At 69.9% G+C, this 55896-nt stretch carries 57 protein-coding genes and 1 tRNA gene (2 of these 58 cut by a window edge); 30 read left to right on the forward strand and 28 right to left on the reverse strand.

All coding sequences use genetic code 11. The features are described from left to right. The 6 genes from glcE to C516_RS18440 form a co-directional block, all read left to right on the forward strand. A protein-coding gene (gene glcE / locus C516_RS0103570) for a glycolate oxidase subunit GlcE (protein WP_018716995.1) crosses the window boundary here: on the forward strand, positions 1-64 show its 3' end. 1004 nt of this gene lie to the left of the window's left edge; the window shows 64 of its 1068 coding nt (coding positions 1005-1068); the start codon falls outside the window, past its left edge; its stop codon occupies positions 62-64. 6 nt (positions 65-70) lie between these two features. After that, on the forward strand, positions 71-1303 hold the full coding sequence (gene glcF / locus C516_RS0103575; RefSeq protein ID WP_018716996.1) for a glycolate oxidase subunit GlcF: 1233 nt from the start codon (positions 71-73) through the stop codon (positions 1301-1303). Positions 1304-1311: 8 nt separating this feature from the next. Continuing rightward, the gene (locus C516_RS0103580) at positions 1312-2148 is read left to right on the forward strand and encodes a sulfurtransferase (protein WP_018716997.1); all 837 of its coding nucleotides are present in this window, start codon (positions 1312-1314) and stop codon (positions 2146-2148) included. Positions 2149-2193: 45 nt separating this feature from the next. Then, positions 2194-2619: a PACE efflux transporter gene (locus tag C516_RS0103585; protein ID WP_018716998.1), complete on the forward strand. Its 426-nt coding sequence runs from the start codon at positions 2194-2196 to the stop codon at positions 2617-2619. Between the two features lie 79 nt (positions 2620-2698). Further along, on the forward strand, positions 2699-3637 hold the full coding sequence (locus C516_RS0103590) for a D-2-hydroxyacid dehydrogenase (RefSeq protein WP_018716999.1): 939 nt from the start codon (positions 2699-2701) through the stop codon (positions 3635-3637). Next, positions 3609-4190, forward strand: coding sequence for a class I SAM-dependent methyltransferase (locus C516_RS18440; protein ID WP_084594063.1), 582 nt, complete (start codon positions 3609-3611; stop codon positions 4188-4190). Before C516_RS0103590 ends, C516_RS18440 begins: the two co-directional genes overlap by 29 nt. Positions 4191-4202: 12 nt before the next feature. Here the strand turns inward: C516_RS18440 and pgi are convergent, their stop codons facing one another. After that, the gene (pgi, locus tag C516_RS18445; RefSeq protein ID WP_018717001.1) at positions 4203-5834 is read right to left on the reverse strand and encodes a glucose-6-phosphate isomerase; all 1632 of its coding nucleotides are present in this window, start codon (positions 5832-5834) and stop codon (positions 4203-4205) included. 183 nt (positions 5835-6017) lie between these two features. Beyond that, on the reverse strand, positions 6018-7541 hold the full coding sequence (locus C516_RS0103605; RefSeq protein ID WP_018717002.1) for a GGDEF domain-containing protein: 1524 nt from the start codon (positions 7539-7541) through the stop codon (positions 6018-6020). 196 nt (positions 7542-7737) lie between these two features. On the opposite strand from C516_RS0103605, the gene C516_RS20745 reads away from it, so the two are divergent. Beyond that, positions 7738-8094 (forward strand): DUF427 domain-containing protein, encoded by a 357-nt coding sequence (locus tag C516_RS20745; RefSeq protein WP_018717003.1) that lies wholly within the window; start codon positions 7738-7740, stop codon positions 8092-8094. 12 nt (positions 8095-8106) lie between these two features. On the opposite strand, the gene C516_RS0103615 is transcribed toward C516_RS20745, so the two are convergent. The 10 genes from C516_RS0103615 to C516_RS0103660 all read right to left on the reverse strand — a co-directional run bounded on the left by C516_RS0103615 (position 8107) and on the right by C516_RS0103660 (position 17417). Beyond that, positions 8107-10263, reverse strand: coding sequence for an AAA family ATPase (locus tag C516_RS0103615; RefSeq protein ID WP_018717004.1), 2157 nt, complete (start codon positions 10261-10263; stop codon positions 8107-8109). A 176-nt stretch (positions 10264-10439) separates the two neighbouring features. Beyond that, a complete protein-coding gene (locus C516_RS0103620; protein WP_018717005.1) occupies positions 10440-10964 on the reverse strand; it encodes a YgjV family protein in 525 nt (174 codons plus the stop codon). 383 nt (positions 10965-11347) lie between these two features. Continuing rightward, positions 11348-12433 carry an NAD(P)H-dependent flavin oxidoreductase gene (locus tag C516_RS0103625; RefSeq protein WP_018717006.1) on the reverse strand — a complete coding sequence of 362 codons (1086 nt, stop codon included), beginning with the start codon at positions 12431-12433 and terminating at the stop codon, positions 11348-11350. 219 nt (positions 12434-12652) lie between these two features. Then, positions 12653-13114, reverse strand: a complete 462-nt coding sequence (locus C516_RS0103630; RefSeq protein ID WP_018717007.1) for an RT0821/Lpp0805 family surface protein — start codon at positions 13112-13114, stop codon at positions 12653-12655. A 218-nt stretch (positions 13115-13332) separates the two neighbouring features. Beyond that, positions 13333-14115: an SDR family NAD(P)-dependent oxidoreductase gene (locus C516_RS0103635; RefSeq protein ID WP_211210567.1), complete on the reverse strand. Its 783-nt coding sequence runs from the start codon at positions 14113-14115 to the stop codon at positions 13333-13335. 111 nt (positions 14116-14226) lie between these two features. After that, positions 14227-14315, reverse strand: a tRNA-Ser gene (locus C516_RS0103640). Positions 14316-14380: 65 nt separating this feature from the next. Further along, the gene (locus C516_RS0103645; protein WP_018717009.1) at positions 14381-14731 is read right to left on the reverse strand and encodes a DUF1820 family protein; all 351 of its coding nucleotides are present in this window, start codon (positions 14729-14731) and stop codon (positions 14381-14383) included. Between the two features lie 189 nt (positions 14732-14920). Continuing rightward, a complete protein-coding gene (locus C516_RS0103650; protein WP_211210568.1) occupies positions 14921-16282 on the reverse strand; it encodes a TrkH family potassium uptake protein in 1362 nt (453 codons plus the stop codon). Continuing rightward, complete coding sequence (locus C516_RS0103655; protein WP_018717011.1) at positions 16279-16992, reverse strand: potassium channel family protein; 714 nt, start codon at positions 16990-16992, stop codon at positions 16279-16281. Before C516_RS0103655 ends, C516_RS0103650 begins: the two co-directional genes overlap by 4 nt. A 14-nt stretch (positions 16993-17006) precedes the next feature. Next, positions 17007-17417, reverse strand: coding sequence for a secondary thiamine-phosphate synthase enzyme YjbQ (locus tag C516_RS0103660; protein WP_018717012.1), 411 nt, complete (start codon positions 17415-17417; stop codon positions 17007-17009). Positions 17418-17617: 200 nt separating this feature from the next. Here C516_RS0103660 and C516_RS0103665 point away from each other — a divergent pair, with 200 nt between their 5' ends. The 5 genes from C516_RS0103665 (at position 17618) to C516_RS0103685 (ending at position 20663) form a co-directional block, all read left to right on the forward strand. Beyond that, the gene (locus tag C516_RS0103665) at positions 17618-17929 is read left to right on the forward strand and encodes a BufA1 family periplasmic bufferin-type metallophore (RefSeq protein WP_018717013.1); all 312 of its coding nucleotides are present in this window, start codon (positions 17618-17620) and stop codon (positions 17927-17929) included. Between the two features lie 37 nt (positions 17930-17966). Beyond that, entirely contained in the window at positions 17967-18854 is an 888-nt protein-coding gene (gene bufB / locus C516_RS0103670; RefSeq protein WP_051088191.1) for an MNIO family bufferin maturase, read from the forward strand. After that, positions 18851-19606, forward strand: a complete 756-nt coding sequence (locus C516_RS0103675; protein ID WP_018717015.1) for an HvfC/BufC N-terminal domain-containing protein — start codon at positions 18851-18853, stop codon at positions 19604-19606. The genes bufB and C516_RS0103675 overlap by 4 nt, the downstream gene beginning before the upstream one ends. A 22-nt stretch (positions 19607-19628) precedes the next feature. Continuing rightward, positions 19629-20135 (forward strand): DoxX family protein, encoded by a 507-nt coding sequence (locus C516_RS0103680; RefSeq protein WP_018717016.1) that lies wholly within the window; start codon positions 19629-19631, stop codon positions 20133-20135. A gap of 69 nt (positions 20136-20204) precedes the next feature. Beyond that, positions 20205-20663 (forward strand): hypothetical protein, encoded by a 459-nt coding sequence (locus C516_RS0103685; protein ID WP_018717017.1) that lies wholly within the window; start codon positions 20205-20207, stop codon positions 20661-20663. 792 nt (positions 20664-21455) lie between these two features. Here the strand turns inward: C516_RS0103685 and C516_RS0103690 are convergent. Continuing rightward, positions 21456-21701 (reverse strand): DUF1244 domain-containing protein, encoded by a 246-nt coding sequence (locus C516_RS0103690; protein WP_018717018.1) that lies wholly within the window; start codon positions 21699-21701, stop codon positions 21456-21458. Between the two features lie 10 nt (positions 21702-21711). After that, entirely contained in the window at positions 21712-24177 is a 2466-nt protein-coding gene (locus C516_RS18455) for a sensor domain-containing protein (RefSeq protein ID WP_018717019.1), read from the reverse strand. Between the two features lie 532 nt (positions 24178-24709). Between C516_RS18455 and C516_RS0103700 the strand changes: the two genes are divergently transcribed. From C516_RS0103700 to C516_RS0103735, 8 genes are all read left to right on the forward strand, one after another. Further along, positions 24710-25792: a PilT/PilU family type 4a pilus ATPase gene (locus tag C516_RS0103700; protein ID WP_018717020.1), complete on the forward strand. Its 1083-nt coding sequence runs from the start codon at positions 24710-24712 to the stop codon at positions 25790-25792. Positions 25793-25865: 73 nt separating this feature from the next. Next, positions 25866-27434: a glutamate--cysteine ligase gene (gshA, locus tag C516_RS0103705; RefSeq protein WP_018717021.1), complete on the forward strand. Its 1569-nt coding sequence runs from the start codon at positions 25866-25868 to the stop codon at positions 27432-27434. Between the two features lie 268 nt (positions 27435-27702). Then, positions 27703-28362, forward strand: coding sequence for an ABC transporter permease (locus tag C516_RS0103710; RefSeq protein WP_018717022.1), 660 nt, complete (start codon positions 27703-27705; stop codon positions 28360-28362). Between the two features lie 20 nt (positions 28363-28382). After that, a complete protein-coding gene (locus tag C516_RS0103715; RefSeq protein WP_018717023.1) occupies positions 28383-29507 on the forward strand; it encodes an ABC transporter ATP-binding protein in 1125 nt (374 codons plus the stop codon). Between the two features lie 3 nt (positions 29508-29510). Continuing rightward, positions 29511-30248: an ABC transporter permease gene (locus tag C516_RS0103720; RefSeq protein ID WP_018717024.1), complete on the forward strand. Its 738-nt coding sequence runs from the start codon at positions 29511-29513 to the stop codon at positions 30246-30248. A gap of 29 nt (positions 30249-30277) precedes the next feature. Continuing rightward, positions 30278-31159, forward strand: coding sequence for a glycine betaine ABC transporter substrate-binding protein (locus C516_RS0103725; protein ID WP_018717025.1), 882 nt, complete (start codon positions 30278-30280; stop codon positions 31157-31159). A gap of 90 nt (positions 31160-31249) precedes the next feature. Further along, the gene (locus C516_RS0103730; protein WP_018717026.1) at positions 31250-32095 is read left to right on the forward strand and encodes a nitrilase-related carbon-nitrogen hydrolase; all 846 of its coding nucleotides are present in this window, start codon (positions 31250-31252) and stop codon (positions 32093-32095) included. After that, on the forward strand, positions 32092-33411 hold the full coding sequence (locus C516_RS0103735) for an MmgE/PrpD family protein (RefSeq protein WP_018717027.1): 1320 nt from the start codon (positions 32092-32094) through the stop codon (positions 33409-33411). The genes C516_RS0103730 and C516_RS0103735 overlap by 4 nt, the downstream gene beginning before the upstream one ends. 23 nt (positions 33412-33434) lie before the next feature. Here C516_RS0103735 and C516_RS0103740 read toward each other — a convergent pair whose 3' ends face one another. Continuing rightward, entirely contained in the window at positions 33435-34322 is an 888-nt protein-coding gene (locus tag C516_RS0103740) for a LysR substrate-binding domain-containing protein (protein WP_018717028.1), read from the reverse strand. A gap of 121 nt (positions 34323-34443) precedes the next feature. Here C516_RS0103740 and C516_RS0103745 point away from each other — a divergent pair, with 121 nt between their 5' ends. The 3 genes from C516_RS0103745 (at position 34444) to C516_RS0103755 (ending at position 37737) form a co-directional block, all read left to right on the forward strand. Continuing rightward, entirely contained in the window at positions 34444-35328 is an 885-nt protein-coding gene (locus C516_RS0103745; RefSeq protein ID WP_018717029.1) for a HalD/BesD family halogenase, read from the forward strand. Between the two features lie 22 nt (positions 35329-35350). Further along, positions 35351-36622, forward strand: coding sequence for a M24 family metallopeptidase (locus C516_RS0103750; protein WP_040409210.1), 1272 nt, complete (start codon positions 35351-35353; stop codon positions 36620-36622). A gap of 101 nt (positions 36623-36723) precedes the next feature. Beyond that, positions 36724-37737: a GlxA family transcriptional regulator gene (locus tag C516_RS0103755; RefSeq protein ID WP_018717031.1), complete on the forward strand. Its 1014-nt coding sequence runs from the start codon at positions 36724-36726 to the stop codon at positions 37735-37737. A gap of 5 nt (positions 37738-37742) precedes the next feature. On the opposite strand, the gene C516_RS0103760 is transcribed toward C516_RS0103755, so the two are convergent. The 8 genes from C516_RS0103760 to C516_RS0103795 all read right to left on the reverse strand — a co-directional run bounded on the left by C516_RS0103760 (position 37743) and on the right by C516_RS0103795 (position 43973). Next, positions 37743-38693, reverse strand: a complete 951-nt coding sequence (locus C516_RS0103760; RefSeq protein WP_018717032.1) for a calcium/sodium antiporter — start codon at positions 38691-38693, stop codon at positions 37743-37745. A 72-nt stretch (positions 38694-38765) separates the two neighbouring features. Next, positions 38766-39215, reverse strand: a complete 450-nt coding sequence (locus tag C516_RS0103765; RefSeq protein WP_018717033.1) for a DUF488 domain-containing protein — start codon at positions 39213-39215, stop codon at positions 38766-38768. Next, on the reverse strand, positions 39212-39526 hold the full coding sequence (locus C516_RS0103770) for a hypothetical protein (RefSeq protein ID WP_018717034.1): 315 nt from the start codon (positions 39524-39526) through the stop codon (positions 39212-39214). Before C516_RS0103770 ends, C516_RS0103765 begins: the two co-directional genes overlap by 4 nt. Positions 39527-39607: 81 nt before the next feature. Then, positions 39608-40867 carry a TRAP transporter large permease gene (locus tag C516_RS0103775; protein WP_018717035.1) on the reverse strand — a complete coding sequence of 420 codons (1260 nt, stop codon included), beginning with the start codon at positions 40865-40867 and terminating at the stop codon, positions 39608-39610. Then, positions 40867-41373: a TRAP transporter small permease gene (locus C516_RS0103780; protein WP_018717036.1), complete on the reverse strand. Its 507-nt coding sequence runs from the start codon at positions 41371-41373 to the stop codon at positions 40867-40869. The genes C516_RS0103775 and C516_RS0103780 overlap by 1 nt, the downstream gene beginning before the upstream one ends. Positions 41374-41430: 57 nt before the next feature. Beyond that, the gene (locus tag C516_RS0103785; protein WP_018717037.1) at positions 41431-42435 is read right to left on the reverse strand and encodes a TRAP transporter substrate-binding protein; all 1005 of its coding nucleotides are present in this window, start codon (positions 42433-42435) and stop codon (positions 41431-41433) included. Between the two features lie 146 nt (positions 42436-42581). Beyond that, the gene (locus C516_RS0103790) at positions 42582-43250 is read right to left on the reverse strand and encodes a peroxiredoxin (RefSeq protein WP_018717038.1); all 669 of its coding nucleotides are present in this window, start codon (positions 43248-43250) and stop codon (positions 42582-42584) included. A 186-nt stretch (positions 43251-43436) separates the two neighbouring features. Next, positions 43437-43973 carry a PadR family transcriptional regulator gene (locus tag C516_RS0103795; RefSeq protein WP_018717039.1) on the reverse strand — a complete coding sequence of 179 codons (537 nt, stop codon included), beginning with the start codon at positions 43971-43973 and terminating at the stop codon, positions 43437-43439. A gap of 83 nt (positions 43974-44056) precedes the next feature. On the opposite strand from C516_RS0103795, the gene C516_RS0103800 reads away from it, so the two are divergent. Then, on the forward strand, positions 44057-44455 hold the full coding sequence (locus tag C516_RS0103800; RefSeq protein ID WP_018717040.1) for a DUF2306 domain-containing protein: 399 nt from the start codon (positions 44057-44059) through the stop codon (positions 44453-44455). A 4-nt stretch (positions 44456-44459) separates the two neighbouring features. On the opposite strand, the gene C516_RS0103805 is transcribed toward C516_RS0103800, so the two are convergent. Beyond that, positions 44460-45875: an MBL fold metallo-hydrolase RNA specificity domain-containing protein gene (locus C516_RS0103805; RefSeq protein ID WP_018717041.1), complete on the reverse strand. Its 1416-nt coding sequence runs from the start codon at positions 45873-45875 to the stop codon at positions 44460-44462. 24 nt (positions 45876-45899) lie between these two features. Further along, positions 45900-46697 carry a thiol:disulfide interchange protein DsbG gene (gene dsbG / locus C516_RS0103810; RefSeq protein ID WP_018717042.1) on the reverse strand — a complete coding sequence of 266 codons (798 nt, stop codon included), beginning with the start codon at positions 46695-46697 and terminating at the stop codon, positions 45900-45902. A gap of 223 nt (positions 46698-46920) precedes the next feature. Here dsbG and C516_RS0103815 point away from each other — a divergent pair, with 223 nt between their 5' ends. After that, positions 46921-47937, forward strand: coding sequence for a hypothetical protein (locus tag C516_RS0103815; protein WP_018717043.1), 1017 nt, complete (start codon positions 46921-46923; stop codon positions 47935-47937). Between the two features lie 30 nt (positions 47938-47967). Here C516_RS0103815 and C516_RS0103820 read toward each other — a convergent pair whose 3' ends face one another. Together C516_RS0103820 and C516_RS20330 are read right to left on the reverse strand one after the other, a co-directional pair. Continuing rightward, positions 47968-48954 (reverse strand): ribose-phosphate diphosphokinase, encoded by a 987-nt coding sequence (locus C516_RS0103820; protein ID WP_018717044.1) that lies wholly within the window; start codon positions 48952-48954, stop codon positions 47968-47970. A gap of 67 nt (positions 48955-49021) precedes the next feature. Continuing rightward, positions 49022-49411, reverse strand: a complete 390-nt coding sequence (locus tag C516_RS20330) for a DUF6763 family protein (RefSeq protein ID WP_018717045.1) — start codon at positions 49409-49411, stop codon at positions 49022-49024. A 274-nt stretch (positions 49412-49685) separates the two neighbouring features. On the opposite strand from C516_RS20330, the gene C516_RS0103830 reads away from it, so the two are divergent. From C516_RS0103830 to C516_RS0103850, 5 genes are read left to right on the forward strand one after another with little or no spacing between them, the layout of a single operon-like run. Beyond that, on the forward strand, positions 49686-50159 hold the full coding sequence (locus C516_RS0103830) for an NAD(P)H-dependent oxidoreductase subunit E (RefSeq protein WP_018717046.1): 474 nt from the start codon (positions 49686-49688) through the stop codon (positions 50157-50159). Continuing rightward, the gene (locus C516_RS0103835; RefSeq protein WP_018717047.1) at positions 50156-51685 is read left to right on the forward strand and encodes an NADH-ubiquinone oxidoreductase-F iron-sulfur binding region domain-containing protein; all 1530 of its coding nucleotides are present in this window, start codon (positions 50156-50158) and stop codon (positions 51683-51685) included. The genes C516_RS0103830 and C516_RS0103835 overlap by 4 nt, the downstream gene beginning before the upstream one ends. Before the next feature lie 18 nt (positions 51686-51703). Then, entirely contained in the window at positions 51704-54574 is a 2871-nt protein-coding gene (gene fdhF / locus C516_RS0103840; RefSeq protein WP_018717048.1) for a formate dehydrogenase subunit alpha, read from the forward strand. After that, entirely contained in the window at positions 54561-55436 is an 876-nt protein-coding gene (fdhD, locus tag C516_RS18465; RefSeq protein ID WP_018717049.1) for a formate dehydrogenase accessory sulfurtransferase FdhD, read from the forward strand. The genes fdhF and fdhD overlap by 14 nt, the downstream gene beginning before the upstream one ends. Beyond that, positions 55429-55653, forward strand: a complete 225-nt coding sequence (locus C516_RS0103850) for a formate dehydrogenase subunit delta (RefSeq protein WP_018717050.1) — start codon at positions 55429-55431, stop codon at positions 55651-55653. Before fdhD ends, C516_RS0103850 begins: the two co-directional genes overlap by 8 nt. 67 nt (positions 55654-55720) lie before the next feature. On the opposite strand, the gene C516_RS0103855 is transcribed toward C516_RS0103850, so the two are convergent. Further along, on the reverse strand, positions 55721-55896 hold the end of the coding sequence (locus C516_RS0103855) for a TRAP transporter permease (RefSeq protein WP_018717051.1). The gene runs 2014 nt beyond the window's last position; the window shows 176 of its 2190 coding nt (coding positions 2015-2190); the start codon falls outside the window, past its right edge; the stop codon is at positions 55721-55723.

The following is a 55896-nucleotide window of genomic DNA, read 5'->3' on the forward strand; positions in this document are numbered from 1 at the left end:
GCGCGTGAAGCAGGCATTCGACCCCGGGGCGATCCTCAACCCCGGTCGGCTGTATCCGGAGTAAGCGACCATGCAGACCCAACTCGCCGACTTCATCCGCGACACCGAGGCCGGCCAGGAGGCGGACGCCATCCTGCGCAAGTGCACGCACTGCGGTTTCTGCCTGGCCAACTGCCCCACCTACCGGCTATGGGGCGACGAGCTCGACAGCCCCCGCGGGCGCATCTACCAGGTGAAGCAGGTACTGGAGGGCGCAGAGCCCACCGAAAGCCTTCAGACCCACCTGGACCGCTGCCTCACCTGCCGGGCCTGCGAGACCACCTGCCCGTCCGGCGTCGAGTACGGACGTCTCGCCGACCTGGGTCGCGAGATCGTCGAGCGCGAGGTGCCGCGCCCGGTGTCCACACGCGCGCTGCGCTGGGCGCTGCGCGTCGTGCTGCCGCGACGGCAGCTGTTCTCCGCGCTCCTCGGCATCGGCCGTACGGTACGGCCGCTGGTGCCGCAGCCCCTGCGCTCGAAGATCCGCCCGCGCCGCACCGCCCCGGCCTGGCCGCAGGCGACCCGCGAGCGCACGGTGCTGATGCTGGAGGGCTGCGTCCAGCCGGCCCTCGATCCCGTGATCAACCCGCAGACCGCGCGGGTCGCCGACGGTCTCGGCTTCCAGGTGATCCGTACGCCGGAGGCCGGCTGCTGCGGCGCCGTCAACCAGCATCTCGGCGACGTGGACACGGCGAAAGACCAGGCGCGGCGGAACATCGACGCCTGGTGGCCCCACGTCGAGGCCGGCGCCGGGGCGATCATCGTCAACGCCAGCGGCTGCGGTGCGCAGGTCAAAGACTACGGCCACCTCCTCGCCGGCGACCCGGACTATGCCGAGCGTGCCGAACGCGTCAGCACCCTGGCCGTGGATCCGGTGGAATTCCTGGAACACTGGCAGGCGGAGCTGCGCCCTGCCGCAGACGCACCGCGGCGCATCGCCTTCCAGAGCCCCTGCACCCTGCAGCACGCCCAGGGCCTCGGCGGCCGGGTCGAGGCCCTGCTGGGGGCGGTGGGCTTCGAGCTGACCCCGGTGGCGGACCCGCACATCTGCTGCGGCTCCGCCGGCACCTACTCGGTGCTGCAGCCAGAGACCGCCAAGACCCTGCGCCAGCAGAAGCTCGATAACCTCAACGCGGGGGCACCGGAGCTCATCGCAACGGCCAACATCGGCTGCCTCACGCACCTGGACGAGGCCAGCGATATCCCCGTGCGCCACTGGCTGGAGCTTGTTACAGTCGAGGGCCAACCCGCCACGGAGGCCTGAACCCAGTCATGGCGAACAAGCGTCTGCCCCTGCTCGTCGAGCCCGAGACACTGGCCGAATCCCTGGACACGCCGGGCCTGCTGATCGTGGACCTCTCGGACGCGGACGCCTACGAGCGCGCCCACATCCCGGGCGCGGTGCACCTGCGCTACAGCGACATCCTGCGCCAGGAAGGCAACGCCAAGGGGCTGATGGCGGACGTGGACACGCTGTCACGGGTCCTCTCCGGGCTCGGCATGCGCTCGGACTGCCACGTGCTCGCCTGCGACAACGAGGGCAACGGGCGGGCTTCCCGGTTCCTGTGGACGCTGGACGCCCTGGGCCACCATGACTACTCCCTGCTCGACGGCGGCATGCGTGCCTGGGTTGCCGACGGGTATGCCACCGAGAGCGGTCCCTCGCCGTCTGTGCCCCCGAGCGAGTATCACGCGGCGCTCGCCAACCCCGATGTAGTCGCGGACAAGGCGTTCATGCTCGAGCATGTGAACGACGACAACACCGTGATCCTCGATGCGCGGTCGCCCGCCGAGTACGCGGGCGAGGACGTGCGCGCGGCCCGCGGTGGGCATATCCCCGGCGCCGTGAACCTGGAGTGGACCGAGGTCATGGATCCCCAGCACGACTCCCGGCTGCTGCCGCCGGAGGCCCTCCGCGAGATGCTCAAGGACCGCGGTGTGACGCCGGACCGGGAGGTGATCACCCACTGCCAGACCCATCACCGCTCGGGGCTGACGTTCTTCGTGATGCGCTATCTCGGTTACCCCCGGGTCCGCGGCTACGCCGGTTCCTGGTCCGAGTGGGGCAACGACCCGGACGTGCCGATCACCGCCGGCGATCGCCCCTGATCCCCCGCCGCCCCGGGCGGCCCGTCATCGTCGCGGAGATCGACCATGCGTTCCGTCGCGGACCGTATCCGTCATGCCGTACTCTTCGAGCTTATCGGGGTGCTTATCGTAAGCCCTCTCGCCGGCTGGCTGTTCGAGGCCCCCGTTCACCGCGTGGGCGCGCTCGCCGTGGGCATATCCCTTTTCGCCACGGTGTGGAATTACGTCTACAACCTCGCCTTCGACCATGCCCTGCGCCGGTTCACGGGCCGTGTCTACAAGACCCCGGGCGAGCGCATCTGGCACGCCCTTGCCTTCGAGCTGGGCATGCTCGTGATCACCCTCGTGCCGGTAATGTGGTGGATGGACTACACGCTGTCGGCGGCGCTGACCATGAACGTCGCGCTGATGCTCTTCTATCTGGTGTACACGTACCTCTACAACCTGGCCTACGATCTGATCTTCCCGATCCCGGCACACCCGCAGGCGTGACCACTACATCCGGCATGGACACGCCAGGCGTCTGCGCTATGCTGGGCGTCGTTCCATTCACCCGAGCGGGAGGCCACCGATGAACCGCGCGCTGATCCTCTCCGAGGATGCCGACGTCTATAACGATCTGCTCCAGGGTACCGAGCTGCCCGGGCTGACGCTCCACGTCGCGACCGACGCCGACCAGGGCCGTGCGCTCGCGCCGGAGTGCGACATCATCCTCGGCAAACCCGCGCTGGTGGCGCAGGTCCTGGACGCGGCCGACCGCCTGAGCTGGGTGCAGTCCACCTTCGCCGGCGTCGACGCCCTGCTCGAGGACGGGCTGCCCCGTGGCTACACCCTCACCGGCGTGAAGGACGTGTTCGGCCCGCTGATGAGCGAATACGTGCTCGGCTGGCTCATTGCCCTGGAACGCCAGTTCTTCGCCCTGCGCGAGCAGCAGCGCGGGCACGTGTGGGCCGAGCGTCAGTACCGCGGCCTCGGCGGGCGGACCATGGGCATCGCGGGCCTCGGCTCCATCGGCCAGCACATCGCCGGCACCGCGAACCACTTCGGCCTCGATGTGATCGGCTACAAGCGCCGCGCGAGCGATGTCCCCGGCGTGCGCCGCGTCTACGCCGGCGACGAGTGGGGTGAGTTCCTTGAAGGGCTCGACTACCTCGTGCTGACACTGCCGGACACACCGGAGACTCACCACCTCGTCGACGCCGAGGCATTGAAGCGCCTGCCAGCGCGCGCCTGGGTGGTCAACGTGGGCCGCGGACCGCTGATCGACAGCGAAGCCCTCGCCGAGGCCCTGCGCGACGGGCACATCGCCGGGGCCGTGCTCGACGTCTTCGAGACCGAGCCGCTACCGGCGGACAGCCCGCTTTGGGACCTGGAGAACTGCTACGTGACCCCCCACGTGGCTGCCGAGAGCTTCCCGGAGGACATCGTGGAGATCTTCCGCCGCAACTACGCCAGATACCGGGACGGCGAGGCGCTCGACTATGTCATCGACTTCGCACGCGGGTACTGACCCCGTCCGGACCTTCGCCCGCCAGGCCCAGCGGACACTGCTGGTGGGCGAATGGTTCGACGCCCTGCGCCTGGGCCACGGTTCGACGGTGGCCGACCTCGGCTGCGGCGGCGGCTACGTTGCGCTGCGCGCCGCCGAGCGCGTCGGCGCCACCGGCACGGTATACGCCTTCGACCGCGATCCGGAGGCCATCGAGCTGCTGCGGCGCACCGCCGCACTGCACCAGCTCCACCACCTCCATGCCGCGGTGGCGGATGTCGCCGCCCTCACCGCTCTGCCGGCGCCGGTGGAGGCGGCACTGCTGACCATGGTCCTTCACCACGCCGACGACCCCGGCGCCTTTCTCGCCCACCTCCGCGGATTGCTGGCCGACGACGCCCGTCTACTGGTGGCCGAGTTCGCACCGGACGGCCCCGGGCTCGTCGGCCCCGGGCTCGCCTCGCGTATGGGCCCGGCGCACCTGAACGAGCTAGCCACTACCGCCGGCTTCGATATGGACTGGGTGGAACGTCAAACCGCCGAACACTGGTTCGGCGTGCTCACGCCGCGCTGACCGCAGCGTATCCTACCCGTCCCCGCCGCGCAGCCACGCCACCAGCCCGGCGGTGGAACCGTCCAGATCCTGCCGAACCGTGTCGCTGCCAAGGCATGCCCGAAGGTCACCCGCCAGGCGCTTGCCCAGCTCCACGCCCCACTGGTCGAAGGGGTTGATCCCCCAGATCGTCGCCTCGACGAAGATACGGTGCTCGTAGAGCGCAACCAGCCGGCCGAGGTGTCCGGCGTCGGCGCGACGCATCAGAAGCGTGTTGGACGGCCTGTCCCCGACATGGGTCCTATGCGCCAGCAGGAGCCGCCGTCGTTCCGGCTCCAGCTCCGCCATGCCCTCCTCTGCCACCAGGCTCTCCGGGGCGACACCGCACATCAGCGCCCGGGACTGAGCGAGACAGTTGGCGAGGAGCTCGCGCCGGTGCGCCGGGGCGTCACGCCCGTCCTCCATGGCGCAGATGAACTCCGCCGGCACTACCTGGGTACCCTGGTGCAGGAACTGGTAGAAGGCATGCTGACCGTCGATGGCGGACCGCCCCCAGAGCACCGCCGCGGTGCCGGTCCCCGCCGGGGTGCCGTCGACGGTCACGGACTTGCCGTTACTCTCCATCACCGCCTGCTGAAGGTACGCGGGAAGCCGGCGCAGGCGCCAGTCGTAGGGCAGCACGACCTGGCTGGCCGCACCGAGGACCGTCGTGTTCCAGACGTTCACCAGTGCTAGCAGCACCGGCAGGTTACCGGCAAGGGGCATATCGCGGAAATGCCGGTCCATCGCCGCACCGCCGGCAAGGAACTCACGGAAGACCGCCGTACCGGCGGCAATCATCACCGAGACGCTGACCGCGGACCACACCGAATAGCGGCCGCCGACCCAGTCCCACAGGGGGAAGGTCCGGCCAACCTCGAGGCCGGCGTCGGCGAGGCGCTCCGGCTTCCCGGTCACGCCGACGAAATGGTGCGTCAGGGCCGGATCGCGCCCCAGTCGTGCGGCGAACCAGGACAGGGCGGTACCGGCGTTGAGGAGCGTCTCCCGCGTGCCGCCGCTCTTGGTCGCAACCACCACCAGCGTGGTCGCAGGATCGAGGCCGGCGAGGACCGTACGCAGGGCCTGGGCGTCGGCACTGGAGACGAAATGCAGCCGCGGACCGTCGTTCTCCGGTGACAGTACGACATCCGCCAGCAGCCGCGGCCCCAGGTCGGAGCCGCCGATACCGATGTGGATCACATCGGTGAAGGCACGGCCATCCGCCCCGGTGACCGTGCCGTCCCGCACGCCGGCGGCGAAGGCCTCCATCTGTCCGAGACAGTCCGAGACCGGCCGCGAGACCCCAGCGTGATCCGCGATCTCCGGCGTACGCAGCGCCGCGTGCAGCGCGGCGCGCTCCTCCGTCGGATTGACGACGTCGCCGGCGAACATGGCGTCCCGGCGCGCCGGCACGTCCCGCGCCCGCGCCAGCGCCAGTAACGCCTCCAGGGCGGCCACGTCCAGCCGGTTCTTGGAGAAATCCACCAGCAGCCCGTTTTCACGCCGGCTGAAGCGCTCGAAGCGTTCGGGATCCGCCTCGAACAGCGCGTCGATACGGCACTCGGCGAGCCGCCGGTGATGGGACGCCAGCTGCTGCCATGCCGGGTCCTGTTCCAGTGGGCGCATCGATCCCCTCCTGCTCCACGTGCCCGGGCGGCGCTCACCGCGTGCGGCCCGGGAGGTGACACTACGTATGATCAGGGCAGTATACCGGCGCTCCGCAACAGCGTCCGGGGAGCGCCGGACATGCCGGCGCCGTGACCGCGGCGACGTCGGGCGACGACACCCGGCGCCCGGGCGCAACGGTCTTCAGGGACGGTTCGTCGTGGGCGTATCCGGTGACTGCTGGACGCGATCGCGGCCGTGCGCCTTCGCGAGGTTCAGCGCCTGGTCGGCGGCGCCGATGAACACGTCCACACTGGGGTAACACCGCCCGGCATCCATGTGTGCGGCCACGCCGATGGACGTGGTGATATGGAAGGGGCGCCCCTCGCCATCCCGGTGAGCGACCGCGGCGACCGCGCTGCGCAGACGCTCGCAGACCGCCATTGCGTCGCTCAGCGTCGTACCGGGCAGCAGGACGAGGAACTCCTCGCCGCCGTAGCGAACGACGAGGTCGCGCTGGCGCAGCCGCGCCGCCATCATCCCGGCAACGCCCACCAGCACCTGATCGCCCACCTGGTGGCCGTGACGGTCATTGACCGCCTTGAACTGGTCGAGATCCACGAAACCGATACTCAGGGGCCAGCCGCTCTCGGTGGCGAGCGCGAACTCGTGCGCCATGCGCTCGTCGAAATAGCGCCGGTTGTACACCCCGGTCAGCGGGTCGTGGTTCGCCACCTCCTCCCAGTGCTTCGCCGTGCGCTCGAGCTCGTGGAAACGCAGGCGCTGCTCGCTGGTCTCCTGCAGGAGCTGGAGATTGCGCATCATCAGCATCTCGCGCGCCTCCTCGATCACCCCTGCCGCCACCCGAGCCGACGGCAGCGGGGTATCGAACAGCCGCGCCGCCTCCGGCAGCCCCTCCCCGACGCGGTCGATCACCGCGGCGACGGCGTCCCCGCCGAGCCCGAGCCACGCCGATGCGGCATCCGCAAGCCGCGCCGAGGATTCCGCACGGTCGCTGTCATGGAGGAACAGGTCGGCGATACGGCCGGACAGCGCCACACAGCGCGCCAGCTCCCGGTCCTCGTCCGGAATCGCGTCGGTTTCCGGGTCATGGCTGCCGAGCACGGTGTTCACGAGATAGCGGGGCAGCCCCCAGCGCTCCATCAGCCAGGCGCCGACCGCGCAGTGACCGGATTGCAGATGGACGGACTCCAGTGCGACCAGGGCATCGTGGGTATCGGCCTCCGTCACCAGGGGCTCATAGAGCTCGGGGACCGCGACCTCCAGCGCCAGGATGCCGATATCCTGGAGCAGGCCCGCGAGGAAGAACTCCTCCTTGCCCGGGTGGCCGATCTCCTCGCCGAGGATGCGGCAGGCGGTGGCGGCGATCAGTGCGCGGCGCCAGACCAGCCGAATCGCGCGCCCGTCGCCGCGCCCGCGCAGGGCATCCGCCAGCGAGAAGCTCAGCGCCAGCGTCATGGTCGTGTTCAGTCCCAGCACCATAACGGCCTGGCGGATGTTGTCGCTGCGCCGGCGCTGACCGTATAGCGGGGAATTGCTCACCCGCAGGATGCGGCTCGCCAGCGCCGGGTCCTTGACCAGCAGCGCGGCGAGGTCGGCGATATCCACCTCCGGATCGCGTCCCATCTCGAGAATACGGGTCGCGATGCCGGGCATGGTCGGCAGGTGTGGGCAGTGCTCCAGCGCGGCCTCGGTATCGGGGGTCATCGGCCCTCCCGGCGCCACGACCGGCATGGACGCAGTCGCATCGGCGGGGACTTGCGGTCCACGGTGACGTCGCTGCTCACAGGGTTTCCTCGGGTCGGTTCAGGATCGATGTTGTTATTATTCTCCCTACGCGGCGGGATACGAACTTCCGCGACCCGCCCTTGGTGCTTCAACAATACCACCGGGAACGGCGAAAATGGCAGCGTCGCATGCAGCGGATCGTATCCGCCTGAGACATGGTTCCGGCCGTCTCCGGGTCCTTCTGGACGGACACTGCCTGGCAGACAGCACGGACGTAATCGAACTCCACGAGACCGGTTACCCGGTGCGCTACTATTTCCCCCGGGCCGGGGTCGAGATGGGGCTTCTGACACCCACGGCAACGCGGACGCACTGTCCGCTCAAGGGTGAGGCCGAGTACTTCGGCGCCCGCACGGGTCCCGCCGTCTTGGCCGACGTCGCCTGGAGCTATCCCGCACCGCTGCCGGCGATGGCGCCCATCGCCGGCCACCTGGCCTTCGACGGGGAGCGGGTGCAGATCGTCACCGCCTGAACCGGCGGCGCCTCACAGCCTGGCGGTGAAGCCGACCGGGCGCGTAGTGCCGCCCTTCTCCGAAACCTCGTCGACGAGCTCCCGATAGAGACGGTCGCCGTCCACCGGCTCGCCGAGCAGGTGCAGGCGCTGGGCGACCGCCTCGAAATCCCCCGGCGTGAGCGCATCGAGCTGGCGCAGGGCGTCAGCGAAGCGTGCCGCCTTGCCCTCGCCGCCCAGCGCCACCAGGGTGGCGTCGAACAGCCGCTCGCGCTGCCCCGGTGCGAGGGGATCGAAGCGCAGCTTGAGCGCAAAACGCCGCATGCTCGCCGGGTCCAGGTTCGACTTGAGGTTGGTGGTGGCGATAAAGACGCCCTCGAAGGCCTCCATCTGCGTGAGCAGTTCGTTGACCTGGGTGACCTCCCACTGCTGGTGGGCGCCACGCCGGTCGCCCAGGAAGCTGTCCGCCTCGTCGAGCACCAGCACCGCGTCCATCTCCGCCGCCTCCATGAACATGGCGGCAATGCTGCGTTCGGTCTCACCCACGTAGGAGCCGAGGATGCTGGAGGCGCGCCGCACCATAACCTCGCGGCCCATACTCTCCGCCAGATGGCGTGCGAACGCGGTCTTGCCGGTGCCTGGCGGACCGTAGAAGCACAGGCTCGCGCTCGGCCGCGCGATCAGACCGTCACGCAGCGCCACCAGGTCGCGGTTGGCGTTGAGCAGGCTCAGATCGAAGGGCACGATGCCGTTGCGCCGCCCGCCGGCCGGCTGACCGCCGAGCAGCAGCGAGGTCTGGCGGAGCACATTCTCCACGGCCACCGCCTTGGCATCCGTCCGCCCGGCCACCCGCGCTGCCTTCGCGATCGCCGCCGGGGTGTTGTGCTCGTTGGCCACCACCCGTTCGAACACCGCGTGGGGCAGGTCCAGTCCGCCCATGTGCGCCTCGGCGATGCGCCGGCGCACCACCGGCGGCACGGAGCGGAAGAACAGCGGATAGTCGAAGCGGCGCAGGTGCGCACTGTCCACCCAGCCGAGGTCGTTCGCCACCCACACGCAGGGGACGGTGTTCGACTCGAGCAGCTCATTGATCCACGCCTTGCTGCCGGCGCTGCCTGTGCCGTCGTCGTCGCCGCCTTCCACCGCGATCATCGGCGTGGCCGCGAGCGCGTCATCGCAGTCGTCGAAGAGCACGGCCACGGACTCGCGCCCGGCAAGCAGGCGCTGGCAGGCCTTGAACGCCCGCAGCCGCATGCTCGCCTTCAGTGGCACACCGGCGCGCGTGGTGGTCGGCACCTCGTAGAGCGTCAGCCCCGCGGCCTGGGCCACGGCTCGCGCGAACTCGGTCTTCCCGAGGCCGGGCTCGCCGTGGAGCAGCACATTGCAGCCCGGGGTGTTCTGAGCCGCCGAGGCGACGAGGTAGTCCGTGATGATGGCCGCATCCCGCCGCAGGTGCGGGAAATCGCCCACCCCGAGCTTCGGCGCGGGGCTGACCCGGCCGAAACGCTGGACAATATCGTCGATGCTGCTGTTGTCCTCGAACAGGCTGTCCGCCAGCCCCTCGACCAGGGAGATCTTGGCCTCCAGCGGGCAGCGCATGCCCTGTACGCGCACGACACCGGAGGCGACCAGCGCCGTCTCGCCCTCAACGCTCGCCAGCGCGTCACGCTGGGCAACGCCGGAGAGCTCGCGGAGCAGGCCCGCGAGCTGGCGGTTGTTCACGTCCGTCGCCACCATGCCGAAGGTATCCTCGAAGGCCGGCTCGCACTCGATCAGCGCGGCCAGTACCAGCAGGACCTTGTCGGCGTCGGAGAGCTCCAGGCGCTCGTCCAGGAGCTCGATGTTACGGAAGAGCGGACTGTCCGGATCGAGCCGCCCGTCCGGCCCCTCATGGCTGGCGAGCTGCCGGCGCAGACTCGCTTCGGCGCGCTCCGCGCGGACCTCACCGGGGTCATCCTTGTCGCCGGCCCAGGTGTCCGGCAGACCGAGATAGCCCTGGAAGGCGTCCGCATCCGCGATGTGCAGCGCGCTCGTGTGCCGCAGCGACTGCGGCCAGCCAAAGAACAGCGCCATGCGGATCAGCCAGCTCGCCCCGAGGCTGTGATATTCGTCGCGATCGTAGCCCTGGTAGTCATTCAGGTCGCCGACCGTGTCGTCGGCCCGGGTGCTGAGAAACGGCAAGTCGATCATCGATCCCCTCAATGCGCATCGGCGGACCCGACGCGTCAGCGGCAGGTCCTTCACCCGCCATGATGCCACACTCCGTCCAGTGCGGGCTGTGACCTGTACCCCCACGGATTTTGGGTCGTGACGCGCGGAATCAACCGCCTGCAGCCGTCCGGAACGGCAATGCGTCGTCGCCCGGGCTACACGCTTCGACGCCGGTCCCGCCAGAGGCGATAAACGGTGAAGAGATTGGTGACGAGGATCAGCGACTCCGCGGTCACACCACCGATGGAGCCCGCAAGGGCATTGCTGAGTATCCAGCAGGAAGCGGCGAGCGCCAGCCACAGACGCATCGCGATGCCCCGCAGCATGAACATCCCGTAGGTCCCGGCCAGTCCCGCGGCCAGCGCGGGCGCATCCTGCCAGCCCTGCCAGGTGGGCCAGGCAACCACGGCGGTCGCGGCGAGAATCGCGAGCATCACCAGACGGTGCCGGTAGTATCGCCGGACCAGCACCACGCGCAGCACAACCAACAGGGTCACGGCCGCCGCGACCCAGCTGCGGAACAGCGCGAACTGCAACGCGAAGGCGACATTCGCGGCGATCAGCAACACGAACAGCCGGTCGTCCCGACGGCTGGCGAAACCGGCAACGCACAACCCGAGCGCGACGAGGCTGACGAGCTGCCCGGCAATCCAGCGCACCCCCGGATCCGCCGTCAACATGCGGCATCCCGGGCGGCCGGGAACGTTTCAATAGGTAAGGCCAACGGCGGGGTCCCTGCTTGCGGACCGTGCAGGGTAAACGCCGCGCACGCCCCGTTGCCAGCCGTGACGCCGGCGGGGCCGCCCCTGCCACTCTCCCCCGCGTATAATCCGGCGGGCCGTCGCCTTCGGAGCCTCTGCGCGAGTAAACCGCTATCCGCACCGCAGGCGATGCGGCTCAGGGGTTCCGTGGCGACGAATGAGCGGTTCAGGAACGGACGGGGCCGTGTCCACCGGACAGTTCCTTTGCCGCTTGGCATGGCCGGTAGCCTGCCACCCGAGGGGTCCGGCGTTGCTACCGTGACACGCTCGGTGGCGGTACCGGCCCGCAGCCTTCCGTTCCGCTATGCACCGGGACCACCGGGGGCCGTTAACAGCTCCTGTACAAGCCGGGCAACCAGTACCCCCGCCGGCATCTCCCGGCACAGCGGCGCGCCCTGTCCCGCCCAGTTGGGGGAATAGGCTGTGCTCCCCGCCGCCCTCGCGGCCGCATGGAGCTGTTTGGCCGCATCGTAGGCCAGCGGGTAATCGGGGACGCTGTCGTCGTCGCAACGCCCGATCTCATCCTGGAAAACACCGGCAACCCCCCGTGCCGGACGCCCGGATATCGCCCGGGTAACGGCCGTGCGCGCCGCGGAATCACTCCGCAGCGCCGTTCGGTGGGCCGCCGTCGCCGCGGATTCGGGACACGGGATGAAGGCGGTGCCGAGCTGGGCCCCTACGGCACCTAGCGCGAGCACGGCGCGTATACCCGGACCGTCCATAATCCCGCCCGAGGCGATCACCGGCACGGACAGCCGCGCGACAAGCCGTCTCACCAGAGGCATGAGCCCCAGGGCCTCGTCCTCTCCGGCGTCGAAATTGCCCCGGTGCCCGCCCGCCTCGATACCCTGTGCGACCACCGCGTCCGCGCCAGCCGCCTCCGCCGCCTGCCCCTCCGCGGGGGTGGTCACCGAGATCAGCACTCGTCCGCCGTAACCGTGGATGCTTCGGACGATATCCACACCAGGCACGCCGAAATGGAAGCTGACCACCGGAGGCTGTTCCTCACACAGCATGGCCACCATCGCCGGATTGGCGTCGATCGGCACATAGATCTCGTCCAGGGACTCCGGCACCTCCGCGTGCTGCGCCTCGAAGTGCGGGCGCAGACGCTCGAGCCAGGCGCGGGTCACGGCGGGTCGGTTCCGGGGCCGGGTATGGCAGAAGAAATTCACGTTGAACGGCTGCGCGGTCAGGGCACGCAGCTCCCGGATCTGCCCGCGGGCCTGTTCGACACCGCTGCCGCCGAGCCCCAGCGAACCGAGACCGCCGGCCTCGGCCACCGCTGCCGCCAGCGCCGGCGTGGACACGCCGGCCATCGGTGCCTGGACAACGGGGTACGGGACCCCGAAGAGGGCGCGGAACGCCGCCGATTCCATACTGTTCATGCCGTCCTCCGGTGCATCGGCCCCACGTCGCACCGAACGCTATCCGGGTGAGCAGTCCACGGCAAATGAAAGGTAACGATGGCCGCAATCACGGTCCGTGATCCCGCAGGACCGCACCCTGACGGCGGCGCCTGCGCCGCCGGGTCGGCCACGACACTCGGGCATTACCGGCACCGGGTCACCGGTACCACCCACGGAACGGTACGGGGGGTCGCCCGCCTAGCCCTGGACCTGCCAGCTGCCGTCCGACTGACGGCAGGCGGTGCCGTACACCGTCTCCGGACGGCCGCCGATGGACGCCTCCATGGTGTACTCCCGACACGGACCGCCACTGGTCTCGTAGGTGCGTGTGGGGGTGACGACGTACTCGTTGCCGGTATCCGGATTGCGCCAGGACGATGGCACCCCCGTGCGCACGTTCTCCAGCGCCGCCGCCGTACGGAGCCGGTCGGTCTCGTCCATGGAGCGTCCGATGGAGCCGCCGATCGCCGCCCCCGCCAGGGTGCCCACGATGATCGCGGCCGTGCTCGCGTGCCCGTGCCGCTCCACCTGGCTGCCGAGCAGCCCACCCAGCACCCCGCCGATCACCATCCCGGACTGCTCCTGGGTGCCCTGGTAGTTCGCGCAGCCGGACACCCCGAGGGCCCCGGCCAGGATTACACCGATAACCCGCTGTCTCACCGCTACCTCCCGCCGGCCCACGCCGGGTGCTGCCGCCACAACGCTTCCCAGCCGATGCTAGGCCGGTGATGGGCAGAGGGGTTTGACGGCGGTCATGAACACGGAAAGAAACGTTGTCCCGGCACGAGGCAGGTGCGCGCGGCGCCACCAGGGTCCGCAATGTGCCATACCCTGGCGCGTAACGGATCACTGAAGCCGTGCAGAACGGTCACATCGTCTTACGGCAGGCTCAGTCTCGCCGTTCGCCCGCCATCCACCGTGTACACCTGTCCCGTGATGAAGCCAGCCTCCTCGGCCGCGAGGAAGGCGACGAGGGCGGCAACCTCCTCGGGGATACCGGTTCGGGCCAGGGGGTGGATCCGGCCAATATCCCGGCGGAACGCGTCCGGGTCTGGCGTGTTCTCGATGAAATCGACGTTCAGCTCGGTATCGATCCAGCCGGGAGCAACCGCGTTACAGCGAATGCCCTCCCCACCGTGATCCACGGCGACGGCCCGGGTCAGCCCGTGCAGCCCGGCCTTGGAGGCGGAATAGGCCGCGTGCCCCGGGTTGGAGCCCAGGCCCTCTAGTGAACCCGTGTTCACGATGCTGCCACGGGCCTCACGCAGGTGCGGCAATGCGGCGCGGATCGTCAGGAAGGGTGCGGTCAGGTTCACGGCAAGCGTGCGATGCCAGTCCATCACGCTCATCGCCTCGATCCCCGCCTCCTGCATAATGCCGACGTTGTTCACCAGGACGTCGAGTCGCCCGGCACGCCGAATCACCTCGTCGACGACCCGGCCGGGCCCCTCCGGGTCCGTGAAATCGGCCGTTATTCCCTCGAATTCCGCGTCCTGCCCGCGCTGTGCCGTGAACACCGTTGCCCCTTCCGTGCTCAGGCGCCGCGCTATCGCGCGCCCGATGCCGGAGCGGCCTCCGGTAACGAGCGCGACCTTGTCCTCGAATCTCCGCATAAGCGCACACTCCCCTGAACAACCGCGAACAGATGGCATACCGTCCATACACCCGCCGCTCAAACGGCGGCCCTGTCCCGCATCAAGCAAGGATGCCGGAACGCTCCGTCTCAATGGGGGTGCGGGAAAGTCTCTGGAAACGGGGGTAAGACGGGATAGTGGCGGAGAGGGAGGGATTCGAACCCTCGGTACCCAGTAGGTACACACGCTTTCCAGGCGTGCTCCTTCGACCGCTCGGACACCTCTCCGTATTCTCGCCCCGCCGGGCTGCTGCCGACGAGGCGCTAAAGGGTAAACGACTCGGCAGGCGAGATCAATTACCCTGCCCGGGATCGTTTCCGCCGCGACCCGGGCCGTACATCGACACCGGAAAGGGCGTGACGTTACCCCCCTCGGCGTCGGAGATCTTGGCGTGGCCCTCCTTCTCCACCTCGTCGACGCGGATGATGGAGTGCATGGGGATGAAGCTGCGCTTCACGCCGGCAAACTCACTCTTGAGCTTTTCCTCGGAGGGGTCAACGACGACCTGGGTGTGCTCGCCGAAGATGAGCTCCTCGATCTGCACAAAGCCCATGATGCCGCCGTCGCCCACGCTGTGTGCGTAGAGTTCGTAGACCTTGCCCTTGTTGTGGAAGATCACGCGATAGATGGTCTTGCTCGCCATGGCATTCCTGCTCTCGATGAGTCCGCGCAATGGTCGCGGACGATACCACATGCGCGCCCGGCAGGCGCCCCGTCTGCGTTCGCCGCACCTCCTGCCGCCACTCTGCGCCAATACACCGGGGGAGGGAACCGCCCTCGCCGTCCCGGCGTTAGCCTGGAACAGCGACGGCGTTTTCCGGCACCCGCCGGCTCAGCCGAGGTAGACACTCGCCCTCGGATAACGAAGTAGCCGGGTCGCCGGCGTGGCGAGCACGAAGCCCACCGACAGCGGCCCCACGCGCCCGAGGAACATCAGCGCCATGATCACCCACTCGCCGAAGGTGTTGAGCTCCGGGGTTACCCCGCGGGACAGCCCGACCGTGCCGAAGGCGGACGCCGCCTCGAAGGCGATGTCCAGGAACGGCAGATTGTGCGTGGCCACCAGCAGGAACGCACCGATCATCACCGCGAGCAGCCCGATGAAGGTCAGCGCGAGGACCTTGAGCACGTCCTCCGCGCCGATGGTGCGGCCGAAGGCCACGGGCTCGTGGCGCCGGCGCAGAAACGCGCCGGTCGCGAAGATCAGCACCATGAAGGTGGTGACCTTGATACCGCCGGCCGTCGAGGTACTGCCACCACCGATGAACATCAGCGAGATCATCATCAGCGCGCTGGCATCCGTGATGCCGCCCATGTCCACGGTATTGAACCCGGCGGTACGTGGTGTCGTGCCCTGGAACCAGGCCGCCCACAGGCGGTCGCCGGTATGCGCGAGCCCGCCCAGGGTCTCCGGATTGTGCCACTCCAGTCCGGCGAAGGCGGCAACCGCCCAGACGTTGAGCGCGATCGTGCCGATCAGCATCAGCTTGGTATGCAGCGACAGCCGGCGGATGCTGCGTCTCGCGAGCAGCTCGTTGACCACGGCGAAGCCGAGCCCGCCCGCTATGTAGAGCGCCGGGATGGTGAGGTTCACCACCGGGTCCCCCGCCCACTGCGCGAGGCTGCCGTGGAACAGCGAGAAGCCCGCGTTGTTGAACGCGGAGATCGCATGGAAGGCGGCGTTGAACAGCCCATCCCCCCAGCCCTGAACGGGCACCCAGCGTGCCGCGAGCAGCAGCGTGCCCACCAGCTCGAAGAGGATCACCTGCAGGAAGATCACCCGCACGAGGCCGACCACGTCCCCGATGGAGGTCCGGTTGAGGTCCTCGCGCAGGAGCATCTGGTGGCTCAGGCCGATGCGGTGCCCGAGGGCGGAGAGCGCGAGTACCGCAAAGGCCATCACACCGAGGCCGCCGAGCTGGATGAGCACGGCAATGACCAGCTCGCCGAAACGCGTGAAGGTCGCCGCCGTGTCCACCACCACCAGGCCGGTGACGGTCACCGCCGAGGTCGCCGTGAAGGCGGCCTGCTGCAGGCTGATCGGCCGTATGGTCGCCCAGGGCAGGCTCAGCAGTACCGTGCCGATCACGATCAGGGCGAGAAAGGTGACCGCGAGGGTGAGCGGCGGCGGCAGCCGCACGATGCGCCGCCGGCGGCGCGAGGGCGGCCGCTGGAAACGCATCCAGTGCCTCATAGGATGTCCGCGAGAGCGCGGAGGTGCACCTGCTTGCCAACCACGACCAGCCGGTCGCCCTCCCGCAGGGCGGTGACGGTCTTCTCGTCGCGGATCAGCTCATCGCCGCGCTTGAGTGCGAGCAGCTCGATACCGAAGCGCTCTTCCAGCTCGAGATCACCCACCGTGGAGTCGGTGACGGTCTCGCTCAGCGCCAGCTCGACCACGAAGTAGTCGCTGCCGAGGCTGATGTAGTCCAGCACGAACGGGTAGTTGAGCGAGTAGGCCACGCGCACGCCGATCTCGAACTCCGGGTGGACGATGCGGTCCGCCCCGAGCTTGCTGAGGATGCGGTGGTGTGCCGGGCTCTTGGCCTTGACCCACACCCGCGGCACGCCGAGGTGCTTGAGCCCCAGCGTGCACAGGATGTTCGACTCCAGGTTCTCGCCGATCGCCACCACGGCGGCGTCGAAGTCCCCGAGGCCCAGCTCCTCCAGGGCGCGCTCGTCGCGCACATCCGCGGAGACGATGTGGGTGAATTCCTCGGCCAGGGTGTTCACCCGCTCCTCGTCCTCGTCGACCGCCAGCACCTCGTTACCGAGCTCCTCGAGCTGCTGCGCCACCGTGGTCCCGAAGTTGCCCAGTCCCAGCACGGCGAACTTGCCGTGTCCTGGCTTGACGTCCGGCCGTCCGGACTCGCGGCCGTTGCCGCCGGTCTTTTCCTTCGCCATGCCGCCCCCGTGTCTCAGTGCCAGACGCTGACCACCACCGAACGACGATGGCCGTGCCGGCGGTGCTCCCACAGATAGATGCCCTGCCAGGTGCCCAGCGCCAGCCGACCGGTACTCACGGGCACAGTGAGCCCTGAATTCGTGAACACGCTGCGCAGGTGGGCGGGCATGTCGTCCGGGCCTTCCGCGTCGTGCACGTAGGCCGGATCGCCGTCGGGGAAGAGCCGCGCCGCGACCGTCTCGAGGTCCCGGCGCACGGAGGGATCGGCGTTCTCGCAGATGATGAGCGAGGCGCTGGTGTGGCGCACGAACACGTGGCAGAGCCCGTCCCCCGCGCCGGCCTCCGAGACCACGTCCGCGACGCGGCGGGTGATCTCCACCGTGCCACGCCCGCCGGTATCGAGCGCGAATTCCTGCTGATGCATCGACCCTCCCGGTCGTCCACCGCACCTGCGGCGCTGAATGACTGACCCGCTAGGCGCCGCGCACGCGGCTGCTACGCGGAATCCCTTACGTAATGAACCGAATGGGCGCGGCCCGCCGTGCCCACCATGATTACTCCCGAGCGTCGCGACGGCAACGCCGCGGTGCGAAACACCCGACAACGCGCAAGAGGAGACACGTTATGTCCACCACCAACCGCTACACCGCCCTCGGCCTCGCCGGCGCTTTCGCCCTAGCGTTGAGCGGTGCCGCGCTCACGGGCACGGCCGTCGCCGCCGAAAAGGACATGGTCAAGTGCTACGGCGTCGCCAAGGCCGGCCAGAACGACTGCAAGGCCGGCCCCGGGACCACCTGCGCCGGGACCTCCTCGGTGGACTACCAGGGCAACGTCTGGAAGCTCGTGCCCGCCGGCACCTGCGAGTCCATGGCGCTGCCCGGCGGTCGCACCGGCAGCCTCGAGCCGCTGGACCGGGACGTGCCCGCCAAGGGCTAACGCCGGCCGGTCAGGGACGCCGCTCATGGAGGCAATCATGTCCGAAACAGCCACGCGGACGTCCATGATGCCGCCTGCGGACCCGATGCCGGCGCGAGCCGGCGTCGGGCTCAAGGCCCGGCATTACGCGAGCGTCGTCGGCGAGCGCCCGGACGTGGGCTTCTTCGAGGTCCACGCAGAGAACTACATGGGCGCCGGCGGCCCACCCCACGCCTGGCTTGCCGCCGTGCGCGAGCGCTACCCGCTGTCCGTGCACGGGGTGGGGATGAACATCGGCGGCGAGGGCGCCCTGGACACCGCCCACCTCGCCCGCCTCCGCGGCGTGGTGGACCGCTACGAGCCCGCGCTCGTCTCCGAGCACCTGGCGTGGTCCGGTCACGGCGGCGCCTATTTCAATGACCTCCTGCCCCTGCCCTACACGCGGGAGACACTGGTCCGCGTGATCGACCGTGTCGACCGGGTGCAGTGCACGCTGGGCCGGCGCATCCTCATCGAAAACCCGTCCACCTACGTGTGCTTCGGCGGCGATGAAATGGACGAGGTGACCTTCCTCAGCGAACTCGCGCGGCACAGTGGCTGCGGCCTGCTGCTCGACGTGAACAACGTCGCCGTGTCGGCGACAAACCACGACCACGACCCGGCCGCCTACATCGACGCATTTCCCACCGGTCCCGTTGACGAGATCCATCTCGCCGGCCATGCCCTGGGCCACGACGACACCGGCGCCCCGTTCGCCATCGACAGCCATGACCGACGGGTCGCTGACACGGTCTGGGCGCTCTACGAGCGCACCCTCCTCCGCAGCGGTCCAGTGCCGACACTGATCGAGTGGGACGGCGACGTCCCCGAGTTGCCGGTCCTCCTCGACGAGGCGCGGCGGGCCGACACCCGGCTCACCGACGCCCCCCGGGAGGCCACCTCATGAGCGCCTCTGCAACCCTCGAGACAGCGCTGGCCAGCGCGCTGCGCCGTCCGGGCGCACCCGCCCCCGCCGGCGTGACGCCGCCGGGACGGCTCGACATCCACCGCAACAACATCCACGTCAGCCTCGTGGAGGCATTGCGCGAGGCCTATCCGGTCACCGAACGACTGGTGGGCGAGGCGTTCTTCCACGCCATGGCGCGGACGTACGTGGCCGACGAACTGCCGGACTCACCGGTACTGCTGGCCTACGGCGCCGGCTTTCCCGCGTTCATCGAGACCTTCCGCGCCGCCGCCGGACTGCCGTACCTCCCGGACGTCGCCCGGCTCGAACGCGCCAGACTGGAGGCCTATCACGCCGCCGACGCCGACGCCCTTGCCCCGGAGGCACTCTCCAATGTGCACGCGGACGCCCTGACCGGCCTGCGGCTCACGCTGCACCCGGCCACACGGATCGTGGCCAGCCCCTGGCCGGTAACGTCGATCTGGGAGACGAACACCCACGACGAGTCCGTCCGCCCCGTGGATCTCGGCAGCGGCGGCGGCACCGCACTGGTCACCCGGCCCGTCCTCCAGGTGTACACACAGTGCCTGCCCGGCCGGGCGGACGTGTTCATCCGCGCACTCGATACGGGCCAGAGCCTGCCGGAGGCCGCGGGAACCGTGGCCGAGGCGGACGCGTCCTTCGACCTGGCCACCGTGCTTCAGGCGCTCCTGACGACCGGCGCACTCGCCGGCTACCGCCTCGACCCGTAAGCCTGCAAGGGAGGGAGACCCCATGCGCGTCGCGACTGCACCGATCGTCACCGGGCTGAACCGGGCCTCGCGGATACCCGGGGTGATAAGCACCTGGCTCGGCCGGCTGCCGGCGAGCGTGCCCCAGCTCGTGCTGCGCCTCACCATGGCAATCCCGTTCTGGCACTCGGGGTTGACTAAATTCGACGGGTTTCTCCAGCCCTCGCCCGGCGCGGTGTGGCTGTTCACCAACGACTTCCGCCTGCACATTCTCGGCGGGACGTACGCCTACCCTTTCCCGGCGCTGATGGCGACCCTCTCCGGCATCGGTGAGCTGGTGTTCCCCGTCATGCTGGTCCTGGGCCTGGGGACCCGCCTCGCCGCCGCCGGGATGCTTGCGATGACCGCGATCATCCAGCTCACGATCCCGGACGCGTGGCAGGCCTACCACCTGCCCTGGGCGGCGATGCTGCTGGCGATCATCGCCCACGGACCGGGGCGGATCTCTCTGGACGCCGTCGTGGCGAGCCGCCTGATGCGGTCCGCCTGACCGGCCGCCGGTATGCCCGCCCCCCCGCTCGGTAGTAGGGTAACGGGTTTAGGGGCAGTCACGACGGGCATGATGTACGGCTGGGAAGGCAAACCCTTTGCGCAGATAGAGCGGCTCACGCGTCGGCGCGATCCGCAACGCTATCCGGTAGCCGCGGTAACCAGCGATGGCGAGAGCGAGGTCATCGAGTGGTTCCGCAACGTCGCAGAGCTGCAGCAGTACCTGGTGCGCATGGAGCCCCAGCGCTGGGGCGTCGAGGGCGGCACGCTCATCGAGCTCAAGACGGAGCTGGAACGCGCGCTCACGCCGCTGTCCGTCGCCGGCCTGGCCCCGGCGCTGCGCGAGGCCTACAACAACGCGCTCGACGGACGTTTCCGCATCATCTGGTGGGGCACGCTCGAAGAACTGGTGGAAGGCGGCACCGGCTGGCCGGCCTCGGTCCTGCGGGCCGCCGGTGCCGAAGGGCTGAACGACGACGACCGCCGGGTCCGCGTGCTGGAGTGGCTGGCCTCGCACCGGCCGGAGTAACGCTCCCCGACCCATCGTCAGGTCCGGGCACGCGGATCCGGGGCTGGACACCGGAGACGGGCGATACCCGGCCGCGCCTACGGGACCCTGCACACGAGCGCCGCCCCGGCATGCGCAGCGACACCACCTCTGGATCAGCCACCGGTGGCGTACGGCATCCCGCTGTGCCGACAGGCGCTTGGTCCACCTCTCCGTCCAGCAAACCGGACGACGCCACCGCAGCCGTAGCCGTCGTTTGCGAGGGGCAACCGAGTTACCGCTCCCGGCTTGCTCCGTCTGCGTTGGTGCTGGCAGAACGTACGCACATCGGGGTTATGTCGCGGTTGTAAGGTCGGCCGCTCAAGGCAGTCGACGTTACCAGCGCCGCAGGGCGGGATGTTGGCTGCCAGGAGCAGCCAACCTACAACACTATGGGGCTCGGGTAGGTCGGTCGCTCCTGGCAACCGACGGCCGATCGCCGGGCAGAACCTGGCGGTTGCGGGGAACCGGCCAGCCGCGTAGGCATGGACACGGCGCGTGGCCGTAGCCGACCTACGGGCAAGGAGCCCTGGGAGGACATCGCGCGACACCCCGGCTCTACCCGATCACCGTCGGCCGACAGGACCATAACACCGAGCCGCATCGATATCGTGACACCCGCCCACGACGGTCACACCACGTAGGTCGGGCGCCGTAGGCGTGCGACATCCCGATCCCGGCCGCGGTGCCCGTCGCACACCGTCCGTGGCCGCGCCCGATCCACGGCTCCCGCCCTTCCCCCGGGCCACCGCCACGCGGACGGCGTCACGGCGGTCAGGTCTGGTAGCGGGCCTTCCACTCCTCGTAGGGCATGCCGTAGATGTCCTCCCGCGCCTGCTCGTAGTCCATGCCGACGCCGCGTTCCTCCGCGGCGGCGAGATACCACTTGGACAGGCAGTTGCGGCAGAAACCGGCAAGATTCATCAGGTCGATGTTCTGGACCTCGGTGTGCTCGCGCAGGTGTGCCACCAGCCGGCGGAACGCCGCCGCCTCCAGCTCGGTACGGGTCTGTTCGTCCACGCTCGCCTCCTCACGCGCCGTGCTGTTCGTCCCATTCGTCCCTGCCGGCCGCCGCCAGCCGTTGCGCGAACACGTCCGCGGGCGCCGGTCTCGCAAGCAGGAACCCCTGGAGGTAATCGCAGCCCAGGCGGCGCAGGTGCTCCGCCTGACCGGGCGTCTCCACGCCCTCGGCGATTACCTCCAGACCGAGATTATGGGCCATGGCCGCGATCGTCGAAACGATCTGCGCATCGTCGTCATCGCGCTCCAGATCCTGAACGAAGGCGCGGTCGACCTTGAGCGTATCCACGGCGAAGCGCTTGAGATAGGCGAGCGACGAGTAGCCGGTACCGAAGTCGTCCAGTGAGAGGTGAACGCCCAGGCGCTTGAGCCGCTGGAGCGTGGCGCTCACCGCATCCCCCGACCCCATCAGTACCGTCTCGGTGATCTCCAGGTGCAGCCGGTCCGGCGGCAGCCCCGATGCGGCGAGCGCGGCGCCCACCCGACGTTCGATACCGCTGGCGTGAACCTGATGGGCGGAAAGGTTCACCGACACCCACAACGGCGCCGGGCCCTCGCTGTTCCAGCGCGCAGCCTGGCCGCAGGCGTGGTCGAGTACCCAGTCGCCCAGCGACTCGATCAGTCCCGCCTCCTCCGCGAGCGGTATGAACTGCTCCGGCCCGAGCAGGCCCTCGTTGGGATGATGCCATCGCACCAGCGCCTCCGCGCCCACCACCCGACCGTCCCGCGCCCGGGCGATGGGCTGGTAGTGGAGAACGAGCTCGTGCTCGTCGATGGCCCGGCGCAGCTCGCTGCGCAGGCCGAGCCGGCGCTGGGCGCTCCGGGTCAGGTGTGCCGCGTAGAAGCGGTAGGTCTGACGCCCCTCGTTCTTGGCCTGGTGCAGGGCCGCATCGGCGTTGCTGATGAGCGTACCGGCGTCGTCCACCCGGTCGTCCGGGAAGATGCTGATGCCCACGCTCACCCCGAGGAGCACCTGCTCACCGCTGGACAGCCGGATCGGCTCGTCGAAGCACTGGATGATGCTCTGGGCGATGACCGCGACGCCGTCGGTACCGGGCGCCGTCTCGAGCATCACCGCGAACTGGTCGCCGCCGAGCCGGGCCAGCGTGTCCTCGTTACCCAGCCGCGAGCGCACGCGTTCGGCAAGCGCGCACAGTGCCTCATCGCCAGCCGCGTAACCGAAGCTGTCGTTCACCACGCCGAAGCCGTCCGGGTCGATATAGAGCAGCGCCACCCGGTGGCCATGGCGGCGGGCCCGGCTCAGGGCGTGCTCGAGTCGCAGGTTCAGGAGCTGGCGATTGGGCAGCTCGGTGAGCGGATCGTAGTGGGCGAGCTGTTCCAGCTCCGCCTCGGAGTGCTTGATGCGACTGATATCGGAGAACACGCCGACGTAGTTGATCAGCGCGCCGCCGCCGTCGCGCACCGCGGTGATCGTCAGCCACTGCGGATAGATGTCACCGGACTTGCGCCGGTTCCAGATCTCGCCCTGCCACTGGTCATGATCGACGAGCTCCTGCCACATACGGTCGTAGAACTCGCGGTCGTGGTGGCCGGAGGAGAGAATCGCGGGCGTCGCCCCGCGCACCTCCGCCTCCGAATAACCGGTGATCTCGGTAAACGCGCGGTTGACGCTCTGGATCCGGGTCTCCGGATCGGTGATGGTCACGCCCTCACGGGTCGAGGCCAGCACCCGCGCGGCCTGACGCAGCCGCACGTCGGTACGCCGGCGCTCGGTTACGTCCCTCGCCACCACCGCCACCGCCGCAGTCCCGTCCAGGTCCACCGCGCTGAGGCTGACATCCAGCCAGCAGACCGAGCCGGAACGCCGCTGCGCGGGCCACTCGAAGCGCTGGGGAGCGCCTTCGGCCGCCGCCGAGAGCCGCCTGCCGAAGGTCGCCGGGCCACCGCAGCAGCCCTCCGCGCCGAGCCCGGCGAAATCGAGGCCCTGCGCCTCCGCCGCGGTATAACCGATGAGCTCACCGGCCGCGGGATTGAGCTCCAGGACCTCGCCCTCCCCGGCGGAGAGCAGGAACACCGCATCCTGAACCGCCTCGAAAACCGCCGGCCAGCGCCGGTCATGCCCTCGCTCACCGTCGGTGGCCCGCACCGGCCGCAGGATGACGAAGTAATAGTGCCGGCCATCCGCCTCCTCGTGGAAACCCGACACCGTGACCCGCACCGGGCGCTCACTCCCGTCGCGGCAGCGCGCACCGAGCAGCCAGCCCGACCCACCCCCGCCGGCGGTGACATCGCCGGGCGCCAGGGCAGTGAGGTCGGTCACCGCGGCCCCGGTGTCGCTCGTACCCAGATGCGCGCGGATATCGGCACCCCGTAACGCCCCGGGGCGCTCCCAGAACAGCGCGGCCGCGGCCGTATTGAGACCACGTACCCGGTGCCCGCCGTCGATGAGCACCGCCGCCTCCGGCAGTGCCCGCATCATCGCCTCGACGCGCGTAAGCCACTCGCTACGCGCCATGCCGTCGCGGCTCCCTGTACAAGGTGTTGTATCTCCTGCACGCACCGGCGTGCCGAGTGCCATTACTGCCCCCGGCGGGAGACGTACGCGACGCCCCGCCGATAGATCCCCCATCCGGTCCGCAACGCGGGCCGCAACTTGGAAGAATACTAACCTGATCGTCCGTATTACACCTCCGGACGACCTTGGTTGATCCTCGTCAGTCGTGTCGCCGCATACACAGGGGGACCGGGGGTGGCCTCACCACGACATTGCTCGCGTTTTGCGTCATCGGGCCGCGCCGGTGTGAACGCGCATTGCCGCCCGCCGAACCGCTAACGCACGCCAATACCCCCGGGACGCCCGACGCGAGGGACCGCGGCGGGACCGGCGGCACACAGGCAGGGACCGCGCCCCGGCGACCGCTTGGCACCGCAGGTGCCGCAGTGCTGTGACCCGCGTCACGTGAGGCGCTATCATGTCGCGGCAATCCAGGCTTGCCGCCGATGCCGGGGCGCACGGAGTCCGCCGGACCGCGGCGAAGGAAACGAGGATGGAGCTGGACCGATACCTGCAGCTGATGCCGAAGCACAACGCCTCGGACCTGTTCTTCAGTGCCGGGGCGCCGGTAGGGATCCGCATCGACGGGCGCATCCGGGCAATCGAACCGGACCGCAAGCTGGCCGCCGACGAGATCGAGCGGCTCGCGCACTGGGTGATGACCGAGCCGCAGCGCGAGGAGTTCGAGCGGGAATACGAGATCAACCTGGCCTACTCGCCCCGGGGGCTCGGGCGCTTCCGCGTGAACATCTACCGCCAGCGCGGCTCCGTGTCGATGGTGATCCGCTTCATCACCCACGAGATCCCGGACCTGGAGGCGCTGAACCTGCCCACGCGGCTGCGCGAGCTGGTGCTCGAACCCCGCGGGCTGGTACTGGTGGTCGGCGCGACGGGCTCCGGCAAGTCCACCACCCTCGCCTCGCTGATCGACTACCGCAACACCCAGCACTCCGGCCACATCCTTACGGTAGAGAACCCCATCGAGTATCTCTACCAGCACAAGCGCTGCATCATCGACCAGCGCGAGATCGGGCTGGACACTCACTCCTACGAACGCGCGCTGGCCAACGCGATGCGCGGCTCGCCGGACGTCATCCTCATCGGCGAGATCCGCGAGCGCGAGACCATGGCGCACGCCCTCGCGTATGCCGAGACCGGCCACCTGTGCCTGTCCACGCTGCACGCGAACAACGCCAATCAGACCCTGGACCGCATCCTCAACTTCTTCCCGGAGACGGCGCACCACCAGCTGCGCAACGACCTCTCGCAGCACCTCTGCGCCATAGTCAGCCAGCGTCTCATCCCGGCCCGCGAGGGCGGGCGTGTGCCGGCCGTTGAGATCCTGCTCAACACCCCATATGTCTCAGACCTCCTGGAGCGCGGTGAAATCGACGAGCTCAAGGAGGCGATGAAGCAGGGCCTCGAAGACGGCATGCAGACCTTCGACGAATCCCTCTATCGCCTCTACGAGGCAGGCCAGATCACCCGCGAGTCGGCGCTGGAGCACGCCGACTCGCGCAACGACCTCGGCCTGCGCATCCGCCTCGGAGACGGCGGCGGCGACCTCGGCGAATGACCCGTAGCCGGCGGCGTCCATGACACCGCCGCGCCACCCGCACCGAACACGGCCGCGAGGATACCGATCACTCATGAACGCCAGCTCTAACGACCGCGCCCGCCGACTCCTCGACGGTGACGCCCCCCTGATGCTTCGCGACAGCCACAAGGGGCTGGAGAAGGAAAGCCTGAGGGTCACCCGCGACGGCACCATCTCGCAGACCTCCCATCCGGCCTCCCTGGGCTCGGCGCTGTGTCATCCGTGGATTACCACGGACTACTCGGAGGCGCTGCTGGAGTTCATTACCCCGCCGTATCCCACGACCCGGGAGACTGTTTCCTTTCTCACCGACGTCCACTGTTTCACCTACCACAACATCGGTGACGAGCTGCTGTGGGCGACGAGCATGCCGTGCATCGTCGGCGGCGAGGCGAGCATCCCCATCGCCGAGTACGGCCGCTCCAACGTCGGGCGCATGAAGCACGTCTACCGCCACGGCCTCGACTGGCGCTATGGCCGCGCCATGCAGGCCATTGCCGGCATCCACTTCAACTACTCGTTCAGCGACGGCTTCCTGGCCGCCGTGCAGGCCGCGGACGGTGACACCCGGCCGGCAAAGGAATACCGCTCCGGCGCCTACTTCGCACTGATCCGCAACTTCCAGCGCTACGGCTGGCTGGTGCCCTACCTGTTCGGCGCCTCGCCGGCGATCTGCCGCTCGTTCACCCACGGGGAGAACCTGCACTTCGAGACCATGGGCAAGGGCACGTTCTACGAGCCCTGGGGCACATCGCTGCGCATGAGCGACATCGGCTACAAGAACAAGGCACAGGCCGGGCTGTCGGTCTCCTACAACGACCTCGACAGCTACGTGCGCGACCTCACCGCCGCCATCTCCACGGAGGATCCGGAGTACGCGCGCATCGGCACCCATGTCGACGGCGAATGGCGCCAGCTCAACACCAACATCCTCCAGATCGAGAACGAGTACTACAGCTTCGTTCGCCCGAAGGCGGTGGCGAACTCCGGCGAGCGCCCCACCACGGCACTGCGCCGCGCCGGCGTGGAGTACGTCGAGATCCGGGCACTGGACCTCAACCCGTTCGAGCCCGTGGGTGTGGACGTGCCCCAGCTGCTGTTCATGGAGACGCTGCTGCTGTTCTGCCTGCTCCAGGACAGCCCCCCCATCGACGCCCACGAGCAGGGACGGATCAACCACAACCAGGGACTGGTGGCGCGCAAGGGCCGCGAGCCGGGGCTGGTGCTCTACCGCGGCGACGGCAGCGAGGTAACCCTCACGGACTGGGCCCGCGAGCTCTTCGACGCCCTGGCGGCGCCTGCACGCATGCTCGACGCCCACACCGCCGACGCCCCTTACACCGCCGCCCTCGCGGAATACCGGCGGCGCGTCGAAGACCCGGCGCTGACCCCCTCCGCGCGGGTGCTCGCGGAAATGCGCGAGCACGACGAGGACTTCATCGAGTTCGCCATGCGGGTATCCCGCGCCCACGAGCACACCTTCAAGAGCACCCCGCTCGACCCCGGGCTGGCCGAACGTTTCGAGGCGGCATCGCGGGAATCCCTCGCCGAGCAGGCGGCAATCGAAGCGGACGACACCGTCTCCTTCGAGGACTACGTGGCCCACTACTTCGGCCACTGAACGGCCCCAACCCGGACCCATTTCATCCGGGTTCGGGTTGATTCAAATCATGGATATTTCCGTCCGTCCATGAGTCAAGTGCCATATATGTCGGCTGCATATCCTTATGTGGCGCATATGTCGCATTATCCCCAGCCCCTCCCCGCTAACCTGAGTTCACGCTGAAGACGCGCCGGCACAAGCGCGCCCCGCGGCGGCCCCCGTGCAACCGCCCGCGGAAGAATACGCCCACCCCGTGGACAACCCGCGTGAACGGAGGGGTCGATACTTGGACATCATCACCTTCATCGCCGACAACGTCGACGTGCTGGTCAACCGCACGATCGAGCACATCGCCCTCGTGGCGGTCGCCGTCGGCCTGGCCGTCGCCACCGGTGTGCCGATCGGCATCGCCATTACCCAGAGTCAGCGCGTCGCCAACATCGTGCTCTACATCGCCTCCATGGTAATCACCGTCCCGTCCATCGCGCTGTTCGGCGTGATGATCCCGATCCTCTCGACCATCGGCCAGGGTATCGGCTACGTGCCGGCGGTGATCGCCGTACTGCTCTACTCGCAGCTGCCGATCATCCGTAACACCTATACCGCCATCAACGACGTCGACCCGGCCCTGCGCGAGGCGGCCCGGGGCGTGGGCATGAGTCCGATGCAGCGGCTGCGCATGGTCGAAATCCCGCTGGCGGTTCCGGTGATCATGGCCGGCGTGCGCACCGCCGTGGTCATGAACATCGGCGTGATGGCCATCGCCACCTACATCGGGGCCGGGGGCCTGGGGACCTTCATCAGCCGGGGCATCAGCCAGACCGATCCGCGCCAGCTCATCGTCGGCGCCGTCGCCGTGAGCCTGCTCGCGATCGCCGCCGACTTCGGCCTGCTCGGCCTGCAGCGGCGGCTCACGCCGCGCGGGCTGCAGCGCGCCGGGGGCTGAACAACGACAAGGGGAGCCGAATGATCCGCATCGAGAATCTGACCAAGGTCTTCGAGACGCCGGAGGGACCGGTAACCGCCGCCGACCACATCACCATGGACGTGCCGGACGGTGAGATCTGCATCCTCCTCGGCCCCTCCGGCTGCGGCAAGACCACCACGCTCAAGATGATCAACCGCATCATCGAGCCCACCTCCGGCCGGGTGTCCATCAACGACGAGGACACCACCGGCATGAACACCACGGACCTGCGCCGCAGCATCGGCTATGTAATCCAGCAGATCGGGCTATTCCCGAACATGACCATCGAGGAGAACATATCGGTGGTGCCGCGACTGCTCGGCTGGGACCGCAAGCGCACCCGCGAGCGGGCGCGGGAGCTGCTGGACATGGTCGCCCTCGACCCGTCCGCGTTCATGGGCCGCTACCCCGGCGAGCTCTCCGGCGGCCAGCAGCAGCGCGTGGGCGTGATCCGCGCGCTCGCCGCAGACCCGCCGGTGCTGCTGATGGACGAGCCCTTCGGCGCCATCGACCCGATCAACCGCGCGGTGATCCAGGACGAGTTCCTGCGCATGCAATCGGAGCTGAACAAGACCATCCTCTTCGTCAGCCACGACATCGACGAGGCGATCAAGATGGGCGATCGCATCGCCATCTTCCGCGCCGGCCGGCTGGTACAGTACGACCGCCCCGACGACCTCCTCGCCCATCCGAAGAACGACTTCGTGGAGAGCTTTTTCGGCGAGGACCGCGCCCTCAAGCGCATGCAGCTGGCCCGGGTGCGCGACGTCATGGAGGACGACGTACCGGTGGTCCGCCACGACGATGACCTCCGCCGGGCCCTCGAGCTCATGGACGAGCGCGGCTACCACTACGCCATCACCCTGGTGAACGAGCACCACCAGCCGGTGGGGATGGTCATGCGCTCCACCGCCGAGACGCGCCGCGGCAAATGCGGCGAGCACTATTACGGCGTGGATGCCCTCGCCCACCTGGACGACGACCTGCGCAAGGTCGCCTCGCTGATGTTCTCCCACGACACGACCTGGCTGGCCTGCGTCGACGAAGACGGGCGCCTGGCGGGCACCCTCACCCAGCGCGGGATCACCCGCTACCTGGGCGCGACCTACCGGCCGCAGGAGTAAGCCATGCTGTTGCAGTCACCGCAGAGACTCTTCTACGGGACCGCGCTGGTGGTGATGTTCCTGCTCGGGGTGTGGACCGAGGGCAGCGGGTTCATCGACGAGTTCCTCTACTACCGCGGCGATATCACCTACCTGCTCGGCCAGCACATCGAGCTGATGCTGATCTCAGGGGGACTGGCGATCACCTTCGCCGTGCCCGTGGGCGTGCTCCTCAGCCGGCCGCGCTTCGCCCGCGTGGCGGAACCCGCGATGCAGGTACTCAACATCGGCCAGACCATCCCGACCCTGGCGGTGCTGGCGCTGTCGATGACGCTGCTCGGCATCGGTCGCGTCCCTGCGATCTTCGCGCTGTTCGTCTACACCATCCTGCCGATTGCCCGGAACACCTACGCCGGGATCAAGGCGGTGCCGCCGCACATGAAGGAGGCCGCCGCCGGCATGGGGATGAGCGCCACGCAGATGCTCTTCCGCGTGGAGCTGCCCAACGCGCTGTTCGTGATCTTCGCGGGCATCCGCATCGCGCTGTCGGTGAACGTCGGCACCGTGCCGCTGGCGTTTCTCATCGGCGGCGGCGGGCTCGGCGAACTGATCTTCACCGGCATCGCCCTGGACCGGCCCGTGATGATGCTCGCCGGCGCGATCCCCACGGCCGCCCTCGCCGTGGTGGTCGACATGGTCGTCGCCGCGGTGGCGTTCCTCACCGTTCCCAAGGGGGTCAATCCGCTGCGAAACCCCGCCTGACGAGACCGAAGCCAATCAGGAGAACTACCATGCTACGCAAGCTCGTTACCGCCACCGTCGCCGCCGGGCTGCTCGCCCTCGGCAACAACGCCTCCGCCGAGATCGTCGTCGGCGGCAAGGGATTCACCGAGCAGCTCCTGCTCGCCTCCATGACCGCCCAGTACCTCGACGCCCAGGGCTACGACGTCGACAAGCGCGACGGCATGGGCTCCACCGTCCTGCGCAAGGCCCAGACCAATGGCCAGGTCGACCTCTACTGGGAGTACACGGGCACCTCGCTAATCACCTACAACAAGGTCGAGGAAGACCTGGGGCCCGAGGAGACCTACGAGCGGGTCAAGGAGCTCGACGCCGAGAAGGGTCTGGTCTGGCTCGCGCCATCCGACGCCAACAACACCTACGCGCTCGCCATGCGCGAGGACGACGCCGAGAAACGCGGCATCGAGACCCTCTCCGACCTCGCCGACGCGGTCAACGGTGGCGACGAGATCACCATCGCCGTGAACGCCGAGTTCTATGCGCGACCGGACGGCTTCAAGCCCATGATGCGCGCCTACGGCTTCCGCGTGCCGCGCGGCGACATCAAGCGCATGAACTCCGGGCTGACCTACTCCGCGCTCAAGGAGGGCGAGGTGGACGTGGCCCTGGTGTTCGCCACCGACGGGCGCATCCCGGCCTTCAACTTCCGCGTGCTCAACGACGACCGCAACTACTTCCCCTCCTATGCCCTCACGCCGGTGGTGCGCAAGGACACCCTGGAGGCGAACCCGAAGCTGCGTGAGCAGATGAACGCCCTGTCCGCGCTACTCGACGACGACACCATGGCGGCACTGAACGCCCGCGTGGACGTCGACAAGGAGAGCATCGAGCGGGTCGCGGAGGACTTCCTCAACAAGCACGACCTCATGTGAGGTCCGCAGCCGCAGCGGCGGGCCGCCGGTCCGCCGCCTTCGTCCGCCGCGAAGACCGACCCTGCAATTCCGCCACCACGCCGGAGCACCATGACCGAACAGACCTCCCTCCTCGCCGGCGCGGCCCAGATCGACTGCGCACTCGGCGAGCCCGACACCAACCTCGACCGGCATCTGGAATGGATCGCCCGGGCACGGGCCGGGGGCGTCGGCCTGCTCGTCTTCCCCGAGCTCTCGCTCACCGGTTACGGCCTCGGGCGGCGCGTACCGGAGGTGGCCATGCACCGGGACCACCCCCGCCTGGCGCGGCTCGCCGAGGCCGCCAACGGGATCACGGTGGCCGCCGGCTTCGTCGAGGCGGCCTCGCCGGGCGAGTACTACAACGCCCTGGCGATCGTGCGTGACGGCGAGCTGGTCGCGGTCCACCGCAAGCTCAACCTGCCGACCTACGGCGGCCTGGAGGAAGGCAAGCACTTCCACGCCGGGCGGGCGCTCACCGAGGTGGCGCTGGACGGCGGCTGGCGCGGCAGCCCCCTGATCTGCGCCGACCTCTGGAACCCGGGGCTCGTCCACGCCGCCATGCTCGCACGCCCGGAGGTGCTCATCGCACCGGTAAACTCCGCCAGCGGGATCGTCAGCGAGTCGTTCTCCAACGAGCGCAACTGGCTGACCAATATCACCTTCTACGCCATGACCTATGCCACGCCGGTGATCATGGCCAACCGCTACGGCCCGGAAGGCGACAGCCACTTCTGGGGCGGCAGCCGGATCCTTGACCCGCGCGGCGAGGTCCTCGCCGCCGCCGACGACGGCGAGGCGCTGGTGACCGCGCAGCTGGACCGCGAGGCCATCGCCCGCGCCCGCTACGACATGCCCACGCACCGCGACGCCAACACCCCGCTGGTGCGCCGGCTGCTGGAGTACGGTGACCGATGAGCACCGACGATATCGCCGGCTGGGCCCTCGGCCTGCGACCGGGCGACCTCCCGCAGGCCGCGCTCGCGGAGGCCCGGCGCTGCCTGCTCGACACCCTCGGCGTGGCCGCCGGCGCGACGTGCACGCGGCTGGGCGGCATCGTCGCCGCGTTCGCCCGTGCCCAGATGCCCGGCGCCGTACCGCTGCTGTTCAGCCCCGGCACTGCGTCCGCCGTCGGCGCGGCGCTGCACGGCGCCGCCCTCACCGACGCCCTGGACGCCCACGACGGCCAGGTGCTGACCAAGGGCCACGTCGGCGCCGCCCTCGTCCCCGGCCTCCTCGCCCTCCCGGACGCCGCCGCCGTCGACGATGGCGAGCTGCTCACCCGTATCGCCGCGGGCTACGAGATCGCCACCCGGGCGGGCATCGCGCTGCACGCCACCGCCCCGGACTACCACACCTCCGGCGCCTGGAACGCCCTCGGCGTCGCCGCCGTGGCGGCCCGGGCCCTCGGGCTCGACACCGCGGCCACCGCCCACGCCCTGGGCACGGCGGAGTTCTACGGCCCGCGGAGCCAGATGATGCGCTGCATCGATCACCCCACCATGGTCAAGGACGGCTCGGCCTTTGGCGCGATGGCGGGCGTGAGCGCGGCCTTCCTGGCGCGGGAGGGCTTCACCGGCGCCCCGGCCGCAACCCTCGACGACCCGGCAGTGTCGGAAATCTGGGACGACCTGGGCCAGCGCTGGCGCATCGGCGAGCAGTACCGCAAGGCCTACCCGGTCTGCCGCTGGGCCCAGCCCGCCGTGGAGGCCGTGCGCAGCATCGCCGGGGAGATCCCGGGGGACCCCGCGGCCATCCGCCGCATCGTCGTGGAGACCTTCCACGAGGCGGGCCGCCTCGCGGTGGCCGCCCCGGCCACCACCGAGGAGGCCCAGTACAGCCTGCCGTGGTCGGTGGCCTGTGCCCTTGGCGGCGGCATCGGGGCGGCCGACGTGGCCGACGCCGCGCTGGATGACCCGGCGCGCCGTGCGCTCGCCGCACGGGTAGCGGTGACGGAACGCGAGGACCTCAACGCCCGCTTCCCCCGGGAACGCTGGGCCGCGGTGCGGATCGAGTGCACGGACGGCCCCGTTATCGCGAGCGTGCCCTGCGAGGCGCGCGGCGACTGGGAGCGGCCGCTCGGCGACGACGAGCTCGACGCCAAGTTCCACCGGCTCGCCGCCCCCGTGCTCGGCGCCGCCCGGGCGAACGCACTGGCGGAGGCCATCCAGGGCCTCTCGCCGGGCCGGCACGGGGGAGCTGCAGCGGTTCGCGCCCTGACGGAGGCACCGTGATCACGTGGCGCCACGATGGAGCGCTACCGCGCCGGTGCGGTCGGCGCGGTCACGGTCTCCACCCCCTCGGTGTGGGCGATCGAGCCCATCAGGGCGTCCACGAACGCATCCGTCGCCGCCGGCAGCACACCCGGGGCGCGGTGCAGCTCGATATCCACGTGGGGCAGCGCCGGCAGGCCATGGCGCGTATCGAGGATGCGGCAGCCCTCGGGCACGGAACGCGGGGTCTTCACCGTCACCGCGAGCCCGGCCTGCACCGCCAGGTTGATCCCCGTCGGGCTCTGGCTGGTGTACACCACCCGCCAGTCCCAGCCCGCCCGGCTGAGCGCGGAGAACGCCTGCGCACGATAGGTGCAGCCCTCCGGGTTGACCGCCATCGGCAGGGGCGCCCCCACCGGCGGCACGAAGCCCTCCGCGGCCACCCACACCAGCGGCTCGCGGGCGACCACCTCGCCGGTCTTGGTATGGCGGTGACGCACGGCCAGGGCGAGGTCCAGCTCGCCCTCCTCCAGCCGCCGGATGAGCACCGGACTCATCTCGCAGATGACCTCCAGGTGGAGCTCCGGGTGGGCGCGGGTGAAGCCGGCGAGCACCTCCGGGAGATACGCGAGCGCCTGCTCCTCGGAGAGCCCGAAACGCAGCTGCGACGCCTCCGCACCCTCGCCCACCGCGCCCACCGCCTCCTCCTGGAGCCGGAGGATACGCCGGGCATAGGGCAGGAAGGTGCCCCCGGCCTCGGTCAGCCGCACGGAGCGGCTAGTGCGCTCGAACAGCGCCTCCCCCACGCGCTCTTCCAGGCGCTTGATCTGCAGGCTAACCGCGGACTGGGTCCGGTTCAGCCCCTTGCCGGCCGCGCTGAAACCGCCACTCTCGGCGACCGCGATGAAGGCACGAAGGAGTTCAGTGTCCATCGGAAACGCCCTATCAATGATATATCGCAATCGAACATATTAAATTAAATCGTTTCACTTATCGATTCACCATCCCTAGCCTGATTCACGAATCCTTGCAGAGGACGAGAGAGGACCTCCCATGAGTGTCGCCAAAGAACAGATGAAGCAGACCGACGGCATCGACGCCATCATCGACCTGGAGCGCCACCCGATCCACGACCTGGACGGCGAGGCCGGTCAGGCGCTGATCGAGCGCTGCCGTGCCCAGCTCGCCGACGACGGGTGCGTCGTGCTCAAGGGCTTCATCCGCCCCGAGGCGCTGGCCGCGATCCGCGACGAGACCCGCGAGCTCGCCCCGCGGGCGCACTACAACGAGACCCACACCAACCCGTACAACTCCGACGGCGATCCGGCGCTGCCGGACAACCACCCCAAGAACGTCTTCGGCGACCGCACCAACGGCTTCGTCGCCGGCGACCTGATCGCCCAGGACACCGCGGTGCGCCGCGTCTACCACAACCCGGACTTCCAGCGCTTCATCGCCGCGGCGATGGACGAGCCGGAGCTCCACGAGTACGCCGACCCGCTCGCGGGGCTGGTGATCAACGTGCTGCGCGACGGCTGCCAGCACCCGTGGCACTACGACACCAACGAATTCATTGTCACGATGATGACCCAGCGGCCGGAGCAAGGCGGCGACTTCGAGTACTGCCCGCAGATCCGCAACCCAGAGGACGAGAACTTCGAGGGGGTGCAGCGGGTGCTCGAAGGCGATCGCAGCCCGATCAAGACCCTGTCGCTGGAGCCCGGCGACCTGCAGATCTTCTACGGCCGCTACTCGCTGCACCGCGTCGCCCGCGTGCACGGCGACGTCGAGCGGCACACGGTGATCTTCGGCTATGCCCGCGAGCCCGGGTTCATCGGCCGCGCCGAGCGCGCCAAGCGCATCTTCGGGCGCATGGCCCCCATCCACGAGCGCCAGCTCGAGGAGGGCCTGGAGCGCAGCGACAAGCTCGCGGACTGATCAGGAGGCCATCGTGGACGACATGACCCACCCGCACGTCGATCTGCCCGACACCGGTCGGCCGCTCACCCCGTCCGGCCCGGTGGGCAACTACGACAGCGTGCCCATGAGCTTCGAGCCCCGCGCCCTGCGCGCCGGGCGCCTGCGCCGGCTGCGCGAGATGATGGCGGAGAAGGGCTACGCCGCCGTGGTGCTCTTCGACCCGTACAACCAGCGCTACGCCACCGGCTCGCGCAACATGTTCGGCTACTTTCTGCGCAACTCCACGCGCTACATCTACGTGCCTCAGGAAGGCCCGGTGATCCTGTTCGAGTACCCGGGCAGTGCCCACGTCTCCACCTGGCTGGAGACCATCGACGAGTCGCGCACCTCCAAGGTCGTGTGGTCGGCGGTGAACCAGCGCGACAACCTCAGCGCCGACCCCTTCGCCCGCGAGATCGCCGACCTGGTGCGCGCCCACGGCCGCGGCAACGTCCGGGTCGGGCTGGACCGCTGCTCTCACCTGCTCGCCCTCAACCTCGAGGCCCAGGGTCTGGAGGTGGCCGACTGCATGCAGGACACCCTGCACTGCCGGCGGCTGAAGACCCGTGAGGAGATCGCCTGCCTGGCCCAGTCGATGGCCGCGAGCGAGGCCGCCGTGGCATCGGTGGAACGCGGCATCCACCCCGGCGTCACCGAGACCGACCTGTTCGCCTCCATGTACGGCGAGGTGATCCGCGGCGGCGGCGAGTTCATCGAGACCCGGCTGCTCTCCTCCGGGCCGCGGACCAACCCGTGGTTCAACGAGGCCAGCGACCGCGTGATCCGCCCCGGAGAGCTGGTGGCCCTGGACACCGACACCATCGGCTGCAACGGTTACTACTCGGACTTCTCGCGGACCTTCCACGTCGGCCCCGGCCGCCCCTCCGGCTATCAGCAGAGCCTCTACCAGATGGCCTGGGAGCAGGTGCACCACAACATCGACATCCTCCAGCCGGGGATGAGCTACCGCGAGATCGCCGAGCGCGCCTGGCGCATCCCCGAGCGCTTCCTCGACCGGCGCTACCCGTCGATCATCCACGGCGTCGGCATGCACGGCGAGACGCCGCTGGTGGCCCACTCCGTGGACTTCGACCGCTTCACCGGCGACGGGGTGCTCGAGCCGGGCATGGTCGTGAGCGTGGAGAGCTACATCGGCGAGGTGGACGGCCCGGAGGGCGTCAAGCTCGAGGAGGAAGTGCTGATCACCGACACCGGCGTCGAGATGATCTCCAAGTACCCCTTCGACGAGGCCCTGCTCGGCCGCCACGTCTGAACCGCCCACGCGCGGATGGCATACTGGGGGCTGCGGGCCCCGATCCGGCCGTGGCACGGCGGATCGGGGCGCTCCCTCGCCGAGACAGGCCGGAACCCACCATGAACGCGACCGACACGGAGACCGCCGAACCGCAGGACGCGGGCGCACCGGCCCCGCGCCAGATGGGCTTTCTGCTGCTGCCGCAGTTCTCGATGATCTCACTCGCCGCAGCGATCGACCCGTTGCGCATGGCCAACCGCCTCTCCGGGCGGCACCTCTACGAATGGCCGCTGTACTGCCCGGGTGACGCCCCGGTGACGGCGAGCAACGGGATGCTCTTCCGCCCCACGCGGCGATTCGGTGACGGCGAGGGCCTGTCCGCGCTGTTCGTGGTCGCCGGCTACGACGCCGCCGCGGTGGAGAGCCCCGACATCACCCAGTGGCTGCGCCAGCTCGCCCGTGCCGGCATCACCCTGGGCGCGACCTCCACCGGCACCCTGCTGCTCGCCCGGGCCGGACTGCTGCAGGACCGCCGGTGCACCATCCACTGGGAGAACGCCGACAGCCTGCGCGAGGAATTCCCGCGGCTGCACGTCACCAACGAGCTCTACGAGGCCGACGAGGGCGTGCTCACCTGCTCCGGCGGGGTCGCCGGCCTGGACATGATGCTCGAGCTCATTGCCCGGGACCATGGCGAGGCGCTCGCCAATGCGGTCGCCGAGCAGGCCATCCACCCGAGCATCCGCCCCGCCCACGCCGCCCAGCGCATGTCTCTGGAGGCCAAACACCGGATCCGCCATCCGCGGCTGCTGCGCGCCGTGGAGATCATGCGCGCCCACCTGGACGAGCAGCTCCCCGCCCGGGAAATCGCCGAAAGCGCGGGCATCTCACCGCGCCAGCTCGAGCGGCTGTTCCGCCGCCACTTCGACCGGACGCCGCGGCAGTTCTACCTGGAGCTGCGCCTCGACCGGGCCCACGACCTGCTACGCCAGTCGACGCTGAGCATCCTCGAGATCGCCTCCGCCTGCGGGTTCTCGTCCTCGTCCCACTTCGCGCGCTGCTACCGCCGGCGCTTCGGACGCTCCCCCGGCGCCACCCGGAGCGGACGCGGGGACGGCGCCGTCGCGCGCTGACCGCCTCAGGTCATGCCGAGGGACACGTACACCGCGTAGCCGGCAAGCAGCAACGCCCCTTCCCAGCGGGCGAGCCCGAGCCGGGTGGCGAGAAAGGCGACCACCGCCACGGCAGCGGCGATCATCACCCACTGGTCCACCGCAAGGATCCGGGGTGCCGCCGACAGCGGATGGATCAGCGCGGTAACGCCCAGGATCCCCAGCAGGTTGAACAGGTTGCTGCCGAGGATATTGCCCACGGCCACATCCGCCTGTCCGCGGAGCGTGGCGAGCAGGGAGACGGCGAACTCCGGCAGCGAGGTCCCCACCGCCACGACCGTCAGGCCGATTACCGCCTCGGGGACGTCGAGCGCCCGGGCCAACGCGATCGCCGAGATCACCAGCAGCCGCGCCCCGCCCACGAGCAGCGCAAGCCCGCCGATCAGGGCAACGAGCGCCCGCCCCCGTCCTCCACGCAGCGCCGGAACCGACGCGGCCTCGTCACGGTGCACCGCCGCCGAGGCGGCACCGTGGTAGGTCTCGGCCACGTAGGCCCAGGCCAGGTAACCCAGGAGCGCCAGGACCAGCACGGCACCGTCACCCCGCCCGATACCACCACCGAGCAACAGTACCGGCAACGCGAGGCTCGCGGCGAGCATGCCAACGCCGTCGCGCCACAGGGCGCGGCGGGACGTCGCGAGTGGCGCGAGTAGCGCGCATATGCCGAGGATCAGCAGGACGTTGGCGATGTTGCTGCCCACCACGTTGGCGAGCGCGATGTCGGGGCGGGCCTGGAGGGCGGCATCCAGGGAGACGGTGAACTCGGGCGCGGAGGTTCCGAAGCCGACGATCACCAGCCCGGCGAGCAACGGCGAAACCCCGGTGCGGCGGGCCAGCGCGAGCGCGCCACGCACGACGAACTCGCCGCCCAGTGCCAGCAGCACGATCCCCCCGATGATCCCCAGCAGCGCAGTCATGCCCCCGGCCCCGTGGCAGCGATCGCCCCCCGGATTACCGCAGAAGCCGTGGCCGCGGGCAAGTACGGACACTCAGCGCGAAGAGGTATCGGGACCCCCGCCGCGTTCGAACTGCGCGGCATAGCAGACCGGCGAGGCGGGCTCGTCCGGCGCGTACCAGGCCGCGAACTCCTCGGCGAGCACCTCCGCAAGCGCGACCGCCTGGTTGTGCTCCCGGTCACGGGCCGAGAACACGAGCGTGATCCGACCGGCCGCACAGCGCTCCACCAGGGCCCGCAACGCCTCCGGCGCGTTCCCGAGCTCTGCACGGTAGCGCTCGCGAAAGCCGGGCCAGCGCTCGGGATCGTGGCCGAACCAGCGCCGCAGGTCCGTGGAGGGGGCAAGATCGCGCGCCCACTCGTCCAGCGCGAGATCGGCCCGGCGTATCCCGCGAGGCCAGACCCGGTCGACGAGCACCCGGTAGCCGTCGTCGTCGGCCACCGGGTCATGGGCACGCTTGAGGCGTATGTCCGGTGCCGTCACCGCGGCCCCAGGGCAAGGAAGAAAACGACCAGCACCGTGTTCAGCGCCCAGGCGGCGGTGAGCAGCCGGGCCATGTCGCCCCAGCGGGCGTTGCGCACGTTATCCGCGCTGGCCCACACGGCGGCGATGATCCAGCCCGTGTAGACCAGCAGCACGGCGTAGGCGACGGCGAGGGCCCCGCCCGGCGCGCCGCCCGTGAGCATCAGCAGGGTGATGGCCCAGAGCACGTTGCTCGGGATCACCCCGTAGAGCCAGAACACGCGCCACAGCGGCGAGTGCCCGGGGAACAGGCGAGTGGCGGTAAGGCGCATGGGTTCTCCCTCCCGGCAGACATCCGTTATATTCCAGTATCTGAAATATAGTTTACTACCGGACCATCCACAACCGGCTGTTCAGCCAGACAGCCCCAGCAGGACAGGTCCATAGACCACCAGCAGCAGGACCCCGAGCAGCACCGCCAGGTACGGCACCACCGCCCGCGCGATGCGCTCCAGCGGCTGGTCCGTGATCGAGGACGCCACGTACAGATTGATCGCCACCGGTGGTGTGATCATCCCGATGCCCAGCCCCATGACCATGATCACCCCGAAGTGGATGAGATCGACGTTCATCGCCTTGACCAGCGGCAGCAGTACCGGCGTGAGGATGATCAGCGCGCTCGCGGTCTCCACGAACACGCCGGTGACCAGGATCACCGCCGTGATCAGCAGCAGGATCACCATCGGCTCGGAGGAGATCCCGAGTACCCACTGCGCCACCTGCGTGGGGATATTCCAGTTCGCAAGCGTCCAGCTCAGCACCGCCGAGGTGGCGATCACGAACATGATCACCCCGGTGGTGAGCACCGAGCGGATCATCAGCGCGTAGATCTCGCGCAGCGTGAGGTCGCGGTAGACGAACAGCGAGACCAGCAGCGCATAGTTCACCGCCACCACCGCCGCCTCGCTGGGCGTGAACACGCCCGAGAAGATCCCGCCGAGGATGATTACCGGCGTGAGCAGCCCCCAGAAGGCGTCGCGGAAGGTACGCAGGATGTGACCCAGCGACAGCGCGCTGCCCCGCGGATAGTTGCGGTCGTAGGCCTGGGCCAGCGCGATCGCCATGAGACCGAGCCCCATGATGATGCCGGGGATGAAACCGTTGAGGAACAGCCGCGCCACCGACTGGTCGGCGAGCACGGCGTAGATGATCATCGGCACCGACGGCGGGATCACCACGCCGATGGTGCCGCTCGCCGCGATCAGGCTCGCCGCCGGGGCCTCCTCGTAGCCCTTGCGCTTGAGCTCCGGGATCAGGGTCGAGCCCACGGCCGCGGTGGTGGCCGCCCCCGAGCCGGAGATCGCGGCGAAGAACATCCCCGCGAGCACCGAGACGATGGACAGCCCGCCCTTCACGAAGCCGAACAGGGCATCGGCGAAATCGACCAGCTTGCGGCTGACCATGCCCGAGGCCATGAGGTCGCCGGCGAGGATGAAGAACGGCACCGCGATCAGCGCAAACGAGTCGGTGCCCGCGAACATCCGCTGCACCACGACCATCAGCGGGACGCCGTCGGCGGTGAGCGCGACCACCGCCCCGAGACCGATGGCCACCGCCACCGGGACACCGAGCACGAGCAGCCCGAAGAAGGCGATGAACAGCAGCGCCCCCATCAGCCCGCTCCCACGGTATCGCTGCCGCTCTCATCCCGGCCGAACAGCGTCTCGACGAGGTCCACCGCCGCGTACAGCCCCATCACCACCGCGGAACCGGGGATGACGGCGTACACCCAGGGCATGGGGATGCGCAGGGAGGCGGAGACCTGAAAGCTCTGCAGCTCCATGTACCGCCACCCGGCCACGACCACCACCGCGAAGAACGTCACCGACGCCGCGTGGGCGAACGCCCGGGCGCACCGCGCCAGGGTTCGCGGCAGCCGGTCCACCAGGACCGTGACGGCGATGTGGCGCCCCCGCTGGTAGGCAAGCGTGGCCCCCAGGAACGTGGTCCACACGAGCAGGTAACGCGCCAGCTCCTCCGACCAGCTGATCGCGTCGAAGGCGACACGGAAGACGATCTGGAGGGTGGTGACCACGATCATGCCGGCCAGGGCCAGGAAGGCGGCCGGGCGGATCACGGCGTCCAGGCCGCGCTCGACGGCCTGCAGAAGGGACAGCATGGACCTCTCCACGGCGGACCGGGCGCTCGGCCCGGCCCGCCCGGCAACGCGGTGGGCTTACTGGAGCTGCTCGCGGATGCGATCGAGATACGAGCCGAAGCGCTCGCCGTACTTCTCGTAGACCGGCTGCACGGCCTCCTGGAAGGCGGCGACGTCGGGCTCCATGACGATCTCCATGCCGTTGTCGCGCAGCGTCTGCAGCTGCTCGGCCTGCATCTCCGCGTTCATCCTGCGCTCATACTCGGCGGCCTCCTGGGCGGAGCGCTGGAGGACGTCCCGGGCCTCGGCCGGCAGGCGGTTCCAGACGTTCAGGCTCATCACGAACAGCGCCGGTGCGTAGGTGTGGCGCGTCATCGACATGTACTTCTGGGTCTCGTAGAGCTTGAACGACTCGACCACGTTGACCGGGTTCTCCTGGCCATCGATGGTGCCCTGCTGCATCGCCGTCAGCGCCTCGGTCCAGGCCATGGGCACGGCGTTGGCGCCGAGCGCGCGGAAGGTGTCGATGTAGACCGGGTTCTCCATGACCCGGATCTTCAGGCCCTCGACGTCCGCGGGCGTATGCACCGGGTGCACGCTGTTGGTGAGGTTGCGGAAACCGCGCTCGGCATAGGCGAGGCCCTTGAGGTTGACGCGCTCGAGCTCGTCGAGCAGATCCTGCCCCACCGGACCGTCCAGCACCTCGTAGGCCGCCTCGCGGGAGGGGAAGAGGAACGGCAGCTCGAACACGGCGATCTCCTCGACGAAGTTCGCCACCGGGCCGTTGGTGATCACGCCCATGTCCACGGTGCCCATCTGCATGCCCTCGAGCAGCGTGCGCTCGTCGCCGAGCTGGGCATTGGGATAGATCTCGATGGTCACGGCCCCGTCGGTGCGCTCGTCGACCAGCTTCGCGAACCGCTCGGCAGCGAGATGGAAGCCGTCCTCCTTGTTGACCACGTGAGCCAGTTTCAGGGTCACCGGTTCCATGTCCGCGAGCCCGTCCTGGGCCTGGACGGTACCTGCCACCAGGCCGGCGGTCAGGATCGCAGTGGAAAACAGCTGTTTGATCGACGGGATCATGTGCCCTCCCGGGGATTGTTTTGACTAGTGATTATTGGGAAGCGATTTACATTAGGGGAGCCGTCCCACGCGGTCAATTCGTCCGCGCGACGGCGACGGAACGCCCGGGCCGCATGGCGCGAACCGGGTGCGGCCGCCGCACCGCCCTACTCGACGATCAGGGTCTTGGCGAAATACCAGTCGGTGACGGTGTACCCGCTGTCGGCGAGGCGCTCCCCCGCCGCCTCCGAGGTTCGCGGCGGCGGGACGATCACCGGCTCGCCGGGCTGCCAGTCGGCCGGCGTGGCGACGCCGTGGCGGTCCGAGGTCTGCAACGCCTGGAGCAGGCGCAGGATCTCGTCGATGGAGCGGCCGTTGGGCATGGGGTAATAGTGCATGGAGCGCAGCACGCCGTCCGGATCGATGACGAACGTCGCCCGGACCGCCGAACGGTCCGACGCCCCGTCGTGGATCATGCCGTAGGCCCGCGCCACTTCCATCCTGGCATCCGCGATGATGGGGAAGCGCACCGCCACGCCGAATTTCTCCCGGATGGACTGCATCCACGCAATGTGGGCGAACTCGCTGTCCACGGACAGGCCCAGCAGGTCCGCACCCAGCGCGTCGAACCGGTCCTGGGCCCGCGCGAACGCCAGGAATTCGCTGGTACACACCGGGGTGAAATCGGCCGAGTGGGAGAACAGCACGAGCCAGCGCCCCCGATAGTCGGCCAGCGAGCGCTCGCCGGCCGTGGTATCCGCCCGGAAATCGGGGGCCGGCTCGTTGAGCCGTGGCGGGACACCCGGCTGCCCGCGGACCTGCTCATCCACCATCATCCGTCCTCCCCTGATGGAAACGGCGATCATGTCGTGCACCATCGGCCAACGGCGGGGCGCACACCGTCCGAACCGACACCCCCACGGGCGATGATCGGTGTCACGCAGCCCGTTACGCCGGACGCTTCCTGGCAGGCCGCTCCCGTCCCTAATTAGCGGATGACCGACCGCGGTGCAATCCCCCTGTCATCCCGGCGCGAACGCCGCCGCGAGCTCGTCGAGCCAGCCGAGCAGCCCCTCGGCGGTGACGATGCCCCGTCGCAACGCCAGATGCTGCAGCCGGTAACGGCGCGGCAGAGACGCCGGATCACTGAAGTACGCGGCCTCGATCCCCCGATAGACGGCGAGCCGGTCCCGCCAGAAGGCCCGCCGCCGGTCGATCTCCCCGAGCATGGCGGCATCGTCAAGCAGCTCGCCGGCGAAGAGCTTCACCAGGAAGGGGTCCCGTACCGTTGGCGGTGCATGGGGCTCGGCGAGCCACTCCCGCAGTGCGGCCTCGCCGGCCGGGGTGACCCGGTAGCGCTTGGCGTCCGGCCGGTCGTCGTGGGGCAGCGGCTCCATGGCGAGGGACCCGGCCTCGTGGAGCCGTGCCAGCTCCCGGTAGATCTGCTGATGGCTCGCCGGCCACACGTGCCCGAGCCGTTCGCGAAAGGTGCGCGTCAGTTCGTAACCCGTGGCCGGGCACTCCTGAAGGGCGGTCAGCAGGGCGAAACGCAGTGCCATTCGTCATCCCTTGTATGCATCCGATTGCATATCTTTCGGTCCGGTGCCAGCATTATGCAACACGTTGCACCCGGGCCCGACACATGCACCTCCAGCCGCTGCTCGCCGCCCCTGCCGTAATCCAGGTACACGTCGCCGCCGCCGTGCTCGCGCTGGCGCTGGGTATCGCGCAGTTCACGCTACGCCGCGGCGGCACCCGTCACCGCCGCGTCGGCCGGATCTGGGTCGCACTCATGGCGGTCACGGCGATCAGCTCGCTGTTCATCCACGAGCTGCGGGTCTGGGGGGACTGGAGCCCGATCCACGTCCTGTCGCTGGTCACCCTGGCAACCCTCGTTCAGGCGGTACGGGCCGTGCGCGCCGGGCATGTCCGGGCGCACCGCGCGGCAATGGTGTCGCTGTTCGCCTTCGCGCTGATCGGGGCCGGTGCGTTCACCCTGGTCCCCGGGCGGCTGCTCCACGCCGTGTTCATCGCCGGCTGAGCGGTCAGCCTCCGAGACCGGCCCCGGACGCCACGAGATCCAGGCGCTCGCCGTAGCGCATTGCGCGGGCGTGTGCCGCGCCGTCGGCCTGCAGCCGGGCGACGAGGGCGTCCTGGGCATCCGGCTCGCCGTGGACCACCGCCACCGGTGGTGCGTCCCCGAAGCCGGTGTACCAGCCGGCGAGCCCATCCTGGTCCGCATGGGCGGAGAGGCCGCCCACGGTATGCACCGTCGCCTGCACGCGGACCGTCTCGCCCCAGAGACGGATATGGCTGGCCCCGTCCACCAGTGCCCGGCCCAGGGTACCCGCCGCCTGGAAGCCGGTGATCACCACCTGTGCCTCCCGCCGCCAGATGTTGTGTTTGAGGTGGTGCTTGATCCGCCCGCCAGTGCACATGCCGCTGCCGGCGACGATCACCGCGCCGCTGCGGATCCGGTTGATGCCCATCGAGGCCTCGGTGGACTCCGACAGGCTCAGGTTCGGGAGATCGAAGAGCTCGCCGTGGGCGCGCTCGAAGGCGGCGGCACGCTCGTCGTAGAGGGCCGTGTGACGCGCATACACCCGGGTGGCCTTGATCGCCATGGGGCTGTCGAGAAAGATCTGCCAGTCGTCCAGCCCCCAATCCTCGTAGTAGCGCTTGAACATGTAGAGCAGCATCTGTGTGCGGTCGACGGCGAAGGTGGGTACGAGCACGTTGCCGCCGGCCTGGCGCGCCTCGCGGAAGATCCCGCCGAGCTCCGCCCAGGTCTCCTCCCAGCTACGGTGACGGCGGTCGCCGTAGGTGCTCTCCATCACCACGAGATCGGCCCGATCGATGGTCTCCGGATCGCGCAGGATGGGCGTGCCCGTATGGCCCAGGTCCCCGCTGAAGACGACCCGGCGCCGCGTCCCCGCCTCCTCCAGGTCCAGTACCGCAAGCGCCGAGCCCAGGATGTGGCCGGCGTCACGCAGGGTCAGCCGCACGCCGGGCACCACCTCCCGCTCCTGGCCGTAGTCCAGACCGTGGAAGCGGTGGGTCGACACTCGCGCCTCCTCGCGGGTGTAGAGCGGCTCCACCGGGCGCAGGCCCTTGCGCTCGCGCTTGCGGTTCTCCCACTGGGCCTCCTTCTCGTTGAGGTAGCCCGCGTCCTCGAGCATGATCCGGCACAGGTCCACGGTCGCCCGATGGGTGAAGATCCGCCCGCGGAACCCGCGCTTGATCAGCAGCGGCAGGCGCCCGGAGTGATCGAGGTGGGCATGGGTGAGCACCACCGCGTCGATGGACGACGCCTCGAAGGGGAACGGATCCCGGTTGTGCCGTTCGTGCCGGCGGCTGCCCTGGATCAGTCCGCAGTCCACCAGCACCCGCCGGCGGCCGACCTCGAGCAGGAAGCACGAGCCCGTCACCTCCCGCGTCGCCCCGTAGAAACCCAGCTCCATGGCCCTGCTCCCGTCTCTGTCGCGCTATTCCGGGTGAGGCCCGCCCATGGCCCGGGTGAGGTCATCGCCCCGCGGCAGCCCCTGGACGTGATGCACCTCGCCGGCGTCGTTACGGAAGACCACCGTGGGCGTGCCCCGGTACCCCAGCTCCTGCATCAGGGCGCCGTTGGCCTGTACGGCCTTGCGCGCGGCCTCCGGGATGTCGTCCCGGGGCGTGACACCGCCCTGTTCGTAGCTGCGCTCGTGGGCCTGCAGCGCCTTCGACGGATCGCCCGAGGCGAGCAGGGTCGCCGCCTTCGGGCCGCTGCTCGGGCGGATCACCCCCACCATGATGTGACGGAGCTGGACCTCGCCCGCCTCCACCCAGGGCCGGCTCGCCTGCCAGAAGCGGTGGCAGTAGGGGCAGTTGGGGTCGGTGAAGACGTAGACCACACGGCCGGCGTCCTCCGCCCCGTCGGTGATCCAGCGGCTGTCGGCGAGCCGGTCCCAGACCTTGGGATCGAGGGGCGCACGGGCGGCGCGGTCGATCACTGGCTGACTGAGGTTCTCGCCGTCCGCGTCCACCAGCGTACCGATCACCGCGTGCTCGCCGTCCGGGGTGACATAGGCGGTCATCGTCCGGCCCTGGGCCGAGATCACGTAGCCGGTCAGCCCGCCCGCGGCCTCGAACGGCTCGCCGACATCCACCCCCTGCACCGCAAGGGACTGCAGCGGGGCCGGGAGTTCGGCCGCGTGAGCCGGGGCGAGCCCCAGGACCAACCCCGCCGGGACCAGTGCGAGACGGACGAATCGCGCCAGCGCGCGCGGAATGGATCGGTGCATGCGTGTGTGCTCCTTACTCGTCTGCATGATGCGGTCGTCCCCGCGGGCGCCGCCGTTCCCTGGCAGGATGGTACCCGTGCCGGGCCGCCGGGTCAGCAGTCACCGCTCCAATCGACAGCGGGACACGCCCCTCGTTCCCGGGGGAACGTCTCGGCTATGCTCCGGAGAGGCCGTCGGCGGCAAGGGCGCCCGGCATGCCGGAACACGGAGGGACCGCGAAGGGATGTCGTCCACCGCGATCGCAGCACAGCGTGCGCACCAGCGCCGGCTCGTGGACCAGCTCGCGGGCCACGACCTCCCCGCCCCGGCGGATGCCGTCATCGAGACCCACCTCTCCTGGGTGATCCTCGCCGGCGAACGCGCGTTCAAGCTCAAGAAGGCCCTGCTCTACCCCTGGCTCGACTACGCCAGCCCGGCCGCGCGCGGGCGCCACTGCCGCGAGGAGGTGCGCCTCAACCGCCGCCTCGCCCCGACGGTCTATCTCGGCGTGGCCGCGGTCACCGCCACGGACGGCGGCCACCTGGTACTCGACGGCGATGGCCCGCCGCTGGCGTACCTGGTGGGCATGCAGCGGCTACGCGAGCGCGACTGCCTCGCGCAGCGGTTGCCCGCCGACGGTGTGCCGCCCGCCGACATCGACGCCCTCGCCGACACGCTGGCGGGCTTCTACGCCGCGCGCGCCCCGTTCACGCCGGAGCCCCATGCCTGGATCGAGGTCATCCGCGAGCACGTCGACGCGGACAGCACGGCGCTCGCCGTTCCCCGCTACGGCCTCGACCGGACGCTGATCCGCCGCGTCGCCCGCGACGTGCACGGCCTCCTGGACGACCGGGCCGACGAGATCGCTCGGCGGCTGCGCGAGGGCCGCGTCGTGGAGGGCCACGGGGACCTGCGCGCCGAACACGTGTACTTCACCCCCGGGCCCGTGGTGATCGACTGCCTGGAGTTCGACCGCGCCCTGCGGATCGTCGATCCGGCGGACGAGCTCGCCTTCCTGGCGCTGGAATGCGCCCGGCTGGGCGCCGACTGGATCGGCCCGCGGCTGCTGCAGCGTTACACGGAGGTCAGCGGTGACGCCCCCGGCGACCGCCTGATCGCGGCCTACACCGGCCGTCGCGCCCTGCTCTGGGCGAAGCTCGCGGTGTGGCACCTGGACCGGGATCCGTCACGGGACCGGGAGAAGTGGCTGGAGCGCGCCGGCGCCTACCTGACGCTGGCCCGGGAGCGGGTGCTCGGCTAGGCGCCGCAGCCGATCACCGCCAGTGCCACCCTAGTCCGCCATCATCGAGACGATGGAACCACCGGCATGCAGCCGGCGCACCGCCTCCGCCATGAAACCGGCGGTATCCACGACGCCCAGGCGGCCCGGCGGCAGCGCATCGCCCAGCCTGAACGCCGGCACGCTGTCGGTGACGAGCAGCCGCGTCAACGGCGCCGCGGCGAGGGTCCGCGCGGCGTCGCCGGTGAACAGGCCGTGACTGGCGACGGCGGTGACCGACGCCGCGCCGGCGGCATGCGCCGCCGACGCCGCCCGGGCGACCGTGCCGCCGGTGCTGATCAGGTCATCGACGATCACCGCGTCGCACCCGGCGACCTCCCCGACCAGTCGCTCCCCGGAGACCACGCCGCCGCTGCGCTTCTTCTCCATGAAGGCCATGCCGGGCGTACCACCGGTGCGCGCCTCCAGGGTCTCGCGGAAACGCTCGGCACGCTTGTAGCCGCCGGTGTCCGGGGAGACCACCACAAGGCCATCGCCCGTCCCGGCGCGGAGCAGCTCGCCGGCGAGCAGCGGGCGTGCCTCCAGGTGGATCGCGGGCACGCGGAAGGCGTTCTCGAAGGCCGCCGGGTTGTGCACGTCCAGCGCCGCCACGCGCTGTACGCCCACCGCCTCGAGCAGCGCCGCCAGGTAGCGGCTGATCACCGGGTCCCGCGGCTTGGTGCGGCGCTCCTTGCGGGCATAGGCGAGATAGGGGATGACCACCGTCAGCCTGGCCGGGTCGGCGTCCCGCAGCGCGCCCAGGAAGAAGAGCAGGCGCACGAGCTTGTCGTCGACGCCGGCACCGGGCTCGCCGTGCAGGCCCTGGACGACGTAGACGTCGCGGCCGCGCACGCTCTCCAGCGGGCGAGCCTTGTGCTCGCCGTCCTCGAAGTCCCGCTCCTCGTGACGCGCCAGCTCGATGCCCAGACACGCCGCCACCCGGGCGCCGTAATCACGCCCCGCGTCGAGGGTGAACAGCGCGATGTCGGGGTACTTCATCGTCCGCCTTCCCTGTCGCACATGAACCGCTCCAGCCTACGCCACGATACCACCGCCGACGCCCCGCTCAGGGGGACTCGTCATCCGGCGGCGGCTCGTCCTCGTCATCCTCCCCGGCGCCCCCGGCCTCGCGGGCCTCGGGGTCGTGCGCCCACGGCTCGCAGGGCCGGCGGAACGGGGCGACGCCGGATACCCGCGCGTCTCGGTCGGCGAGCGCGTCGGAGTCGGTGCCGGTGTCGTCCTCCGACTCGTCCACCGGCCCGCTCCAGTCCTCCGTGGGCGCCCCGAGCTCGATGTCCATCGCCGGCCAGCCATCGCCGTCCACGGCCTCCAGGTCGCCATCGTAGTGCTGGATCTCCACGGCGCCATCGGCCTCCACGGCGACGACCACGAACGCCTGGCCCTTGTCGTGGTGCCAGTACCACTGCCCCACCACCGGCTCGAGCTCGTTGTCCATCGTCGCTCCCTCCCGGACGGGATCGTCCCCTCATTATGGCGGGCACCGCCGCGACGGCGCCCGTCCCCGCGGCGATCCCGCCGACCGGCGGTCAGGATGTCGATCACGGACCACTTGGATTCGGGATCGGGACACCACCCGGGGCCGTAGCGTCCCAGCATGAACGCCATGGTCACGAGACGTGGCAGACCGCCCTCACCACGAACATACTGGTGGCAGGTGGTTGTTGCAGACACCGGGACCCTGAACACCCGCAACCGGGGGGCCTGAGGCAATGACGACGGAGGAGAGTGACGGCACACTGCCGTCGACCATTGCAGCGATCTGCCGGCGGCACAGCGGCCGCGAGGGACCGTTGCTGGCGATCCTGCACGACGTCCAGGACACGTTCGGCCATATCCCGGATGAGGCCGTGCGGCACGTCGCGTACACGCTCAACCTCACCCGTGCCGAGGTCCACGGCGTGGTCCGCTTCTACACCGATTTCCACGCCGAACCGGCCCGGGCACACCGGCTCAAGGTCTGCCGTGCCGAGGCCTGCCAGGCCGTCGGTGGCCGGGCCGTGTGGGCGGCGGCCCAGGCACTGTCCGCGGTGCCGGACGGGCGGGTCGAGATCGAGCCGGTCTACTGCCTGGGCAACTGCCCCTGCGGCCCGTCGGCACAGTGGGACGGGCGCACGCTCGGGCGGATGACCCCGGAGCGCGTGCACGAGCTGGTCGCCGCCGCCAACGGGGGGATGCCGTCATGAGTGTCTACCTCCCCCGCGACAGCGCCGCGGTGTCCATCGGGGCGGACGAGGTCGCCGCCGCGATCACCGCCGCCGACCCGGCCCTCTCGCCGCTGCGCACCGGCGCCCGCGGCCTCTACGCCCTGGAGCCGCTGGTGGAGGTCGACCACGGGGACCGGCGTATCGGCTTCGGACCGGTCACCGCCGCGGCCGTGCCCGGCCTGGTCGAGGCGCTCCGCCATCCCGATACCGGGCATCCGCTGCGCATTGGCGACGTCGACACCCTGCTCGCCGACCAGGGCCAGAACCGCTTCACCTGCCGCCGCCTCGGCCGTGTCGTGCCCGACGACTGGGACGACTTCGTCGCCCACGGGGGCACTCGCGGCCTGCGCCGGGCCCTGGACATGGAGCGGCAGTCGATCGTCGACGCGGTCACGGCCTCCGGGCTGCGCGGGCGCGGCGGCGCCGGGTTCCCCACCGGCCGCAAGTGGCAGACCGTGCTCGATGCCGACGGCCCGGGCAAGGTCATCGTCTGCAATGCCGACGAGGGCGACAGCGGCACCTTCGCCGACCGCATGCTCATGGAGGGCGACCCCCTCGCCCTCATCGAGGGCATGGCCATCGCCGGTATCGCCGTCGGCGCCGTTCACGGCTACATCTACCTGCGCTGCGAATACCCTGCCGCACGGGCCTCGCTGCTGACCGCCCTGGACATCGCCCGGCACAACGGCCTGCTCGGCGCGGACGTCCTCGGCGCCGGGCACACCTTCGACATCGAGCTGCGCATGGGTGCCGGGGTCTACATCTGCGGCGAGGAGACCTCGCTGCTGGAAAGCCTCGAGGGCCATCGCGGCGAGGTGCGCTTCAAGCCCCCGCTGCCGGCGATCCGGGGCTTCATGGGCCGGCCCACGGTGGTGAACAACGTCGTCACCCTGGCCACGGTGCCGGCGATCCTCGCCGACGGCGCCGAGGCCTACGCCACCCTCGGCCACGGCAAGTCCCGCGGCACCCTCACCGTGCAGCTGTGCGGCAACGTCCGCCGCCCCGGGCTATACGAGGTGCCCTTCGGCGTATCGCTGGCCGACGTCATCGACGAGCTCGGCGGCGGCACCGCCTCCGGGCGGGCGGTGCGCGCGGTGCAGGCCGGCGGCCCGCTGGGCGCCTATCTGCCGGCCTCGGCACTGGACGTGCCGCTGGACTACGAGGCGCTGGCCGAGCGCGGCGGGATGATCGGCCACGGCGGCATCGTGGTCTTCGACGACACCGTCGACATGGCCGAGCAGGCGCGCTTCGCCATGGAGTTCTGCGCCATCGAGTCCTGCGGCAAGTGCACCCCGTGCCGGATCGGCTCGGTCCGCGCCCAGGAGGTGATCGACCGCATCGTCGACGGCGAGGCCCGGGAGTCGAACACGGCGCTGCTGCGCGAGCTCTGCGAGACCATGATCCAGGGCTCGCTGTGCGCCCACGGCGGCATGGCACCCCACCCGGTGCTCTCCGCCCTCAACCACTTCCCCGACGACTTCAACCGGCAGGCCGTCGGGTCCTGACGGATCCGGGAGGAGGCAATGGCGGCAATCAGACCCATCGACTACGGCACCCCGGAACGGACCGCGGAGGCGAGCGTCAGCCTGGAGATCGACGGCCAGGCGGTCACGGTTCCCGAGGGGACATCGGTCATGCGCGCGGCCATGACCGCGGGCGTGGACATCCCCCGGCTGTGCGCCACCGACAGCCTGGAGCCCTTCGGCTCCTGCCGGCTCTGCCTGGTGGAGATCGAGGGGCGCAGGGGCTACCCCGCCTCGTGCACCACGCCGGTGGAGGACGGCATGGTGGTGCGCACCGCCGGCGATACCGTCCGGCGCCTGCGCCGCAACGTCGTCGAGCTCTACCTCACCGACCACCCCGGCACCAGCGTCACCGGCGAGGGCCACGGCGACGACGAGCTCCTGGCCATGGCCGCCCGTCTCGGGGTGGAAGCGAGCCGCTACCCCTCGGCACGCAACCACCAGACCGCGGCCGTCGATGACTCCAACCCGTACTTCCGCTTCGATCCCAGCCGCTGCATCGTGTGCTCGCGCTGCGTGCGCGCCTGTAACGAGATCCAGGGCACCTTCGCCCTGACCGTGGACGGCCACGGCTTCGCCTCGATGATCAGCGCCGGCACCGGCGAGGACGATTTCCTGAGTTCCGAGTGCGTCTCCTGCGGCGCCTGCGTGCAGGCCTGCCCCACCGAGGCGCTGGAGGAGAAGACCGTCATCGAGGCCGGCGCACCGGAGCGCGCCGTGGTCACCACCTGCGCCTACTGCGGCGTGGGCTGCTCCTTCCAGGCGGAGCTCCGCGGCGATCGCATCGTGCGCATGGTCCCCTACAGGCACGGCCAGGCGAACCACGGCCACTCCTGCGTGAAGGGCCGCTTCGCGTGGGGGTATACCAACCACCCGGACCGGATCACCCGCCCGATGATCCGCGAGCGCATCACCGACGCCTGGCGCGAGGTGAGCTGGGATGAGGCCATCGGCTTCGCCGCCGAACGGCTGAACGGGCTGCGCGAGCGTCACGGCCCCGGCGTGCTGGGCGCGATCACCTCCTCGCGCTGCACCAACGAGGAGACCTTCCTGGTGCAGAAGCTCGCGCGGGCGGTGTTCGGCACCAACAACGTCGACACCTGCGCGCGGGTGTGCCACTCGCCTACCGGCTACGGGCTGAAGAACACCTTCGGCACCTCCGCCGGCACCCAGGACTTCGACTCCGTTCAGAGCGCGGACGTGGTGCTGGTGATCGGCGCCAACCCCACCGACGCCCACCCGGTGTTCGCCTCCCAGCTCAAGCGCCGGCTGCGGGCCGGGGCGCGGCTGATCGTCGTCGACCCCCGGGCCATCGACCTGGTGCGCTCGCCCCACGTGGCGGCGGACTACCACCTCCAGCTCCGCCCGGGCACGAACGTCGCGCTGGTCAACGCCCTCGCCCACACCGTGATCGCCGAGGGCCTGGAGGACGCCGGCTTCATCCGGACCCGCTGCGAGACGGACGAGTACGCCGCCTGGCGCGAGTTCATCCTGCGCCCGGAGAACGCCCCGGAGGCCGTCGAGGCGGTCACCGGCGTACCCGCCGCGACCCTGCGTGCCGCCGCCCGGCTCTACGCCACCGGCGGCAACGCCGCGATCTACTACGGCCTCGGGGTGACCGAGCACAGCCAGGGCTCGACCATGGTCATGGGCATGGCCAACCTCGCGATGGCCACGGGCAACATCGGCCGCGAGGGCGTGGGCGTGAACCCGCTGCGCGGGCAGAACAATGTCCAGGGCTCCTGCGACATGGGCTCCTTCCCCCACGAGCTGCCGGGCTACCGTCACATCGCCGACGAAGGCGTGCGGGGGATCTTCGAGCGCGAGTGGGGCGTCACCCTGGACACCGAGCCGGGCATGCGTATCCCCAACATGATCGACGCGGCCACCGGCGGCGCGTTCAAGGGGCTCTACATCCAGGGCGAGGACATCCTCCAGTCCGACCCCAACGTCCGGCATATCGCCGCCGGCCTGGAAGGCATGGAGTGCGTCATCATCCAGGACCTTTTCCTCAACGAAACCGCACGTTACGCGCATGTCTTCCTGCCGGGATCGACCTTCCTGGAGAAGGACGGCACCTTCACCAACGCCGAACGGCGGATCAACCGGGTGCGCAAGATCAGCGAGGCACCGGCGGGCATGGCGGACTGGGAGATCACCCAGGCGCTCGCCCAGGCGCTGGGCTATCCCATGCACTACCGCCATCCCGGCGAGATCATGGACGAGATCGCCCGGACCACGCCGACCTTCGCCGGCGTGAGCTTCGAGAAGATCGACGAGCTCGGCAGCATCCAGTGGCCGTGCAACGAGGCCCATCCGGAAGGCACCCGGGTCATGCACGTGGGCGAGTTCGTCCGCGGGCTCGGCCGGTTCCTGCTCACGCCCTACGTCGCCACCGACGAGCGGGCGAACCGGCGCTTCCCGCTGCTGCTCACCACCGGGCGGATCCTCTCGCAGTACAACGTCGGCACCCAGACCCGGCGCACGGACAACCGCGTGTGGCACGATGAGGACATCCTCGAAATCCACCCGGAGGACGCGGAGACCCGCGGCATCCGCGAGGGCATGCGCGTGCGCCTCGCCAGCCGCATCGGCGAGACGACCCTGCACGCGCACATCAGCCCGCGGATGATGCCCGGCGTGGTCTACACCACCTTCCACTTCCCGGAGACCGCGACCAACGTTGTCACCACGGAATTCTCCGACTGGGCCACGGAGTGCCCGGAGTACAAGGTCACCGCCGTGGAGGTGGCACCGAGCCACACCCTTTCCGAATGGCAGTACAGCCAGGCACAGGCCCGCGAGCGCCAGCAGCGCGTCACCCACGAGGAAAGCACGACCGAGGAGGTAACCGCCCGTGAGCGCGCCTGACCCGCTCGCCCCCCGCCGGCCCGCCACGCCGCGCCCCGGCCCCCCCGTGGAGCGGGTGAGCGGCCGGCTGACGGTGGAGCGCTACAGCGCCGGGGAGCGCGGCTCCAGCGACGGCGTGTTCCCGGAGGAGGCACCCGTCGCCGTGGTGGTGAACGACACCGACTACGCGGTGATGCTGGCCTCCCCGGCGGACGTCGAGGACTTCGTCCACGGCTTCCTGCTCACCGAGGGCGTCATCCGCGACACCGCCGAGGTCGACTCGGTAACGGTCACCGACCGCCCGGAAGGCGTGGTCGCCCATGCCCGGCTCCACGGCGCCCTCCCCGGCCACCTCCGGCGCGAGCGCGCCACACCGGGGATGAGCAGCTGCGGCCTGTGTGGCGTGCGCAGCCTGCAGGAGGCGGTGCGCCCGGTGCGGCCGGTCGCTGACGGCCCGGCATTCACGCCCGCCGCGCTGCTCGCGGCCATGGCCGCACTGCCGGACTGGCAGCCCTGCAACGCCGCCGCCGGGGCCATGCACGTCGCGGCCTTTGCCGCGGCCGACGGCACGATCCGTCACGCCCGCGAGGACGTGGGTCGCCACAACGCACTGGACAAGCTCATCGGCGCACTGCTGCGCGACGGCGTCGCGCCGGCGACCGGCTTCGTCGTCACCTCCAGCCGCTGCAGCTACGAGATGGTGCAGAAATCGGCGGCCTTCGGCGTGCCGCTGCTGTGCACCGCCTCGGCCCCAACGGCCCTCGCGATCCGTCTCGCCCGCCGGGCCAACATGAGCCTGGTATCGCTCGCCCGGGGCGGGTCCTTCCTCATCGGCTGCGGCGGCCAGCGCATCGCCGCAACGGAGGCAACCGGGGATGGATGACGCCAAGATGGTCCACCAGGCGAACCAGATCGCGGCCTACTTCGAGGCCTACCCGCAGGCGCGCGCCCGCGAGGGCGTGCTCGACCACCTCCACAAGTTCTGGCCACCGGACAAGCGTGCCCGCCTCGCCGCCTACCTCGCCGGCAACGGCGGCGGCCTGCATCCCCTGGCGGCCTGGGCCGCGGCGCAGCTCGAGGCGCCCGCCGGGCAGGACTGAGCTACCGCCCGGGCCCCGGCGGGGCCGCCGCTCTATGGCATCGCCCGGGCCTTCGCCGGTCCGCGTTTCAGCTCCCGGACGCGCTCGCGGGCTGCACCGCCGGGCGCCTGCCGAGCGCGAACAGCACCACCGCGATGGCGGCGCCCAGCACGTCGCTGACCAGCCCCGGGTAGATGAGCGCCAGCGCCCCGAGCAGTGCGAGGGCGCGCCACCCCGGATTCAGCGCACGCCGCATATAGCCCT

This window comes from Arhodomonas aquaeolei DSM 8974, from assembly GCF_000374645.1.
In the GTDB taxonomy this organism is placed as follows: Bacteria; Pseudomonadota; Gammaproteobacteria; order Nitrococcales; family Nitrococcaceae; genus Arhodomonas; species Arhodomonas aquaeolei.

Bases quoted from the DNA above. Each gene is read 5' to 3' on its own strand.
- fdhF (WP_018717048.1), top strand. From the start codon at position 51,704: ATGGCGGCAATCAGACCCATCGACTACGGCACCCCGGAACGGACCGCG.
- C516_RS0103750 (WP_040409210.1), top strand. From the start codon at position 35,351: ATGACCCACCCGCACGTCGATCTGCCCGACACCGGTCGGCCGCTCACC.
- C516_RS0103715 (WP_018717023.1), top strand. From the start codon at position 28,383: ATGATCCGCATCGAGAATCTGACCAAGGTCTTCGAGACGCCGGAGGGA.
- C516_RS0103755 (WP_018717031.1), top strand. From the start codon at position 36,724: ATGAACGCGACCGACACGGAGACCGCCGAACCGCAGGACGCGGGCGCA.
- C516_RS0103735 (WP_018717027.1), top strand. From the start codon at position 32,092: ATGAGCACCGACGATATCGCCGGCTGGGCCCTCGGCCTGCGACCGGGC.
- C516_RS0103805 (WP_018717041.1), bottom strand. From the start codon at position 45,875: ATGGAGCTGGGTTTCTACGGGGCGACGCGGGAGGTGACGGGCTCGTGC.
- C516_RS0103665 (WP_018717013.1), top strand. From the start codon at position 17,618: ATGTCCACCACCAACCGCTACACCGCCCTCGGCCTCGCCGGCGCTTTC.
- C516_RS0103760 (WP_018717032.1), bottom strand. From the start codon at position 38,693: ATGACTGCGCTGCTGGGGATCATCGGGGGGATCGTGCTGCTGGCACTG.
- C516_RS0103820 (WP_018717044.1), bottom strand. From the start codon at position 48,954: ATGAAGTACCCCGACATCGCGCTGTTCACCCTCGACGCGGGGCGTGAT.
- C516_RS18440 (WP_084594063.1), top strand. From the start codon at position 3,609: ATGTCATCGACTTCGCACGCGGGTACTGACCCCGTCCGGACCTTCGCC.
- C516_RS0103590 (WP_018716999.1), top strand. From the start codon at position 2,699: ATGAACCGCGCGCTGATCCTCTCCGAGGATGCCGACGTCTATAACGAT.
- glcF (WP_018716996.1), top strand. From the start codon at position 71: ATGCAGACCCAACTCGCCGACTTCATCCGCGACACCGAGGCCGGCCAG.
- C516_RS0103650 (WP_211210568.1), bottom strand. From the start codon at position 16,282: ATGAGGCACTGGATGCGTTTCCAGCGGCCGCCCTCGCGCCGCCGGCGG.
- C516_RS0103785 (WP_018717037.1), bottom strand. From the start codon at position 42,435: ATGATCCCGTCGATCAAACAGCTGTTTTCCACTGCGATCCTGACCGCC.
- C516_RS0103615 (WP_018717004.1), bottom strand. From the start codon at position 10,263: ATGATCGACTTGCCGTTTCTCAGCACCCGGGCCGACGACACGGTCGGC.
- C516_RS0103580 (WP_018716997.1), top strand. From the start codon at position 1,312: ATGGCGAACAAGCGTCTGCCCCTGCTCGTCGAGCCCGAGACACTGGCC.
- C516_RS0103795 (WP_018717039.1), bottom strand. From the start codon at position 43,973: ATGGCACTGCGTTTCGCCCTGCTGACCGCCCTTCAGGAGTGCCCGGCC.
- C516_RS0103660 (WP_018717012.1), bottom strand. From the start codon at position 17,417: ATGCATCAGCAGGAATTCGCGCTCGATACCGGCGGGCGTGGCACGGTG.
- C516_RS0103780 (WP_018717036.1), bottom strand. From the start codon at position 41,373: ATGCTGTCCCTTCTGCAGGCCGTCGAGCGCGGCCTGGACGCCGTGATC.
- C516_RS0103655 (WP_018717011.1), bottom strand. From the start codon at position 16,992: ATGGCGAAGGAAAAGACCGGCGGCAACGGCCGCGAGTCCGGACGGCCG.
- C516_RS0103605 (WP_018717002.1), bottom strand. From the start codon at position 7,541: ATGACCCCCGATACCGAGGCCGCGCTGGAGCACTGCCCACACCTGCCG.
- C516_RS0103720 (WP_018717024.1), top strand. From the start codon at position 29,511: ATGCTGTTGCAGTCACCGCAGAGACTCTTCTACGGGACCGCGCTGGTG.
- C516_RS0103830 (WP_018717046.1), top strand. From the start codon at position 49,686: ATGACGACGGAGGAGAGTGACGGCACACTGCCGTCGACCATTGCAGCG.
- C516_RS0103725 (WP_018717025.1), top strand. From the start codon at position 30,278: ATGCTACGCAAGCTCGTTACCGCCACCGTCGCCGCCGGGCTGCTCGCC.
- C516_RS0103800 (WP_018717040.1), top strand. From the start codon at position 44,057: ATGCACCTCCAGCCGCTGCTCGCCGCCCCTGCCGTAATCCAGGTACAC.
- C516_RS0103775 (WP_018717035.1), bottom strand. From the start codon at position 40,867: ATGGGGGCGCTGCTGTTCATCGCCTTCTTCGGGCTGCTCGTGCTCGGT.
- C516_RS0103850 (WP_018717050.1), top strand. From the start codon at position 55,429: ATGGATGACGCCAAGATGGTCCACCAGGCGAACCAGATCGCGGCCTAC.
- C516_RS0103740 (WP_018717028.1), bottom strand. From the start codon at position 34,322: ATGGACACTGAACTCCTTCGTGCCTTCATCGCGGTCGCCGAGAGTGGC.
- C516_RS0103730 (WP_018717026.1), top strand. From the start codon at position 31,250: ATGACCGAACAGACCTCCCTCCTCGCCGGCGCGGCCCAGATCGACTGC.
- C516_RS0103620 (WP_018717005.1), bottom strand. From the start codon at position 10,964: ATGTTGACGGCGGATCCGGGGGTGCGCTGGATTGCCGGGCAGCTCGTC.
- C516_RS0103675 (WP_018717015.1), top strand. From the start codon at position 18,851: ATGAGCGCCTCTGCAACCCTCGAGACAGCGCTGGCCAGCGCGCTGCGC.
- C516_RS0103680 (WP_018717016.1), top strand. From the start codon at position 19,629: ATGCGCGTCGCGACTGCACCGATCGTCACCGGGCTGAACCGGGCCTCG.
- C516_RS0103625 (WP_018717006.1), bottom strand. From the start codon at position 12,433: ATGAACAGTATGGAATCGGCGGCGTTCCGCGCCCTCTTCGGGGTCCCG.
- C516_RS0103645 (WP_018717009.1), bottom strand. From the start codon at position 14,731: ATGGCGAGCAAGACCATCTATCGCGTGATCTTCCACAACAAGGGCAAG.
- C516_RS20745 (WP_018717003.1), top strand. From the start codon at position 7,738: ATGGCAGCGTCGCATGCAGCGGATCGTATCCGCCTGAGACATGGTTCC.
- bufB (WP_051088191.1), top strand. From the start codon at position 17,967: ATGTCCGAAACAGCCACGCGGACGTCCATGATGCCGCCTGCGGACCCG.
- C516_RS20330 (WP_018717045.1), bottom strand. From the start codon at position 49,411: ATGGACAACGAGCTCGAGCCGGTGGTGGGGCAGTGGTACTGGCACCAC.
- C516_RS0103585 (WP_018716998.1), top strand. From the start codon at position 2,194: ATGCGTTCCGTCGCGGACCGTATCCGTCATGCCGTACTCTTCGAGCTT.
- C516_RS0103700 (WP_018717020.1), top strand. From the start codon at position 24,710: ATGGAGCTGGACCGATACCTGCAGCTGATGCCGAAGCACAACGCCTCG.
- C516_RS0103790 (WP_018717038.1), bottom strand. From the start codon at position 43,250: ATGATGGTGGATGAGCAGGTCCGCGGGCAGCCGGGTGTCCCGCCACGG.
- C516_RS0103770 (WP_018717034.1), bottom strand. From the start codon at position 39,526: ATGCGCCTTACCGCCACTCGCCTGTTCCCCGGGCACTCGCCGCTGTGG.
- pgi (WP_018717001.1), bottom strand. From the start codon at position 5,834: ATGCGCCCACTGGAACAGGACCCGGCATGGCAGCAGCTGGCGTCCCAT.
- C516_RS0103835 (WP_018717047.1), top strand. From the start codon at position 50,156: ATGAGTGTCTACCTCCCCCGCGACAGCGCCGCGGTGTCCATCGGGGCG.
- C516_RS0103685 (WP_018717017.1), top strand. From the start codon at position 20,205: ATGATGTACGGCTGGGAAGGCAAACCCTTTGCGCAGATAGAGCGGCTC.
- C516_RS0103815 (WP_018717043.1), top strand. From the start codon at position 46,921: ATGTCGTCCACCGCGATCGCAGCACAGCGTGCGCACCAGCGCCGGCTC.
- C516_RS0103635 (WP_211210567.1), bottom strand. From the start codon at position 14,115: ATGGACGGTATGCCATCTGTTCGCGGTTGTTCAGGGGAGTGTGCGCTT.
- C516_RS0103745 (WP_018717029.1), top strand. From the start codon at position 34,444: ATGAGTGTCGCCAAAGAACAGATGAAGCAGACCGACGGCATCGACGCC.
- C516_RS18455 (WP_018717019.1), bottom strand. From the start codon at position 24,177: ATGGCGCGTAGCGAGTGGCTTACGCGCGTCGAGGCGATGATGCGGGCA.
- gshA (WP_018717021.1), top strand. From the start codon at position 25,866: ATGAACGCCAGCTCTAACGACCGCGCCCGCCGACTCCTCGACGGTGAC.
- dsbG (WP_018717042.1), bottom strand. From the start codon at position 46,697: ATGCACCGATCCATTCCGCGCGCGCTGGCGCGATTCGTCCGTCTCGCA.